This is a genomic window from Selenomonas ruminantium subsp. ruminantium ATCC 12561, assembly GCF_000424065.1.
GTDB classification, from domain to species: domain Bacteria; phylum Bacillota; class Negativicutes; order Selenomonadales; family Selenomonadaceae; genus Selenomonas_A; species Selenomonas_A ruminantium.
Map to the genome: position 1 here is coordinate 14637 of NZ_KE384126.1, position 57671 is coordinate 72307.

58 protein-coding genes (1 of these 58 only partly in view) are annotated in these 57671 nt (G+C 48.0%); 55 read left to right on the forward strand and 3 right to left on the reverse strand.

Going from position 1 to position 57671, the window contains the following annotated elements; all coding sequences use genetic code 11:
* The coding region (locus G598_RS20140; protein ID WP_211221600.1) for a hypothetical protein at nt 1–231 on the forward strand (231 nt) is incomplete at its 5' end.
* Nucleotides 232–295: 64 nt separating this feature from the next.
* Nucleotides 296–646 (forward strand): hypothetical protein, encoded by a 351-nt coding sequence (locus tag G598_RS0115045; protein ID WP_026767608.1) that lies wholly within the window; start codon nt 296–298, stop codon nt 644–646.
* A 34-nt stretch (nt 647–680) separates the two neighbouring features.
* Here G598_RS0115045 and G598_RS0115050 read toward each other — a convergent pair whose 3' ends face one another.
* On the reverse strand, nt 681–2528 hold the full coding sequence (locus tag G598_RS0115050; RefSeq protein WP_026767609.1) for a phosphoethanolamine transferase: 1848 nt from the start codon (nt 2526–2528) through the stop codon (nt 681–683).
* A 218-nt stretch (nt 2529–2746) separates the two neighbouring features.
* On the opposite strand from G598_RS0115050, the gene G598_RS0115055 reads away from it, so the two are divergent.
* The 44 genes from G598_RS0115055 to G598_RS0115270 all read left to right on the forward strand — a co-directional run bounded on the left by G598_RS0115055 (nt 2747) and on the right by G598_RS0115270 (nt 47303).
* The gene (locus tag G598_RS0115055) at nt 2747–3211 is read left to right on the forward strand and encodes a MarR family winged helix-turn-helix transcriptional regulator (protein ID WP_026767610.1); all 465 of its coding nucleotides are present in this window, start codon (nt 2747–2749) and stop codon (nt 3209–3211) included.
* A gap of 187 nt (nt 3212–3398) precedes the next feature.
* Nucleotides 3399–5660 carry an anaerobic ribonucleoside triphosphate reductase gene (locus G598_RS0115060; protein ID WP_026767611.1) on the forward strand — a complete coding sequence of 754 codons (2262 nt, stop codon included), beginning with the start codon at nt 3399–3401 and terminating at the stop codon, nt 5658–5660.
* Between the two features lie 949 nt (nt 5661–6609).
* Nucleotides 6610–7716, forward strand: a complete 1107-nt coding sequence (gene dprA / locus G598_RS0115065; RefSeq protein ID WP_026767612.1) for a DNA-processing protein DprA — start codon at nt 6610–6612, stop codon at nt 7714–7716.
* Nucleotides 7688–9979 carry a type I DNA topoisomerase gene (gene topA / locus G598_RS0115070; protein ID WP_037364714.1) on the forward strand — a complete coding sequence of 764 codons (2292 nt, stop codon included), beginning with the start codon at nt 7688–7690 and terminating at the stop codon, nt 9977–9979. The genes dprA and topA overlap by 29 nt, the downstream gene beginning before the upstream one ends.
* The gene (gene trmFO, locus G598_RS0115075) at nt 9979–11313 is read left to right on the forward strand and encodes a methylenetetrahydrofolate--tRNA-(uracil(54)-C(5))-methyltransferase (FADH(2)-oxidizing) TrmFO (protein ID WP_026767614.1); all 1335 of its coding nucleotides are present in this window, start codon (nt 9979–9981) and stop codon (nt 11311–11313) included. The genes topA and trmFO overlap by 1 nt, the downstream gene beginning before the upstream one ends.
* A gap of 5 nt (nt 11314–11318) precedes the next feature.
* Nucleotides 11319–11861, forward strand: coding sequence for an ATP-dependent protease subunit HslV (hslV, locus tag G598_RS0115080; protein ID WP_026767615.1), 543 nt, complete (start codon nt 11319–11321; stop codon nt 11859–11861).
* The gene (gene hslU / locus G598_RS0115085; RefSeq protein ID WP_026767616.1) at nt 11861–13261 is read left to right on the forward strand and encodes an ATP-dependent protease ATPase subunit HslU; all 1401 of its coding nucleotides are present in this window, start codon (nt 11861–11863) and stop codon (nt 13259–13261) included. The genes hslV and hslU overlap by 1 nt, the downstream gene beginning before the upstream one ends.
* Nucleotides 13262–13410: 149 nt before the next feature.
* Nucleotides 13411–14187 carry a GTP-sensing pleiotropic transcriptional regulator CodY gene (gene codY, locus G598_RS0115090; RefSeq protein WP_026767617.1) on the forward strand — a complete coding sequence of 259 codons (777 nt, stop codon included), beginning with the start codon at nt 13411–13413 and terminating at the stop codon, nt 14185–14187.
* Nucleotides 14188–14483: 296 nt separating this feature from the next.
* Nucleotides 14484–14906 (forward strand): flagellar basal body rod protein FlgB, encoded by a 423-nt coding sequence (gene flgB, locus G598_RS0115095; RefSeq protein ID WP_026767618.1) that lies wholly within the window; start codon nt 14484–14486, stop codon nt 14904–14906.
* 37 nt (nt 14907–14943) lie between these two features.
* Nucleotides 14944–15393: a flagellar basal body rod protein FlgC gene (flgC, locus tag G598_RS0115100; protein WP_026767619.1), complete on the forward strand. Its 450-nt coding sequence runs from the start codon at nt 14944–14946 to the stop codon at nt 15391–15393.
* A 35-nt stretch (nt 15394–15428) separates the two neighbouring features.
* Nucleotides 15429–15731 (forward strand): flagellar hook-basal body complex protein FliE, encoded by a 303-nt coding sequence (fliE, locus tag G598_RS0115105; protein ID WP_026767620.1) that lies wholly within the window; start codon nt 15429–15431, stop codon nt 15729–15731.
* A 39-nt stretch (nt 15732–15770) separates the two neighbouring features.
* Nucleotides 15771–17360, forward strand: coding sequence for a flagellar basal-body MS-ring/collar protein FliF (gene fliF, locus G598_RS0115110; RefSeq protein WP_026767621.1), 1590 nt, complete (start codon nt 15771–15773; stop codon nt 17358–17360).
* 3 nt (nt 17361–17363) lie between these two features.
* Nucleotides 17364–18395, forward strand: a complete 1032-nt coding sequence (gene fliG, locus G598_RS0115115) for a flagellar motor switch protein FliG (protein WP_102012110.1) — start codon at nt 17364–17366, stop codon at nt 18393–18395.
* Nucleotides 18388–19179: a FliH/SctL family protein gene (locus tag G598_RS0115120; RefSeq protein ID WP_026767623.1), complete on the forward strand. Its 792-nt coding sequence runs from the start codon at nt 18388–18390 to the stop codon at nt 19177–19179. Before fliG ends, G598_RS0115120 begins: the two co-directional genes overlap by 8 nt.
* Nucleotides 19180–19203: 24 nt before the next feature.
* Entirely contained in the window at nt 19204–20544 is a 1341-nt protein-coding gene (gene fliI, locus G598_RS0115125; RefSeq protein WP_026767624.1) for a flagellar protein export ATPase FliI, read from the forward strand.
* 6 nt (nt 20545–20550) lie between these two features.
* Nucleotides 20551–21015, forward strand: a complete 465-nt coding sequence (gene fliJ, locus G598_RS0115130) for a flagellar export protein FliJ (protein WP_026767625.1) — start codon at nt 20551–20553, stop codon at nt 21013–21015.
* The gene (locus tag G598_RS0115135) at nt 21015–21635 is read left to right on the forward strand and encodes a lytic transglycosylase domain-containing protein (RefSeq protein WP_026767626.1); all 621 of its coding nucleotides are present in this window, start codon (nt 21015–21017) and stop codon (nt 21633–21635) included. Before fliJ ends, G598_RS0115135 begins: the two co-directional genes overlap by 1 nt.
* A gap of 26 nt (nt 21636–21661) precedes the next feature.
* The gene (locus tag G598_RS0115140) at nt 21662–22309 is read left to right on the forward strand and encodes a MotE family protein (RefSeq protein ID WP_026767627.1); all 648 of its coding nucleotides are present in this window, start codon (nt 21662–21664) and stop codon (nt 22307–22309) included.
* A gap of 94 nt (nt 22310–22403) precedes the next feature.
* Nucleotides 22404–25274, forward strand: a complete 2871-nt coding sequence (locus G598_RS20295) for a flagellar hook-length control protein FliK (protein ID WP_051180402.1) — start codon at nt 22404–22406, stop codon at nt 25272–25274.
* Between the two features lie 19 nt (nt 25275–25293).
* Complete coding sequence (locus G598_RS0115150) at nt 25294–25812, forward strand: flagellar hook capping FlgD N-terminal domain-containing protein (RefSeq protein ID WP_026767628.1); 519 nt, start codon at nt 25294–25296, stop codon at nt 25810–25812.
* Nucleotides 25813–26008: 196 nt separating this feature from the next.
* A complete protein-coding gene (locus tag G598_RS0115155) occupies nt 26009–26206 on the forward strand; it encodes a flagellar FlbD family protein (RefSeq protein ID WP_026767629.1) in 198 nt (65 codons plus the stop codon).
* Nucleotides 26207–26277: 71 nt separating this feature from the next.
* Nucleotides 26278–26787, forward strand: coding sequence for a flagellar basal body-associated FliL family protein (locus G598_RS0115160; protein ID WP_026767630.1), 510 nt, complete (start codon nt 26278–26280; stop codon nt 26785–26787).
* Nucleotides 26788–26823: 36 nt separating this feature from the next.
* Nucleotides 26824–27828: a flagellar motor switch protein FliM gene (gene fliM / locus G598_RS0115165; protein WP_026767631.1), complete on the forward strand. Its 1005-nt coding sequence runs from the start codon at nt 26824–26826 to the stop codon at nt 27826–27828.
* The gene (gene fliY, locus G598_RS0115170; protein ID WP_026767632.1) at nt 27821–29077 is read left to right on the forward strand and encodes a flagellar motor switch phosphatase FliY; all 1257 of its coding nucleotides are present in this window, start codon (nt 27821–27823) and stop codon (nt 29075–29077) included. Before fliM ends, fliY begins: the two co-directional genes overlap by 8 nt.
* A 103-nt stretch (nt 29078–29180) precedes the next feature.
* Nucleotides 29181–29543 (forward strand): response regulator, encoded by a 363-nt coding sequence (locus tag G598_RS0115175; RefSeq protein WP_014423701.1) that lies wholly within the window; start codon nt 29181–29183, stop codon nt 29541–29543.
* On the forward strand, nt 29543–30067 hold the full coding sequence (gene fliO / locus G598_RS0115180; RefSeq protein WP_026767633.1) for a flagellar biosynthetic protein FliO: 525 nt from the start codon (nt 29543–29545) through the stop codon (nt 30065–30067). The genes G598_RS0115175 and fliO overlap by 1 nt, the downstream gene beginning before the upstream one ends.
* A 62-nt stretch (nt 30068–30129) precedes the next feature.
* Nucleotides 30130–30864 (forward strand): flagellar type III secretion system pore protein FliP, encoded by a 735-nt coding sequence (gene fliP, locus G598_RS0115185; protein ID WP_037364752.1) that lies wholly within the window; start codon nt 30130–30132, stop codon nt 30862–30864.
* Nucleotides 30865–30901: 37 nt separating this feature from the next.
* Nucleotides 30902–31171 (forward strand): flagellar biosynthesis protein FliQ, encoded by a 270-nt coding sequence (fliQ, locus tag G598_RS0115190; RefSeq protein WP_014423704.1) that lies wholly within the window; start codon nt 30902–30904, stop codon nt 31169–31171.
* 11 nt (nt 31172–31182) lie between these two features.
* Complete coding sequence (fliR, locus tag G598_RS0115195) at nt 31183–31965, forward strand: flagellar biosynthetic protein FliR (protein WP_026767635.1); 783 nt, start codon at nt 31183–31185, stop codon at nt 31963–31965.
* Nucleotides 31928–33052, forward strand: coding sequence for a flagellar biosynthesis protein FlhB (gene flhB / locus G598_RS0115200; RefSeq protein ID WP_026767636.1), 1125 nt, complete (start codon nt 31928–31930; stop codon nt 33050–33052). Before fliR ends, flhB begins: the two co-directional genes overlap by 38 nt.
* A 22-nt stretch (nt 33053–33074) precedes the next feature.
* Entirely contained in the window at nt 33075–35162 is a 2088-nt protein-coding gene (gene flhA, locus G598_RS0115205) for a flagellar biosynthesis protein FlhA (RefSeq protein ID WP_026767637.1), read from the forward strand.
* Between the two features lies 1 nt (nt 35163).
* Complete coding sequence (gene flhF / locus G598_RS0115210; RefSeq protein WP_026767638.1) at nt 35164–36555, forward strand: flagellar biosynthesis GTPase FlhF; 1392 nt, start codon at nt 35164–35166, stop codon at nt 36553–36555.
* 1 nt (nt 36556) lies between these two features.
* The gene (locus tag G598_RS0115215; protein ID WP_026767639.1) at nt 36557–37456 is read left to right on the forward strand and encodes a MinD/ParA family protein; all 900 of its coding nucleotides are present in this window, start codon (nt 36557–36559) and stop codon (nt 37454–37456) included.
* An 18-nt stretch (nt 37457–37474) separates the two neighbouring features.
* Complete coding sequence (locus G598_RS0115220; protein ID WP_026767640.1) at nt 37475–38155, forward strand: flagellar brake protein; 681 nt, start codon at nt 37475–37477, stop codon at nt 38153–38155.
* A 58-nt stretch (nt 38156–38213) separates the two neighbouring features.
* Nucleotides 38214–39449, forward strand: coding sequence for a protein-glutamate methylesterase/protein-glutamine glutaminase (locus G598_RS0115225; RefSeq protein WP_026767641.1), 1236 nt, complete (start codon nt 38214–38216; stop codon nt 39447–39449).
* A gap of 21 nt (nt 39450–39470) precedes the next feature.
* Nucleotides 39471–41564: a chemotaxis protein CheA gene (locus G598_RS0115230; protein WP_026767642.1), complete on the forward strand. Its 2094-nt coding sequence runs from the start codon at nt 39471–39473 to the stop codon at nt 41562–41564.
* Between the two features lie 13 nt (nt 41565–41577).
* A complete protein-coding gene (locus G598_RS0115235; protein WP_014423713.1) occupies nt 41578–42039 on the forward strand; it encodes a chemotaxis protein CheW in 462 nt (153 codons plus the stop codon).
* Nucleotides 42040–42059: 20 nt separating this feature from the next.
* Nucleotides 42060–42674: a chemotaxis protein CheC gene (locus G598_RS0115240; protein ID WP_026767643.1), complete on the forward strand. Its 615-nt coding sequence runs from the start codon at nt 42060–42062 to the stop codon at nt 42672–42674.
* A gap of 1 nt (nt 42675) precedes the next feature.
* Nucleotides 42676–43161: a chemotaxis protein CheD gene (locus tag G598_RS0115245; protein ID WP_026767644.1), complete on the forward strand. Its 486-nt coding sequence runs from the start codon at nt 42676–42678 to the stop codon at nt 43159–43161.
* Between the two features lie 31 nt (nt 43162–43192).
* Nucleotides 43193–43573 carry a hypothetical protein gene (locus G598_RS18240; RefSeq protein ID WP_037364721.1) on the forward strand — a complete coding sequence of 127 codons (381 nt, stop codon included), beginning with the start codon at nt 43193–43195 and terminating at the stop codon, nt 43571–43573.
* A 36-nt stretch (nt 43574–43609) separates the two neighbouring features.
* Nucleotides 43610–44377, forward strand: coding sequence for a FliA/WhiG family RNA polymerase sigma factor (locus tag G598_RS0115255; protein ID WP_080657060.1), 768 nt, complete (start codon nt 43610–43612; stop codon nt 44375–44377).
* A gap of 22 nt (nt 44378–44399) precedes the next feature.
* Entirely contained in the window at nt 44400–46085 is a 1686-nt protein-coding gene (locus G598_RS0115260) for a DUF342 domain-containing protein (protein WP_026767646.1), read from the forward strand.
* Between the two features lie 96 nt (nt 46086–46181).
* Complete coding sequence (locus G598_RS0115265; protein WP_245582833.1) at nt 46182–46499, forward strand: hypothetical protein; 318 nt, start codon at nt 46182–46184, stop codon at nt 46497–46499.
* Between the two features lie 57 nt (nt 46500–46556).
* Complete coding sequence (locus G598_RS0115270) at nt 46557–47303, forward strand: hypothetical protein (RefSeq protein ID WP_026767648.1); 747 nt, start codon at nt 46557–46559, stop codon at nt 47301–47303.
* Nucleotides 47304–47355: 52 nt separating this feature from the next.
* Here the strand turns inward: G598_RS0115270 and G598_RS0115275 are convergent, their stop codons facing one another.
* Nucleotides 47356–48108, reverse strand: coding sequence for a DeoR/GlpR family DNA-binding transcription regulator (locus G598_RS0115275; protein WP_026767649.1), 753 nt, complete (start codon nt 48106–48108; stop codon nt 47356–47358).
* A 283-nt stretch (nt 48109–48391) separates the two neighbouring features.
* Between G598_RS0115275 and G598_RS0115280 the strand changes: the two genes are divergently transcribed.
* Nucleotides 48392–49363 carry a YihY/virulence factor BrkB family protein gene (locus G598_RS0115280; RefSeq protein ID WP_026767650.1) on the forward strand — a complete coding sequence of 324 codons (972 nt, stop codon included), beginning with the start codon at nt 48392–48394 and terminating at the stop codon, nt 49361–49363.
* A 20-nt stretch (nt 49364–49383) separates the two neighbouring features.
* Nucleotides 49384–50316, forward strand: a complete 933-nt coding sequence (locus G598_RS0115285; protein WP_245582836.1) for a YihY/virulence factor BrkB family protein — start codon at nt 49384–49386, stop codon at nt 50314–50316.
* Nucleotides 50317–50576: 260 nt separating this feature from the next.
* On the opposite strand, the gene rpsT is transcribed toward G598_RS0115285, so the two are convergent.
* Nucleotides 50577–50843: a 30S ribosomal protein S20 gene (rpsT, locus tag G598_RS0115295; protein ID WP_026761325.1), complete on the reverse strand. Its 267-nt coding sequence runs from the start codon at nt 50841–50843 to the stop codon at nt 50577–50579.
* Between the two features lie 151 nt (nt 50844–50994).
* On the opposite strand from rpsT, the gene lepA reads away from it, so the two are divergent.
* From lepA to mtaB, 7 genes are all read left to right on the forward strand, one after another.
* Nucleotides 50995–52791, forward strand: a complete 1797-nt coding sequence (gene lepA, locus G598_RS0115300; protein ID WP_026767653.1) for a translation elongation factor 4 — start codon at nt 50995–50997, stop codon at nt 52789–52791.
* Between the two features lie 11 nt (nt 52792–52802).
* Nucleotides 52803–53942, forward strand: a complete 1140-nt coding sequence (hemW, locus tag G598_RS0115305; RefSeq protein ID WP_026767654.1) for a radical SAM family heme chaperone HemW — start codon at nt 52803–52805, stop codon at nt 53940–53942.
* A gap of 66 nt (nt 53943–54008) precedes the next feature.
* The gene (locus G598_RS0115310) at nt 54009–54908 is read left to right on the forward strand and encodes a polysaccharide deacetylase family protein (protein WP_026767655.1); all 900 of its coding nucleotides are present in this window, start codon (nt 54009–54011) and stop codon (nt 54906–54908) included.
* Nucleotides 54909–55032: 124 nt separating this feature from the next.
* Nucleotides 55033–55899 (forward strand): serine hydrolase, encoded by an 867-nt coding sequence (locus G598_RS18245; RefSeq protein ID WP_157833375.1) that lies wholly within the window; start codon nt 55033–55035, stop codon nt 55897–55899.
* Nucleotides 55900–55932: 33 nt separating this feature from the next.
* Nucleotides 55933–56883, forward strand: coding sequence for a 50S ribosomal protein L11 methyltransferase (prmA, locus tag G598_RS0115320; RefSeq protein ID WP_026767656.1), 951 nt, complete (start codon nt 55933–55935; stop codon nt 56881–56883).
* Nucleotides 56880–57617, forward strand: coding sequence for a 16S rRNA (uracil(1498)-N(3))-methyltransferase (locus G598_RS0115325; RefSeq protein ID WP_026767657.1), 738 nt, complete (start codon nt 56880–56882; stop codon nt 57615–57617). Before prmA ends, G598_RS0115325 begins: the two co-directional genes overlap by 4 nt.
* A gap of 16 nt (nt 57618–57633) precedes the next feature.
* Nucleotides 57634–57671, forward strand: the 5' end (the start) of a protein-coding gene (mtaB, locus tag G598_RS0115330; RefSeq protein ID WP_026767658.1) for a tRNA (N(6)-L-threonylcarbamoyladenosine(37)-C(2))-methylthiotransferase MtaB. 1261 nt of this gene lie beyond the right edge of the window; 38 of the gene's 1299 nt are visible here — the first part of the coding sequence; its start codon is at nt 57634–57636; its stop codon lies beyond the right edge, outside the window.

Consider the following 57671-nt stretch of genomic DNA (forward strand, 5'->3'; position numbering starts at 1 on the left):
AATATTTTCCTTCGCCATAGACAGGCTTGTCAAAAGCTGCGGAAAACATCACCAGCCCCGCCGGGCTTATTGCGTGCATTACATAGCGGTGATGAAACTAAGGAGGGAAGGGGAGGCAATGGCTTTCGGCAGCGTTTGACAAGCTTGTCTAAGCAGACGAAAGTTATTGACTCCCCGTCCCTCCGCCTTGTGGCTAGAACTGCTGGTGAAAATTTGACAAAAATTGCTTAAGAGCGTAAAGTATTGTCTAGATATTCTTAGAGAAAGATTAAATTTTACGAGAGGGAGATGGACGGTGAGTCAACAGGGACGCCTGGAAAAAGGGATAGTGACATTATGCATTGCGGCTGTGCTGTTGTTGACACTGACCTGTTTGGCAGGGCTTTTTGTAGAGGATACAGTGGGGGAGAAAAATCCGGTTGTATCGATGGTTACGGCAGCAGGGGTTAAGGAACAGCCACAGATTGTCGGTGGTTATGTACCGGAACATCATCAAGGGCCGCCACCGCCCAGGCAGGAGTCTATCTTCCTTAGTTGGGATTTTATCAACGGATTGTTTGCGATAATCCTGGTGGTGGAATTTGTTGTTTTTCCCTTCTTGTTCTGGTTGTGGTTTGGTAAGGACAAACGTACAGAAAGCAAATAGAGCATTGCCTCGTGAGTGAAGCAATGCTCTATTTTTATTCGGATATATTTTCTTCCGGAGCGCCGTCGGGGTCTTCGGTGAGTTTGTGCTGCCCAAGCATCGTGGTCAGGGTTTCGCGGTTAAAGCTATAGGTGAAGCTGGCGAAATCCTGTTCCGGATTGTAGCGGCTGGAGGGGGCGTTTAGGAGCCCGCAGATGGTATCGTAGAGCATGTCGTTGGTAAAGTAACGGTGCTGATGCTCATAGAGCGCCGCCGTATGGCGGGGCATGGTTTCCTGATACTGCGGGGAAATGTAGACCCAGAAGGGAATCCGCACCATGTCGAAGCTGAATACATCGGGATTATGGGAGATTTCCAAATTTTCGCCGTGGTCGGAGAAGTAGACCATAGCCTGCAGATTGAGGTGCTTTTGCGCATAGTCGTAAACCTGGCTCACCACATAATCGGTGTAGAGAATGCTGTTGGCATAAGAGGGCGTCGAGGTAGCCCGGGAATCCTCCTCCAATGTCTGGAACTTGTCAAAGGAAGCGGGGTAGCGGTTGTTGTAATAGATATGGCTGCCCATGATATGCAGGACGATGAAATTATTTTTTGACGGGTCAAGCTGCTGAAGATAGGGCAGCAGGGATTCATCGTATTTATCGGTGAACGTGTAAGAATCGTCTGTCCAGGTGGCATGGTCAGCGGTTTTTGCCACCAGAGTGATGGCACTGTCATACTGGCCGTAGCGGCCCTGATTGCTGAACCACCAGGTTTCATAGCCGGCCTTTTTGGCCACATCGAGGATAGAGGCGGATTCAAAGAATTCCTTGCCATTGTACTGGCTTTGTTCTGTAAGCGCCCGCTGCAGTACGGGGACGGTCTGGGACCAGGAGGCATAAGCATTGGAGTAGCTGATAAAGCCAGGGGCATTGCTGCTCAGTTTTTCACTGAGCCAGGGGGTATCCTCAAAGGGAAATTGTGGCGTATAGGCTTTCATATAGTTGCGGGAAGCCGATTCGCCGATGATGAGGATAACGGTACCGGGAGCCTTGGCCGCCAGCGTATTTTCCGCATCGATAATCAGGCTGTTGAACCGTTCGTCATGTCCTGTGCTATACTCCTGGGTCTGAGTTACGTAAGTGGTTACATCATTCCACAGTTCAGCAAAAGAGGTCAGAGGAAGGTAGAAACTATGTGCCCAAAGGGAGAGAAAGGTCAGCACGCCCAGCGTAGAAAGGCGCAGAGCGCTGGCTTCATAGTCCTCCGTGAGCCGGGCAAAATGCAGATGCGCCCGGTAAGCGAGATAGATAAAGAGAGAAAAGCCGGCGATAATGAGAAGCGTGGGGAAAAGCCCCAGATTGGACTGGATAAAGTCGATGCTCTCATTGTAGTTGGTCAGGTACAGGGCCATAAGTGAGGCCGGCGTCAGACAGTGCCAGAACAGGCAGTAGTAGACCCACTGGATAAAGGGAATGGCAAGGCCGGCAAAGTTCAAGAGTGCCATAAATAAGGAACTTATCTTTACGTGGCCCAGCCGGGAAAGTACGCTTTCAATGCTCATCATGAGCACAAAAGCAGCGGTTCCCACAACGAAGTCGAAACAGATTTTTGACGGATACCAGCCGGTGTTATAGGTCCAGGCATAGAGGAGTGGGAACGTCATGCTCCAACCCAAACTGGTCAACAGGTTGGGCAGAGCTGCCCGGCTGAAGATGGATACCCGCGTAGCGTACTGAGTAAGTATCAGAGCGGCGATAACCGGTATGAGAATGGGCATAAAGTACTTTGCCCCCATATCCTGTCCGATATCGATGTAAAAAGCGATAAGACAGCAGAAGTAGCTGGCCGCTGCCGCAAGACGGCGGATAAAGGCATCTTGCTGATTGCTGGTTATAGTCATAAACATTCTTCCTTTATATATAATGAAAATCCACCGACAATTTTACACGAATTTAGCGGCATAGTCAATTTATAGAAAAAGGACATGTGTCCGAAAAAAGTATGATTTTCAGAAAAAAATCATTAAATTTCTGTATTGCGAAATAGTTTTATACTTGACTTTTTGACAAATATGTACTAATATTATAGTTGTAAAAATTTAGAAATGAGGGAGTTCTTATGGACAAAAAAGATTCATTGCGTTTGGAGAATCAGCTTTGTTTCCCCTTGTATGCCTGCGCCCGGGAAGTCGTTAAGGCATACCGTCCCCATCTCGATGGGTTAGGTCTTACCTACACCCAGTACATTACCATGATGGTCCTTTGGGAAGAGGGCAAGGTCAGTGTACGGGATTTGGGCAGGAAACTTCATTTGGATTCAGGGACGCTCACGCCGCTTTTGAAAAAGCTGGAAAGCAAGGGATATTTGAAGCGGGAACGTTCTACGGTAGATGAGCGTGTGGTTATTGCCTGTATTACGGAGGAAGGCCGTAAACTGAAGAGGGCAGCTGCCAAGATTCCACAGGCCATGTCCCAGGAAATCACCGATTTCCCGATGGAAGATGCGCAGGAACTCTACCGGTTGCTGTATAAGTTGATTGGACTTTTAGAAGTCTGCAACAGCCAGCAGGACACAAAAAGTTAAAATGCCTGTATGACGGCAGAATCAGCGGATTCTGCCGTTTTTTTATGCGGGAAAAGCTTTGCCTGTTGATTTTTATCGTTGCGTAAAGGTACGTTATTTGCTACAATATATACCGTTACGACATTAAATAACCACAAGATGTAGAGGGGGCGTGAGGGATTACCGCAAGATAGCGGTATCCATAGATATGAACTTAAAAACAGTGACGAAGCGTTCTGGCCATACGGTGCCTTATAATCGGGAAAAAATCTACAATGCGATTTTAGGTGCGAATAAAGACGCTGGCAAAAAGATGACGGAAAAAGACGTGGACGAAGTAACCAGTCAGGTTGAATGGGATATTCAGGACCGGGAAAACGTCAGCGTTGAGGAAATTCAGGATATCGTAGAACAGGAACTCATGAAGTATGATTTCTACGATATTGCCAAGAAGTATATCACCTATCGCCAGAAGCATGCGGAACGCCGTATTGCGCAGAAACATCTCATGTCTTCCTATAAGGATATTTTCTTTGCTGATGCCGTAGATGTGGATTCCAAGCGCGATAATGCCAATATCAATACAGATGCTTCCATGGGCATTATGTTGAAGCTGGGCGCTGAAGGAGCCAAGCACTTCGTGGATAATTATGTGCTCACCGATGAGTTCCGGGAAGCGGATAAGGAGAACTGGATTCATATTCACGACAAGGATTTCTCCCTGATTACGTTTAACTGCTGTCAGATTGACCTCTTAAAGCTTTTTAAGGGTGGTTTTTCCACGGGACATGGTTTCCTGCGTGAGCCGAATTCCATTCGTTCTTATGCCTCTTTGGCAGCGATTGCCATTCAGTCCAATCAGAACGATATGTTCGGCGGCCAGGCCATCAACGCCTTTGACTATGCGATGGCCGATGGTGTGCGCAAGTCTTTCCGCAAGGCCGTTATCAGCGAAGCCCATAAGGCGCTGATGTACCAGTTTGATGAGCAGGATTTCGGTACGGAAAAAGAATTTAAGGCTGTGTTCAAGCCGGCTATGGATTTCAGCGCCTGCAGCTATACTGAAAAGAAGGAAGACCCACGGGCAGCTGAATCTGTACAGGCCATTAAGCAGGCACTGGAATGTGTGATGACTGACCATTATCATCTGCCTGTGGACGAATCTGCTCGTCTGGCACGCAATGTTTATCGTCTGGCCTGCGCTGATGTGGTGGAAGAAACCCATCAGGCCATGGAGGCGATGATTCATAACTTCAACACCCTGCACAGCCGTGCAGGTGCGCAGGTGCCGTTCAGCTCGCTGAACTACGGCATGGATATAAGTCCCGAGGGCCGTTTGGCTACCCGCGAGGTCTTGAATGCCATTTGGTCGGGGCTGGGCAACGGAGAAACGCCGATTTTCCCGATTTCAGTATTCCAGTTAAAGGCCGGGGTCAACTATAATCCCGAAGACCCCAATTACGATTTGTTCCAACAGGCCTGCAAGGTCAGTGCCAAACGTCTGTTCCCGAACTTCGTGAACATCGATGCGCCTTACAATCTGCAATACTATAAGCCGGGGGATTACAATTCCACGGTGGCTACAATGGGCTGCCGCACCCGTGTCATGAGCAATGTAAACGGCCCGGAAGAATCTGGCAGCCGTGGCAATTTTGCCTTTACGACCATCAACCTGCCTAAGCTGGCATTGGAAGCCAAGGGCGATATGGACAAATTCTGGCAGCTTTACGATAAATATATCGAAATCAGCCATGATTATATCCAGGCCCGTCTGGCGGTGATTGCAGAAAAGCATGTCTACAACTACCCGTTCCTCATGGGGCAGGGCGTTTGGATGGACAGCGAAAAACTGCGTCCGGATGACAGCATCAAGGATGTGCTGAAACATGCTTCCTATTCGGTAGGCTTCTGTGGTCTGGCTGAGTGTCTCAAGGCGCTTATCGGCAAGCACCATGGTGAAAGTGCTGAGGCGCAGGAATTGGGCCTCAAGATTGTCGGTCATCTGCGTGAGCGCATGGATAAATATACGGAAGAAGAGCATATGAACTGGTCCTGCTTTGCTACGCCGGCAGAATCCACGGCTGGCCAGTTCCAGCGTTCTAACCGCAAGGTTTACGGCGTGATTGAGGGCGTTACGGACAGGGATTACATGACCAACAGTTCTCATGTGCCGGTATATTATCCGATTAAGGCCATCGACAAGATTCGCATTGAGGCGCCTTATCATGCACTGGAAAATGCGGGTCATATTGCTTACATTGAAATGGATGGCGACCCGACGAAGAATGTGAAGGCCTTTGAACGTCTGGTGCGGGCTATGCATGATGCGGATATGGGGTATTTTTCCATCAACCATCCGGTGGACCGTGACCCAGTGTGCGGGTATACGGGGCTTATCGAAAATGAGTGTCCGCATTGTCATCGCAAAGAAGTGGAGACGGGGCGGTTCACGATTAAACGCATGAAGTAAGGCTCGGTTTACATCGATATACTAAGACGCCCGGCGGCTGATAATACTTTTCCTTCGCCATAGACAGGCTTGTCAAAAGCTGCGGAAAGCATTATCAGCCGCCGGGCTTAATTTGTACATTACAGCGATGTGCTAAGTGCTAAGGCGCCCGGTGGGGCTGGCAATATTTTCCTTCGCCATAGACAGGCTTGTCAAAAGCTGCGGAAAGCATTATCAGCCGCCGGGCTTAATTTGTACATTACAGCGATGTGCTAAGTGCTAAGGCGCCCGGTGGGGCTGGCAATATTTTCCTTCGCCATAGACAGGCTTGTCAAAAGCTGCGGAAAACATCACCAGCCCCACCGGGCTTTAGGTTGTACATTACCTGGAGATTACATCGTTGTGCTGAGACGCCGCTGGGGCAGATAATATTTTCCCTTTGCTTAGGCAGGCTTGCCAAACGCGACGGGAAAACATCATCTGCCCCAGCGGCTTATTGCGTGCATTACATCGATATGTTAAGGCGCGCGGTTGCTGATGATATTTTTCCTTCGCCATAGACAGGCTTGTCAAAAGCTGCGGAAAAACATCATCAGCACCCGCGCTTAGTACACAGCTTAAAATGAGAGGGAGCATTGTTTAGGCAGGGGACAAATGTGGTGAAAAATATTGCTATCTTCTGCATTTAGGCCAACAAGTATGGTTGCTTTTTCACATTGCAGCATTATAGATAAAACGTGAGGAGGGGAGGGGCGGCAGTGGCTTTCGGGAGCGTTTGGCAAGCTTGTCTAAGCGTACGAAAGTTACTGCCGCCCCTCCCCTCCGTCTTGTAGGCGCGAATTTTTCTGTTAGAAATAGAAGGAAATTGTAATTAATGGTGGAAAATATTTATGAATAAAAGCTGTAAAGTGTTGCATAATTTCTAAATTTTTGTTATGGTTGTATAACGTATAGACTAGGTGGCGATAATATGGCTGAAAGTCGGGAAGAAAATTTTTATCTGGCGGCGATGCTGCGGTGTCCGGGGATTGGTTGTCGTTATTTGCGGCAGTTGTTGGAAGTTCTGGGAAGTGCTGAGGCTGTCTGGCGGGCGGATAGGGATGTTTTGACAGCGACAAGGATTTTATCGCTGCGACTCTCTGAGCGGTTGGCAAATTTTTGTCGGCAGCATGAGGCTGTGCCCGAGGAGATAAAGAAGGTCTGTGAAAAGAAGGTCATTTCTACCGTATCTATAATGGAAGAAAACTACCCGGAAGTGCTGCGGGAAATCTATGCGGCACCTGTGATTCTTTACTATACGGGAATACTAGAGCCAGATGCCCGGCGGGTGGCTATGGTAGGAGCGCGGAAGTCCTCCGGCTATGGGCAGGCGACGGCGTTGGATTTTGGCGAAAAACTGGCCGCAGCGGGGCTGACGGTGGTCAGTGGTGCGGCCAGGGGGATTGATACCTTTTCCCATCAAGGGGCGCTCAAAACGGGGCGCACGGTTGCGGTTTTAGGCTGTGGTGTGGATATCGCCTATCCGTCTGAGAATCGGAAGCTGCTTTACGATATTGCCGATTCTGGTGGTGCGGTCGTTTCAGAATATGAGCCGGGAACTCGGCCTTTGCCGGCGTATTTTCCAGCCCGCAACCGCATCATCAGCGGTCTTGCGGAAGGGACGCTGGTGGTGGAGGCTGCTGCCCGCTCGGGGTCACTGATTACCGCCGAGATGGCGCTGTCTGCCGGGCGTGATGTCTATGCCGTTCCGGGCAGTATTTATGCACCGGGATGTGCGGGGTGCAACCACCTCATTCAGCAGGGGGCAAAACTGGTCGCCAAAGCGGAAGATGTTTTGGAGGAATTTCAGCTTTCCCTGCCCAAAACCTCCGCTAAGCCAGCTATAAAGCTTACGGCGGAGGAACAGGAGATTTATCAGGTATTGTCCTTTGATCAGGCATTGAGCATGGATGAAATCATGAACAATCTGCCTGATGGTGAAATAGCAAATTTATCCTATCTGCTTCTGCAAATGGAGCTAAAGGGGATTGTGATAGAAAACGAGCTGCATGCCTTTAGGCGTGCCGAGAGGGAGTGAAAGTTTGGCTGCAGAAAAAGCAAAAGCCAAGGCGAAACCTCGCGCCAAAGCGAGCAAGGTAAAAAAGACCTTGGTTATTGTGGAGTCGCCGGCAAAAGCGAAGACCATTGAAAAATATTTGGGGAAAAAATATATGGTGCGGGCCTCGATGGGGCATTTGCGCGACCTGCCCAAAAGCCAGTTCGGCATTGATGTGGAAAACGATTTTGCACCCAAGTATATCAATATCCGGGGAAAAGGGGACTTAATCAAGGCACTGAAAAAAGATGCTAAAAATGCCGATAAAGTTTATCTGGCAAGCGACCCTGACCGTGAAGGTGAGGCTATTGCCTGGCATCTGTCCTTCATACTGGGCTTAAATCCGGAAGAGGACTGCCGCATTGTCTTCAATGAAATCACGAAACCGGCTATTCAGGATGCAGTAAAGCATCCGCGCAGCATCAATATTGACCAGGTGGATGCCCAGCAGGCCCGTCGTATGCTTGACCGCATTGTGGGCTATAAGCTGTCGCCGCTGCTTTGGCGTAAGGTGCGCAAGGGCCTTTCGGCAGGCCGTGTGCAGTCTGTAACGGTCAAGCTTATCTGCGACAGGGAAAAGGAAATTCAGGCCTTTGAGTCCGTGGAATACTGGACGGTGGGCATGAAGCTGCGGAAGGACAAGTCCGCGATGTTCGAGGCCGAGCTTACGCATGTGGATGGGGAAAAACTTGACCTGCACGATGAGAAGGCAGCCGAAGCGTTGGTGGCTGATTTCCAGCAGCAGAGACTTCTGGTGGACAAGGTGAAAAAGAGCGAGCGCAAACGTAAACCCGCAGCACCCTTTACCACGAGCTCACTGCAGCAGGATGCGGCCCGCAAACTGGGCTTTACCTCCCGCAAGACCATGATGCTCGCACAGCAGCTCTATGAAGGTATTGAATTGGGCCGTCATGGTGCTACAGGTCTGATTACCTATATGCGAACCGACTCCACGCGCTTGTCGGATGTGGCCCTTAACGATGCCCGCGCCTTTATCGGCGAGCAGTTCGGTGAAGACTATCTGCCGCCCAAGGCCAATGTCTATGTGACGGGGAAAAAGGCTCAGGATGCCCATGAAGCTATCCGCCCGACGGATGTGAACCTGACGCCGGAAAGTGTCGAGAAGCACTTAAATAAAGACCAGTTCAAGCTATATAATCTCATTTGGCAGCGCTTTACGGCAAGCCAGATGGTACCGGCTGTCTATGACACGCTGAGCATTCAGATTAAGGCGGGCGAGCGCTATACGGCCAAGGCCGCAGGCTCCAAGCTCAAGTTCCCCGGATTTACGGCCGTATATGCCGGTGCGGAAAGCAGCAAGAAGGAAAAAGATGTACTGCTGCCGGATTTAGCCGAAGGCGATGAACTGAATATCGCCAAGATGCTGCCGCAGCAGCATTTTACAGAACCGCCTCCACGCTACAACGATGCTTCGCTGGTTAAGACGCTGGAGGAAAAGGAAATCGGCCGTCCGAGTACCTATGCGCCGATTATCGAAACCATTCAGGCCCGTGGCTATGTCCAGCGCATTGACAAGCATTTCCAGCCTACGGAATTAGGCTTTGTCGTGGTGGATATGCTGGAAGAGTACTTCAAGGATATCGTTGATGTGAAGTTTACGGCAGATCTCGAAAATGAGCTGGATGAAATCGCCGAAGGCAAGGTGGAGAAGAATCATCTGCTTAAGGAATTTTATGACCCCTTTGCCGTTACGCTGGAAAAGGCCGATGAAGCCATCGGTCATGTGGAACTGCCGGAGGAAGAAACCGATATTCCCTGTGACAAATGCGGCCGCATGATGGTCGTAAAGCAAGGGCGTTTCGGCAAGTTCCTGGCCTGCCCCGGCTTCCCGGACTGCCGCAACACCAAGCCGCTGCTCGTGGATACCGGCGTGCAGTGCCCCAAATGCGGCGGGGCGATTGTCGAGCGCAAGTCGCATAGGGGCAGAAAGTTCTACGGCTGCAAGAATTACCCGGAATGTGATTACACGACCTGGGACCAGCCGCTGCAGGAAAAATGCCCGAAATGCGGTGCATTTATGCTCAAGCATCATTATAAGAATGGCCGCGGCCTGACCTATTGCAGCAATGAGTCCTGTGAGACGCGTATCGATCACCCCATCAACAAGGAACTCGAGAAGATGCGTCAGCGGGCGGAAGCCAAGAAGGCCAAGGAAGCGGAAGCAGCTGCACAGGCTGAGGCGGCAGAACAAGAAAGCAAGACGAAAAAAGGGAAAAAGAAATAATGAAAGATATCATCATCATTGGGGCGGGGCTTTCCGGTGCAGAAGCTGCCTGGCAGGCAGCCAACATGGGCGCAAACGTAACCCTTTACGAAATGCGTCCGGTCAAATCCACGCCTGCCCATAAGACGGCAGAATTTGCCGAGCTGGTCTGCAGCAACTCCCTGAGGGGAGCCGGTATGGAAAATGCCGTGGGGGTGCTCAAAGAGGAAATGCGCCGCCTGGGTTCCATTATCATGGAAGCTGCCGATGCGACGCAAGTACCGGCAGGCGGGGCACTGGCTGTAGACCGTCATGGGTTCAGCCAGTATATTACCGACAAGGTGAGCAGTCACCCCAATATCACCGTTATTCACGAGGAAATCGAAACCATCCCCTTGCGGGATGATGCGATTACCATTGTGGCCAGCGGCCCGCTGACGGAAGGCAAGCTGGCTGAGGAAATCGCCAAATTAACGGGCAATGATTCCCTCTATTTCTACGATGCAGCGGCTCCGATTGTGAGCCTGGAATCCGTGGATATGACCAAGGCCTACCGCGCTTCCCGTTATGGCAAGGGCGAGGCGGCTTATATCAACTGTCCGATGACCAAGGAAGAATATCAGGCGTTTTGGACGGAATTGGTCAATGCTGAAAAAGCACCGACCAAGGATTTTGAAAAAGAAAAATTCTTTGAAGGCTGTATGCCAGTGGAAGTGATGGCCAGCCGTGGGGAAGATACCCTGCTGTTTGGCCCGTTAAAGCCGGTGGGGCTCGAGCATCCGGAAACCGGTGTGCGTCCCTATGCGGTGGTACAGCTGCGGCAGGATAATGCCTCGGCAACCCTATATAACATTGTCGGTTTCCAGACCCATCTCAAATGGCCGGAACAGCGCCGTGTCTTTGGCATGATTCCAGGGCTGGAGAGCGCCGAATTCCTGCGCTATGGCGTTATGCACCGCAATACGTTCCTGAATTCGCCGACGCATATGCGTCCAACCTTCCAGTTCAAGGGCATTGATAATTTGTTCTTTGCCGGACAGATGACGGGGGTGGAAGGTTATGTAGAATCGGCGGCTTCGGGGCTGGTAGCAGGTGTCAATGCCGCGCGTATGGCCATGGGCAAGGAACCGTTGGTCTTCCCGGAAGAAACCTGTCATGGGGCGCTGGCTCACTACATTACCACCAGTGAAGCCAAGCATTTCCAGCCCATGAATGTGAACTTTGGCATTTTGCCCACCATTGTTATGCGCAATGAAAACGGCAAAATCATCAAGGATAAAAAAGCAAAGAAAATGAAACTAGCTGAGCGGGCGTTAAAGGCTATTGAGGACTTTAAGCCGGCTATTGGAGGCTGATGAACATGGAAACGCAATTTCATGCAACGACAATCTGCGCTGTGCGCAAAAATGGCAAGACGGCTATCGCGGGGGATGGCCAGGTAACTTTTGGTGAACATACCATCATGAAAGCCAATGCCCGTAAGGTACGCCGTTTGTATCATAATCAGGTATTGGCAGGCTTTGCCGGTTCAGTGGCAGATGCTTTTACGTTATTTGAAAAGTTTGAGGCCAAGCTGGAGGCGTATAATGGCAATCTTCAGCGGGCGGCGGTAGAGCTGGCTAAAGAATGGCGTACGGACAAAATCCTGCGCAAGCTGGAAGCCCTGCTTTTGGTAGCCGACAAGGATACCATGCTGATGCTCTCCGGCAATGGTGAGGTCATTGAGCCGGACGGAGATGTAGCCGCGATTGGTTCTGGCGGATTCTATGCACTGTCTGCAGGCCGGGCTATGGCCAAGCATACGGAAATGACGGCGGGGGAAATTGCTAAAGAAGCCCTGTCCATCGCAGCGGATATCTGCGTATTTACCAATCATAATATCAAAGTGGAGGAACTGGACTAATGGAAGAACTTTTTGGCACAAACGAACAGACTCCGCGTCAGATTGTGGAGGAATTAAACAAATATATTGTAGGTCAGGACGAGGCGAAAAAGTCTGTGGCCATTGCTCTGCGCAATCGCTGGCGCAGCCGCAAGCTGCCTTCCGATATGCAGGAAGATGTAGTACCCAAGAACATTCTGATGATAGGTTCCACCGGTGTAGGTAAGACCGAAATTGCTCGCCGTCTGGCCAAACTGGTCAAGGCGCCCTTTATTAAAGTAGAGGCGACTAAGTTTACGGAAGTTGGCTATGTGGGCCGTGATGTGGAATCCATCATTCGTGACCTGGCAGAAACTTCTGTACGCATGGTGCGTCAGCAGCGGATTGAATCCGTACAGGATAAGGCCAAGGAAATGGCCGAAGAACGCATTTTGGACGTATTCGTTCCTGAGCCGAAGAAGAATACCAATCCTTTGGGCAGACTCTTTGGCGGCAGTGATGATGACAGCGAAGAAAAAGAACAGCCGGCAGAACCCAAATATCAGGCTGGCCGTGAATGGGTGCGTAAACGTTTGCAGAAAGGCGAACTCGAACAGGAAACCATCGAGATTGATGTAGAAGATTCCGGCAAGCCTATGGTGGGCATGTTTGCTGGTTCCAGCCTGGAGAGCATGGGCGACAACATTCAGGACATGATTGGCAACCTCATGCCCAAGCGTCATCGCAAGCGCAAGGTTACGGTGGAACAGGCCCGCAAGATTTTCACGCAGGAAGAAGCAGACAAGCTCATTGATATGGAAGCTGTGGCCGATGAAGCCGTGAAGGTGGCTGAATACAGCGGTATTGTGTTCCTGGATGAAATTGACAAGGTGGCCGTAAAGGGCAACAGCTCTGGTGCCGATGTGAGCCGTGAAGGCGTGCAGCGCGATATCCTGCCCATCGTGGAAGGTTCTACGGTTATGACGAAATATGGTCCCTTAAAGACAGACCATGTGCTCTTTATTGCTGCTGGTGCTTTCCATATGGCTAAGCCTTCGGATCTGATTCCGGAACTGCAGGGCCGCTTCCCCATCCGTGTGGAACTCAAATCCCTGCGCAAGGAAGATTTCCAGAAAATCCTCACGGAGCCGCAGAATGCACTGATCAAGCAGTATCAGGCTATGCTGGCAACAGAAGATGTGGAACTGGAATTCAAGGACGATGCCATTGCCCGTTTGGCGCAGCTGGCCTGTGATGTAAATGAACAGGCTGAGGATATCGGTGCCCGCCGTCTGCATACGCTGCTGGAAAAATTGTTGGAAGAAGTAAGCTTTACCGCTCCAGAACTTACAGAGAAAAAAGTTGTCATTGATGCTGCCTATGTGGATAAGCAGCTGGCTGATATTGTAGTGAACCGCGATTTGTCGCAGTTTATTCTCTAAGAAAAAATAATATGAAAATTTAATTAAAAATATTATTCTGCATCTATGATTATTTTGAAAAATGTGATAAAATATCTATAGATGTGTATGAGCAGTCCTGTTCATGAGTGAACAGGACTGTCAAAATATTTTGTAAAGGAGAAAGCTACATGGCATCATTATTAGAAAAAACCAGAAAAATCAATCGTCTCCTGCAGCGTTCAGAGAATGTGGAATACGATGGAATATCCCGGGTGCTCAGCAACGTTCTTAATGCGAATGTCTATATCACCAACAAGAAGGGCAAAATCTTTGGTTATGCCTTTGTGGATGATTTTGAATGCGATCTGATGGTGGATAAGGTAATCAATCAAGGCGAATTCCCCAAGACTTACGTAAGCTGGCTTATGCGCATGGACGAAACCAATGCTAACCTGCATTCCAAGACAGGCATGTGCGCTTATGAGGAGAATACGAAATGTCTCTTCAACGGCAAGAACACCACGATTGTTCCAATCTATGGTGTAGGTGAGCGCATTGGTACATTGGTTGTAGCTAAGTACGATGAAGAATTCAGTGATGAAGATTTGTTGCTCTGTGAATATGGTGCTACGGTAGTAGGCATGGAAATGCTCCGCGACCATGCAGAAAAAATCGAAATCGAAGCCCGCAAGAAAGCTACGGTACAGATTGCGCTCAATACGTTGTCCTTCTCGGAAAGCCGGGCAGCCAAGGCTATTTTGGAAGCCTTGCCGGATACGGAAGGTCTGCTGGTTGCCTCTAAAATCGCTGACAAGGTGAAAATTACCCGTTCGGTTATCGTCAATGCACTGCGCAAGTTCGAATCTGCTGGCGTGATTTCCTCCAAGTCTCTGGGCATGAAAGGAACGTACATCAAGGTACTCAATGAATACCTGTTGGAAGAAGTGCAGAAATTAAAGATTTGACATGGCTTACAAGGCCTGTTTTGTGGGACTGTTGCGGAAAAGCAGCAGTCCTGTATTTTTTTTTGCCATATTGCCTATTGTTTAATAACGAAAAAAATGATAAAGTGGGAAGGAGTTAGAGGGCTTATGTAGAAAATAAATAAAAGGCAACTATGACGAGACAGGCAAATGACCCGCCTTGTTGAAACGCCAAGAGGAAGTTTTGTCTGCGGCAAAGCTGGAACAACGGCGTTATAAGGATAAGCGAACAAATAACCATTGTGTGGAATGGCGGATTGAAGGGATGTGATTAAGGCATGTTGGAACAGATTATGAATTCGTCTAATTTTGATTACCTTTCCCGTGGGCTGGAGGCTGCCAATTTACGTCACGAAGTAATCAGCAACAATATCGCCAATGTGAATACCCCACATTTTAAGCGTAGTGCGGTGAATTTTGAGGATTTGCTGGCCAAAGAAATGCATTTGGATGATGATGGCAATCGTATGGCTGTTGTTCGAACCCATGACCGGCATTTGCCCATTCCTCTGCGGGGGAAGGCAGGTGCTGTCATCGAAGAGGATGAATCTACGACTATGCGTGTAGATGACAATAATGTGGATATTGATATGGAAATGGCAGGATTGTCGAAAAATCAGTTGTACTACAATGCCTTGACTACCCAGCTGGGTGGATTTATGACTAGAATGAAAAATGTTATCACCAGCGGCCAGAGCTAAATTTTAGCTGGCGATAGAAAGTGTAAAGGAAATTGCTATGAGCATGTTTTTGGGGATTGATGCAGCTGCTTCAGGGCTTACGGCAGAGCGGCTGCGCATGGATGTTATATCCAATAATATTGCCAACGCCAATACGACCAGAACGCAAGAGAGGGGGGCCTATCATCGACGCTATGTGGTCTTTGAGCCACGTGTTAAGAATAATGGTCCGTTTCAAAGTTTTTTGAAAAAAGCGGCAAATAAGCTGGAGGCCGGAGATGGTGTAAGAGCTACCCGTATCGAGAGTGATGATATGCAGGGGCCGCTGGTTTATGATCCGGGACATCCCGATGCTAATGCAGATGGTTACGTGGAAAGACCTAACGTCAACGTGGTAGCGGAAATGGTGGACATGATTACGGCCTCCCGTGCCTATGAAGCCAATACCACTACGATTAATGCGGCTAAATCCATGGTGACTAAGGCTTTGGATATGGGAGCTAAGTAACGTTTACGATATTGGTGATTCGAGAGGATAGAGATATGGAAATTGCACCACTCGCGATGACACCTGTGTCCATGCGCGCTACAAGTCATTTGGGTGAGACACAGGAAACGCAGGAAGTCAAGAACTTTGGTCAGTATTTGACAGATGCTTTGAAAAAAACGAATGCTTTGCAGTTGGAATCAGACAGGCAGAATGCTTTACTGGCTGCCGGGCGCATAGAAGATGTTTCTCAGGTGGTTATTGCATCCCAAAAGGCCGACATTGCCATGCAGCTGACCCTTCAGATGAGAAATCGGGCAATGTCAGCTTATCAGGAAATTATGCGCATGCAGGTATAATTTGAATACAGTGTGATTCTACGTGAAGGGATTGAGATCATGGGAGATTGGAAAGAGCGGTATAAGGAGCTGCTGGAGAGATTCAGTAAGCGCCAGCGATATATTATGCTGGGCTCCGCTTTGGCTATTCTCATTGCCATAATTGGTGTAAGTGCGTGGTATGGCAATAAGCCGGATATGGTTCCCTTGTTTACCAACATGGAAACCAAGGATGCCGGTGAAGTAGCTGCAAAATTGAAAGAGGCGAAAATCGAATACGAGGTGCAGGAAACGCGGCAAGGCACTACCATCATGGTTCCGTCACGGGATGTACACAATGCCCGGCTGGATTTGTCAACTCAGGGGCTCCCTCGGGGAAACAAAGGCTTTGAGATTTTTGATGACAGCAAGCTGGGTGTTACGGAATTCCAGAACCGGGTAAACTATCTGCAGGCTTTGCAGGGAGAACTTACGCGTACGATTGAGCAGATTGCTGCTGTAGAAAAAGCGCGGGTGCATATCGTTCTGCCAGAGGACAGTTTGTACAAAAAGAACGAGAAACCTGCTACGGCTTCCATCATGCTGCATCTGCGTCCAAATATGGAATTGTCCAAGAAGGAAATCAAGGGTATCGTCAATTTGACGGCCAATAGCGTTCAAGGCTTGAAACCGGAAAATATCACGATTGTGAATGATACCGGTAAGATTTTGAATGACCCGGATGAAAATGAGGAACAGTCAGTCGGCATCAAGACCATGACCCAGCTGGATATGACCAAGAAAGTTCAGGATAATATCCAGAAGAATATCCAGTCCATGCTGGATGATTCTATGGGGGAAGGCAAGGCCTTTGCCCGGGTCAGTGTTGAACTGGACTTTGATGACCGGACTACGGATAAGCAGACCTTTACGCCGGTGGTGGATGACTCTGGTATTATTCGCAGTCAGCAGGATTTGAGTGAATCCTATAACGGCACTTCGAATCAGCCTGGCGGTGCAGCAGGGGTACAGTCCAATGTGCCTGGTTATGTCGCGCAGAATGGCAATGCTAACGCTGAGTACGAGAAAAAAGAGTCCACGAAAAATTACGAAATAAATGAAGAGAAGTCCAAGACAGTAGCAGCTCCCGGCTCCATCCGCCGTCTGAATGTGGCTGTGCTGGTCGATGATACCGTAACACCGCAGCAGCAGGACAGCATTATGCGGACGGTGAGCAGTGCAGCGGGAATCAATACCAATCGTGGTGATACGGTTTCCGTTGAACCGCTGCCCTTCAGCACAGAGCTTCGTGATAGACGGGCTGCAGAAGAACAGGCTGCCAAAGATAGAGAAGATATGATTTTCTACGGCACCATCGGTGCTATTCTGCTGGTTTTAGCTTCCATTGCAGGGTATCTTTTCTACCGTCGCAAGAAGAAACTGGATGCTATTGCGGCAGAACAGGAGCGGATTCGTCAGGAGGAGGAAGCAAGGAGAAAATTGGAAGAACAAGAGCGTGCTGCGCTTTTGGCTGCTGGTGCCTTGGATACTGAGGAACTTACGGAAGAAGAACAGCAGCATCTTACTGAAAAACAGACTCTGCAGCAGCTTATTGATCAGCGGCCGGCAGAGGTGGCTATGCTTGTTAAAACTTGGCTTGCGGAGGAATGACCTATGGCACTTGAAGATATGTATGGCGATAGTGAGGAAGAACTCTCTAACACAGAAAAAGCGGCCGTTTTGTTCATTGCTCTTGGCCCGGAGTATTCAGCTAAACTATTTCAGCATCTGGACGATGATGAAATTGAGCGCATAACCTTGGAAATCGCTAACCATAAAAAGGTCAGTGCTGAGAACAAAGCAAAGGTAGTCAGTGAATTTTATCAGATGGCCATGGCTAGTGACTATATTTCCACAGGTGGTCTGGAATATGCGCAGAATGTATTGGAAAAGGCGCTGGGGTCGGAAAAGGCGATGGAAATTCTCAATCGCCTCACCACCAGTCTGCAGGTTCGTCCTTTCGATTTCCTGAGAAAGACAGATCCGTCGCAGTTGATGACGTTTATCAACAACGAGCATCCGCAGACGATTGCCCTTATTACAGCATATTTGGATCCGGATCAGGCAGCTACAATCATTGGCTCGCTGCCGCCGGAATCGCAGGCTGATGTTGCCAGGCGCATAGCGCAAATGGACAGGACATCACCGGATTTGGTAAGAGAAGTGGAACGGGTGCTCGAGAGGAAACTTTCCTCCATGGTTACGCAGGATTTCACTGCGGCAGGTGGCGTCAAGGCCATCGTGGATGTACTCGGCCGAGTGGATCGTACCACCGAAAAATCCATTATTGAAACGTTGGAAGTGGACAATCCGGAACTGGCAGAGGAAATCAAACGGCTCATGTTTGTATTCGAAGATATTGTTCAGCTGGACGACCGCTCTATGCAGATGGTTTTGCGTGATGTGGATACCAAAGATTTGTCTCTGGCGCTCAAGGCTACTCCGGCAGAGGTTTCGGACAAGGTGTTCCGAAATATGTCGAAGCGTGCGGCAGATATGCTCCGAGAGGAAATCGAATTTATGGGGCCGGTTAAGATTCGCGATGTAGAAGAAGCACAGCAGAAAGTCGTTAATGTTATTCGTGCCCTGGAAGAAAAGGGCGATATTGTAATATCACGTGGACAGGGAGACGAGATGATTGTCTAGAGTTATCAAAGCCGCGATATGGGAGGAAAATCCTCATCTTATACAAACCCCCGAGCCGCCTAAGCCCGAGGCCGATGCGGCGAAGGATAATGGATTGGATGAAGAAACCCGTACCCGTATGCTGGCAGAAATTGCTGCCAAGGAGCAGCGTGCAATTCAACTGCTGAAAGATGCCAAGGTAGATGCGGAAATACTCAAACAGGAGGCGATGGCCGAATGTGAGCGTATGAAAGCTGAGGCACAGGAAGAGATTAAAAATCTAAAAGAAGAAGCAATTGAGGCTGGTCATCAGGAGGGCTATGAAGCTGGCTACAAGGATGGAGAGGATAAAGTCCGCGAGGAAATGGAAGCGGCAATCATAGAGGGAAGTGCCAAAGCGGAAAAAACCCTGCAGGATGCAAAAGAAGCTACACGTGACTATATTCAGCAGGCTGAACAGGATGTGGTGAAATTGGTAATGGCCGTGGTGGAAAAGATTCTGCCACAGCACTTTATCGATGCCCCCCAGGTGGTGTTGCCCATAGTAAGGGACGCTATCCTTAAAGTGAAAGATCAAAAGGAATTGAAAATCCATGTGGCGCCGCAGGATTATGATATGGTACTGTTGGCACGCAATGAATTACGAGGAATTTTGACCTATGGTGATGCCAGCATTGATTTGTTATCTGACCAAAGTATGCGCCCCGGAGACTGTTTGATTGAAACACCAAATGGTACGGTAGATGCCCGTTTGGCTACACAGATCGAACTGATACGGCAGGCGGTAAAAAATGTTATGCTTTAAGAAATTTCCTTGAGGTAATGCCCTATGGATGAGTTGCAGGTAAAAAAACCATTCAAACTGAATATCGACAAATTTACCGATGCGATTCATGAGTGTTCCAGTGTTAAGCTCACGGGCAAGGTAACGCAGGTCATAGGGCTGGTCATTCAATCACAGGGGCCTACGGTAAGTGTGGGGGAGCTTTGTTATATAAGTTCCCATAATCCTGATGTACCGCCTATTCCTGCTGAAGTCGTGGGGTTCCGCGAAGGTTATGTCATGCTGATGCCTGTTGGTGAAATGCAGGGGATAGGACCGGGCTGCGAAGTGACGGCAGCGCAGAAGATGCTGAATGTCAAAGTAGGAGATGAACTTTTAGGCCGTGTTTTGGACGGTTTGGGCAATCCTATTGATGGAAAAGGTCCGTTGCTTTCGAAAAAGGAATACCCTTTGCAAGCTGATCCGCCACACCCGCTGTCAAGGCCGCGTATTCATGAGAGTCTTTATGTAGGTGTGCGGGCGATTGATGGTCTGATTACCATGGGCGAAGGTCAGCGTATCGGCATTATGGCTGGTTCCGGGGTAGGAAAATCTACGCTGCTTTCCATGATTGCCCGCAACACGGAAGCCGATATCAGTGTTATTGCCCTAGTGGGAGAACGTGGCCGTGAGGTGCGGGATTTTATCGAACGCGACTTGGGTGAAGAGGGAATGAAGCGTTCTGTGGTTGTCGTGGCAACCTCGGATCAGCCGGCGCTGGTGCGTATAAAAGGGGCCATGACGGCCACTGCTATTGCAGAATACTTCCGTGATCAGGGGCGCAAGGTCATTTTGATGATGGATTCCGTTACCCGTTTTGCTATGGCACAGCGTGAGGTGGGGCTGACCATTGGTGAGCCGCCGGCTACCCGTGGGTACACGCCTTCCGTATTTGCTATGCTTCCCAGACTGCTGGAACGGGCCGGGACCAGTGCTACAGGATCGATTACCGGTATTTATACGGTACTGGTAGATGGTGATGACATGAATGAACCGATCGCTGATGCGGTGCGTTCCATTTTAGATGGTCATATTGTACTATCCCGCAGCATTGCAGCCCAGAATCATTTCCCGGCGATAGATATTATGCCCAGCGTCAGTCGTGTCATGAATGAAGTGGTATCGCCGGAACATTTAAAGGCAGCCCAGCAGATGCGGCAGCTTATGGCAGTTTACCGGGACGCTGAGGATTTGATCCATATCGGTGCTTATGTAAAAGGGTCAAGTGCCAAGATAGATGAATCCATACAGAAAATAGATGCCATCAACGGTTTCCTCTGTCAGGGAATTTTTGAAGTGGATTCTTATGATGAAACGGAAAAGAAATTGATGCGGATTTCCGGGTGATAGGGCATGAAAAAGTTCAAGTTTCAGTTGGAAACCCTGCTCAAGGTTACCCGGCGGAAAAAAGATGATGCAGAACGGGAATTTGCAGAAGCCTCCCGCCGTTTGGAAGAAGCGCGGGAAGGCTTGAGTACCCTGCTGGATGAAATGCAAAAAGGCCAGCGGGATTATGATGCGCTTTCCCAGGAAGGTGTTCGTGTTACCGTGGGCAGACTTATGACGTTTAACAGTTTTTTTGCCTGGAAGCGGGAACAGATTGAAATGCAGCAAGGAATTGTGCTGCAGATGAAGAGTGAAAAACAAAAAAAACTCAAAGCGTTGATGGAAGTTATGAGTTATCTGAAAAGCATAGAGCAGCTAAAGGAGCGCCGCTATCAGGAGTATCAGGCAGAAGCCTTGCAAGAAGAACAGAAAATGCTCGATGAAATTGGCTTGCAGCTTACGATGCGGCGCAGAAGGGAAGGAATGAGCTGATGATGGATTTAACCGGTGTGCGCCAGGTACAGGCAAGGATTGCTCAATTGCAGGAGCAGTTTGGTATGCCGGGAAATATTCCCGGCAGAGGTTTTTCACAAAAGTTGGAAAAGGAAATGCAAAAATCCATGGAGGGAACGGCTGCGGATAAGACGTCTGCGACAGCTGCTTTGGATAAAAGCCAGCCGTTGCCTGCAGCACATAAGGCGGATAAGACGCAAAAAGTGTTGGCAGATATGCCCCTGGCAGACCAGAATCTCAGCACATTGATTGAAGCTGCAGCCCGGAAGTATAAAGTTGATCCCAAGCTGGTAGCAGCTGTGGCAGAAGTAGAGTCTAATGGCAATCAGGAGGCGGTTTCTTCTGCGGGTGCCATTGGCGTTATGCAGCTGATGCCGGATACAGCAGCGTCTTTAGGCGTTGACCCATACAATAAACAGCAGAATATTGAGGGCGGGGCTAAATATCTCCGCCAGATGCTGGATACCTTTGGGGGAGATACGAAAAAGGCAGTGGCGGCGTATAATGCCGGACCAGGGGCCGTGAAGGATTATGGCGGGGTACCACCGTACAAGGAAACCCAGAATTATGTGAGCAAAGTATTGGATATTTATCGGTAACTTAGAAATAGAAGGCGGGTTGGACAATGGCAGCGAAGAAGAAAAAGAAAAAAGGCAGTAAAATAGTGAAAGTGCTATTAATGCTCTTCCTGCTATTGGTGCTTATTGCAGGCGGTTTTGCTTTGGGTGTTTATCTGCAGCTCATTGATACCCAGGAGGCAAATGAGAAATTAAAGCTTTATGACCTGCCTGTTATTGGTGAATACTTCGTGCGTCCAGCACCAAGTGAAGAGGATATGGACAAAATGCCGGTGGAAGATGCCAAGCCGGACAAGGATAAAGATGTAAAAAAAGATGAAAAAGATAAGCAGGAGTCCAAGAAGATTGTCATAACCAAAGAAGAAATTGAAAAGCAGATGAAGCAGCGTGAAGCTGAGGAAAAGAAACGGGTGTCCAAGCTGGCTCGTCTGTATAATCAGATGAAACCTAAAGATGCGGCCAAAGCCATGGATGAATTAGATGATGATATGTGTATCGCCATTTTGCAGCGTATGGATGAAGCCGTTGTGGCTAAGATTATGACGGAATTTGACGAAGGGAAAACTGCCAGGATTACGCGGATTATGTATGCAGGTACCAAGAAAGAGGTAAATACAGAAGAAGATATTCGTCGGATGCTGGAAGAAAAAGCCAAGAGTGACGGACAGACAGAGCAGGAAAATTCAGCACAGTAAGAAATAATTTCCCCACATTATCTAAAAGTGGGGAATTTTTATTTAAGTAAAATACGATTTTCATCGATAAATACCATGAGAAGGAGGTGATTTGGTGAACGCAGCAAATGTAATGGCTATTTCTCCTAAGGCAGGTGCCGTAAATAAGGTGCAGCTCACAAGGACGGTGGGAAAACTTGGCAAAGCATCTGCAAATATGACCAGTGACTCATTTGATGAGGCAATGGGAAAAGCAGGAGAAGAAGTATCAGGAAAAATGGCAAAATCGCCGGTAGAGGCTCAGGGAAGTATACAAGGGAAGGTTAACGCTAAGGAAGCTGATATAAAGGACGATATGCCAGAAGGAACGGAAGCTGCTTTTTTACAGAAGCAGCAGGGCAGGAAGCCACAAATGACTAAGGAAGGCAAAACGAACACGCAGGAAGCGAAGGTCAACGAGGAAGAACCTGGGGAGCCAGGAGAACAGGATGCAGGTACGGCAACTGCCTCAGCAGCTGTACTGAATTTTACCACGGAGGGAAAGGCATCACTGGTCATGGACGACACAACGGAGCAGACAGAATCGGTAGAACCGGCAGCTGGAGTGAACCTGCAACGTTTATTGCCACAGTCAGGTGACGATGTTCAGAAAAATAAAAATTTCCTGGCGATGCTTTCAGGGCAGCAAATAAAGCCGCTTCAGGCACAGGGGGCAACTCCAAATCAGCAGACAAATTCGGGGCAGGAGATTTTGCAACGGATAAAACCGGCAACGATGTTGGAAGCACAGCTGAATAATCACCAGTTAGCGAATCAAACAATTCAGCCAGATTTAGGTCTTGGCAAGTCTATGGGGAGCAATCTGACGCAGCAATCCAATCTATTGAGGCCGCAATTGGGTGATATGCAGCAAAACAAGCAGGCAGAAGGCTTAACGCAGGTGAATAGGCCAGCGGGAGTGCAGGAGGCCGTTTCCGCAGAAGCGGTATTAAACAAACCACAGCCAATGGCAGCGTTTTTCACACAGAATCTGCGTGCAGACCAATCCAATCAGACACAGCAGTCAAATCAGCCAGGAATACAATTCAATCTGCCACAGCAGTCAAATCAGCTGCGAACGCAATCCAATCTACTGAGGCCGCAATTGGGCGATATGCAGCAAGACAAGCAGGCAGAAAGCTTAATGCAGGTGAATAGGCCAGCGGGAGTGCAGGAGGCCGTTTCCGCAGAAGCGGTATTAAACACACCACAGCCAATGGCAACGTCTTTCACACAGAATCTGCGTGCAGACCAATCCAATCAGACACAGCAGTCAAATCAGCCAGGAACACAATCCAATCTGCCACAGCAATCAAATCAGCTGCGAACGCAATCTAATCTGACGCAGCAATCAAATCTACTGAGGCCGCAATTGGGCGATATGCAGCAAAACAAGCAGGCAGAAGGCTTAACGCAGGTGAATAGGCCAGCGGGAGTGCAGGAGGCCGTTTCCGCAGAAGCGGTATTAAACACACCACAGCCAATGGCAACGTCTTTCACACAGAATCTGCGTGCAGACCAATCCAATCAGACACAGCAGTCAAATCAGCTGCGAACGCAATCTGATCTGATGCAGCAATCCAATCTATTGAGGCCGCAATTGGGCGATATGCAGCAAGACAAGCAGGCAGAAGGCTTAACGCAGGTGGGAGTACAGGCAACGGTTTCTTCAGACGAGGTATTAAACGCACCGCAGCCACTGGAACCGGCCTTCACCCAGAATCTGCGTGCAGACCAATCCAATCTGACGCAACAGACAAATCAACTGCGAACGCAATTCAATCTGACGCAACAAGTGGGCGATATGCAGCAAAATAAGCAAGCAGAAGGCTTGACGCAACAATCAAATCAGTCAACCCCATTAGAAGCACAGTTGAGCAGCATTCAGCAAAATAAACAAGCAGCTGATTCGATGCTGGCGGGAAATTGGGCAGAGAGAGGGCTGTCAGCTCAGGACCGTATTATCAATCCGCAAGCGGCGGCGCTGGATAATGGCAAGGAAAGACACGATGCCAAGGGAGTGGCACTCTTTGGGCAGAGCGAGGAGACGATGCCGTCCATGTCTGCCGGGAGGGTGAATGATTCAGTAACGCTGCAGGAAACTGGACGTGTGATCGTTCCTGAAGGAAATACACAAGCACAGCCCCGTAAGGAAAATGATGCTCGTCTGGTGAATAATCCTCTGATGGGAGCTGGCAGAGTGGTGGAAGATGATGGGCAAATGGTAAATCCGTTCATGAATATGCAGGATAATTCCCGTCAGGATTTATTCCGGCAAAATCAGCCGCCTGTACCGCCAACCATTGAGATAGTTACAAATGAAGATGGTGAAGAGGTCAGCCAGCTTGCAGAAGAAGCTGTGGGGGATAAGGCGCCGCAGACGGACTCAGCCCGAGCAGCCAATGAACCGCTGAGCATGTTCCAGCAGAGTCTCAATGAGAACCTGACGGGAATAAAGCGGGCGGAGGCGGCGAACCAACCGCAGAATCTGCAGAATGACTTTGATGTTCCACGGCAGATTGTGGAGCAGGCAAGGCTTTTGCGCAGAGGAGAAGATACCCAGATGGTCATAAAACTCCACCCTGACCATTTAGGTGAGCTGACTTTGAAGGTTTCGGTCAGTGCTAATGGTGCCGTTAATGCATCTTTCCATAGCGATAATGCTCAGGTAAGAGCTATTATCGAAAATACGCTGGTACAGCTGAAACAGGAATTGAATAATCAGGGCTTGAAAGTAGATAATGTCGATGTCTATGCCGGACTCACGGACGGACAGCTGCCTCAGGGAGAGGGTCAGCAGGCATGGCAGCAGAATCAGGGACATAATAGCAATAGCAGTGTTCGGAATTTAGGGAATATGGAAGATTATGGAGAAGAGACCGAAAATATAGCTGTTAGCAGCCCAAGCAATACAGATGCCTCTGATGGAGTGGATTACCGAGTCTAATGCATAGAAGGTGAAAAAAGTGGCAAATTCATTAAATACGATTACCGTTGATGGGGTAACCCAGACAATGGAAAGTTATCAGGCAAGTCAGACGCAGGCCAATAAGGATAATAGTACCTTAGGCAAGGATGCCTTCTTGCAGCTGCTGGTCACGCAGATGAAATATCAGGATCCATTAGATCCACAGGATAATGGTGAATATCTGGCCCAGTTGGCCCAGTTCTCTGCTTTGGAGCAGATGACCAATGTGGCTGAAGGGCTTGGGGATGTATCGAAATTAGTCAGCAATATTGATACATCGGTATTGGTAGGACAGCTTAGCAATATGATTGGCAAAGATGTACAATGGAATGTAGAAAGCACGAGTACGGATGCTGATGGCAAAGCAACAACTACCACCACTAAGCTGGAAGGAACGGTTACTGGTGTAAGTATTTCTGATGGCTCGCCAACGATTATTGCCAGCTCTGGCGGCAAAACTTATCAGGTATCTATTGGTGATATCAGTCGTATCGGCGAAGGTACACAGGGGAATTGATACTTATAGCAGGCAGGAGAAGTTGGCTGCTTGAGGATATAAAGGTCGGTGTAGCTGCACCGGCCTTTACTGTTTAACAGTATTTTTTTTTGGATTTTACGAAGAAAGTTTTCACGTGAAAAAGGGAAAAAGGGCATTCGTGACGAAATTTAAGAGAATAGGAAGCATGGTAAAGATGTAAGGGGGAGGAGCAGCCATGATTAAGCTGACAAAGTTTAATTCTCAGACAAATAAAAAAGGAGAATTCGTGCTTAATGCCGAAATAATAGAAACAATAGAAGAAACTCCGGATACAGTGGTAACCTTGACAAATGGCAAGAAGTTCATTGTGGAGGAGCCTATGGAGGAAATTGTTCGTCGTGTGATGAAGTATCGTCGGGCACTTCATCAGTAATTTAAATATGGACAAGTCCTCATTAACTGGTATAATATTTTAAAGAAAACAATGTACGGAGGGATAGACCTATGGCTGACGAAGAAAAAGACACAGATGAAGTGGAAGAAGAACCGAAGAAGAAATCTCCGATAATTCTAGTGGTCATCTTGGTTTTGGTAGGCCTGGTGCTCGCCGGTGGCATATCATTTTTTATCACGACCAAAATGATGGCCGATACTGCTACAGAACAGGTCAATGAACATCATGACCCTGGTAAATTTATCAAGTTAGGTGATGCCAAAGATGGCATTATGGTAAATGTTGGCGGGCAAAAAGCCGGTAAATTCCTGAAAGCCGGCATCGTCTTAGAGATGAATCCTGGAAAAAAGAGCAATCTTACTGAGGAAGGTGCACTGCTTCCAGAAGCCGAAACCAAAATTCTCGATACGACCATGCAGATTCTCCGCAGTGCTAAGCTGGACGAATTCGATGCGACGCGTCAGGATGATTTGAAAAAAAAGATTAAGGATGAGCTAAACACCAAGCTGGGGCCTGGTTCTGTGTATGATGTGTATATAACGAGCTTCCTGCTTCAGTAAAAGTGTTCATATTCCAGCAGGGAGGAGGGCGTAAGATTGGCAGATGAAGTACTATCTCAGTCTGAGATAGATAAACTGCTTTCCGCGCTGTCAGACGGAACCGTATCGGCAGAAGAAGTAAAAGCAGATGAAGAACAAAAGAAAGTAAAGACCTACGATTTCAAACGGCCGGACAAGTTTTCCAAGGACCAGATACGAACGCTCTTTATGCTTCATGAGAGTTTTTCCAGACTCTTAAATACGTATTTGTCCGCACACTTGCGTACGTTGGTAAATGTGGAGGTGGCCTCGGTTGAGCAGCTGACTTATCAGGAATTCATCCAGTCTTTGGCCAATCCTTCGGTTATCAGTATCGTGGCTGTACCACCCTTAAAAGGCAATATTGTCATGGAAATAAACACAGAGATTGCTTTTGCATTCATTGATCGTGTGTTTGGCGGTGAAGGCCGGGTAGGTATAAAAACTCGTGTCCTCACCGAAATTGAGGATGTGGTAATGCGCCGTTTCATTGAAACTGCGCTGGGTCATTTGAAGGAAGCTTGGATGAATGTAGTGGAATTTTTCCCTGCATTGGAAACTACGGAATCAAATCCTCAATTTACGCAGATTGTACCGCCAAGTGATATGGTGGTTATTGTCACCATTCAAGTGAGGGTGGGCGAAGTTGAGGGGATGATGAATATATGTATCCCCTATTTGGTGCTTGAACCAGTTATGTCAAAACTCACGACTACATTTTGGGTGGCATCATCAGTATCAAGGGATAATAATCCTGAACAGGTTAAACTCCTGCAAAAGAAGATTGAGCGTACCAAAGTACCTTTTGTGGTGCAGTTAGGACAACTCCATCTGACCATTAATGAGTTCCTGACTTTGGGATTTGGGGATGTCCTGCAAATGGACACCCGAGTGGATGATAATTTATTGTGCTTGGTAGGTAAGCGGCCTAAGTTTTACAGCCGTCCGGGTAAGTCGGGCAAAAAAATGGCGGTCCAGATTACCAAAATTATAAGTGAAGGAGATGAAAGTGCTGATGAGTGACGATATGATCTCGCAAGAGGAGATTGACGCCCTGCTTAATGGCGGAGGAATACCCGCGGCAGACGACAGTCCGGCACCGGCGGGAGAGTCCGAAGCCCCGGCTGATCCATCAGCTGGCTCCGACAGTAGTTCATCTCAGTTTGATGATATACTCACGGATGTAGAAAAGGATGCTCTGGGGGAAATCGGTAATATCTCCATGGGCAGTGCGGCAACAACCCTTTCGGTGTTGCTCGGACATAAGGTGAACATTACCACGCCTTCGGTTTCTGTTTCATCGATGAGCATGATTCAGGAAAAATACCCCATGCCCTATCTGATTGTTGAAGTAGGGTATACCATTGGTATAGACGGTAATAATGTCTTGGCCATTCAGGCACAGGATGCAGCGATTATCGCCGATCTGATGATGGGGGGCGATGGTACCAACCCGGATACGGAAATCAATGAAATCGCCATGAGCGCGGTGGGCGAGTCCATGAATCAGATGATGGGCACTGTGGCAACGTCACTGTCCACCATGTTCAACAAGAAGATTGATATCTCGCCGCCCAAGGTAAATCTCATTGATTTTGGCAGTGAGGATAAGATTTCTGAAGTTTTAGGGCAGACAGAACCTATCGTTTGTACATCTTTCCGGATGGAAGTTGATGGCCTTATCGATAGCGAAATCATGCAGATTTTGCCTGTGGAAGTGGCTAAGGAAATGGTTGAGGCTTTGACAAATGGCTCCGTTGAGGAACCAGAGCCGGAGCCGGCACCAGCACCTGCGCCTCCTCCACCACCGGCGCCAGCGCCAGCACCTGCACCAGCAGCTGCGCCGCCGCCAACGGCACCCCCTGCACAACAAATGGCGCCTCCGGTTATGGCAGCGCCGCCAGCAGGAGGTTATGGTGCTTATGGTATGCCTATGCAGGGAATGGCGGCAAACGTACCGGTGCAGCCTGCACAATTTATTCCGTTGAACACGCAGCCCGTGCAGGTAAATGATGCAAATATTGGTTTGATTCTCGATGTTCCGCTGTCGGTGACTGTGGAACTCGGCAGAACCAATAAATCCATTAAGGATATATTGGAACTTACCAATGGTTCGATTGTCGAACTGGATAGACTGGCCGGTGAGCCGGTGGATATCAATGTTAATGGTAAGTTCCTGGCCAAGGGTGAAGTTGTAGTTATCGATGAGAATTTCGGTGTACGTATCACGGAAATTGCCAGCCCGGCTGAAAGGGCTGCAAAACTGCAATGAACATAAGGTCGTAGAGAAGTTCTTGTCTAAAACAAGACTTTCTTATATAATAGAGGCAATGCTAACCAAGTCGGATGTTTTTTAAGATGAGGAGAGATGGAACATGGCAGTAAGAGTATTGGTCGTTGACGATGCGGCATTCATGAGAATGATGGTTAAAGACATCCTGTCCAAGAATGGCTATGAAGTCGTGGGCGAGGCTGAAAACGGTATGAAGGCACTGGAAAAATATCAGGAACTTAAGCCGGATCTTGTAACCATGGATATTACGATGCCGGAAATGGATGGTATCAGTGCCGTTAAGGAAATCAAAAAAGTTGATCCCAACGCCAAGATTGTTATGTGCAGTGCAATGGGCCAGCAGGCAATGGTTATTGAAGCAATTCAGGCTGGTGCTCGTGACTTTATTGTTAAACCCTTCCAGGCAGATCGCGTATTGGAGGCTGTCCGTAAAGCAGTGGGCTGATGGAAAGAAAACATGTGTTTTTGGCGTGTTTCGTGGGTGTGCTCATATTATTACTGATTGCAGATCCTGCCTTGGCAGCCGATGAGGCTGCCAAGGGCGGGTATCTGGCTGGTTATGAGAATACTGACCCGCGGCCGGCGCCGATTTCCTGGTGGTCAACAATTGCTTATTTGGTCAGCCTCTTTGCTATTTTTGTCTTTGTAGTAGGGCTGGCTTATTTTGCTGCCCGCTTTATTGGCGGCAAATTTGCACAGCAGAAGCTGGGCTATGGTGGCAGGATCCTGTCGCATTTGCCCCTGGGGCCTAACCGTTCGGTATGTGTGATTGAAATGAGTGGCCGCGTGTTTATGCTGGGCGTTACAGAGCATTCCATTACACTTCTGACGGAAATTACCGATGCGGATGAAATTGACCGTTTGCATCGGGAGGACTTAGCTTTCAGCAAAATGCCGGATATGTTCTCACAGCAGTTTGGGACATTGGCAGGGTTGGTACAGAAAGTACCGCCGCTGTTTCGTAAGTGATTGACTACCAAAATGGTTAAAAAAGGAGTTGTGGGCAGTTGAACCGCCGTAAGGTCTTTTTCATGCTGGGAGGAATAGCCTTCCTGCTGTTTATGGCACAGAACGCTGCTTTGGCTGCACCGCTTATCCCTTCGGTAAATGTTGATGTAGGTTCGTCGAACAAGCCTCAGGATGTAGCGGTGACGCTGCAGGTAATGGCGTTTTTGACCGTTCTGTCATTAGCACCGGGCATTTTGATCATGACCACGTCTTTTGTGCGAATTGTGGTGGTTATTGGTTTTTTGCGCAATGCTTTATCTACGCAAAATGCACCACCAAATCAGGTGGTTATTGCGCTATCCCTGTTTTTGACCTTTTATGTCATGTCTCCTTATTGGAGTCAGGCTAATGAAAATGGCATTCAGCCATATATGGCGGGACAGATAACACAAGAGCAGGCACTTACTAATGTGGTAGCACCGATTCGTGAGTTTATGTTTAAGCAGACCCGTGAATCGGATTTGGCATTGTTTGTGAATCTGGCTGATGATGAACGCCCGGAAACGCAGGAAGATGTATCGACCTTTACCCTTATTCCGGCATTTATTATCAGTGAATTAAAGACAGCCTTTCAGATAGGCTTTATGATTTATGTGCCTTTTATCGTCATAGATATGATTGTGGCCAGTACACTGATGTCTATGGGTATGATGATGCTGCCGCCAGTAATGATATCCCTGCCGTTTAAGATATTACTCTTTGTTATGGTTGATGGTTGGCATTTGTTGATTAAGTCGTTGATTATCAGCTTCAAATAGTAAAGCTAAGAACTAAAGGGATAGAGGAGCGGGGCATATGTCTGGGGATTTGGTTGTACAGCTGGGACAGGAAGCGCTGTTTATCGTTATGATTGTGGCGGCTCCCATGCTGGGATTGGGACTTATTGTCGGTTTGATGGTCAGTGTTTTTCAGGCGACGACTTCTATTCAGGAGCAGACTTTGGCATTTATTCCCAAGATTATAGCGGTGTTTGTAGCAATTTTGATTTTTGGCCCATGGATGTTGAGAATAATGACGGAATACCTGACGAATATTTTGGTTAATTTGCCCGGCTATATCGGCTGAAGGAGCAGGTTATGGATTTTTTTGAACTTCTGCAAGGTCATGCGGCGGTTTTTCTGCTTCTGCTAACCCGGGTGAGTGGCATATTCATTATTTCTCCATTTTTTGGCAGCATGAATATTCCCGTATATTTTCGTGCAGCAGCTTCGCTGGCTTTTGCTTTGGTGCTTTTCCCTGTGGTGGATAATCTTCAGGGCGTAACGGCGCCGGCTGCGATTTTAGGTTATGCAGGCGCAGTGCTGGCAGAACTTTTTGTAGGCTGGCTTATCGGGTTTGTGGCCTATATTGCTTTTGCCGCCATTACCATGGCCGGCAAGGTTATGGATATGCAGGTAGGTTATGCCATAGTAAACGTAATGGATCCGACTTCCGGTCAGCAGATGCCGCTTATCGGAAGTTTTCTTTATAACTTGGCGATTATTGTCTTTGTGGTGACCAATGGACATCACATGATTATATCGGCGCTGGTGGAAAGTTTTAAGCTGGTACCTATCTTAGGTGTTAGTCCGGATTTGTCTTTGCCTATGATTATTGCGCGTTTTACAACAGGAATATTTTTTACTGGTATGAAAATTGCTATGCCAGTAACCTTTGCTATTTTGCTGGTTAATGTTGGTATGGGGATACTAGCGCGTACAATGCCCCAAATGAATATTTTCGTAGTGGGGATTCCGATGCATCTCATGATAGGTACGTTGATTCTTATCATGGTATTGCCATTTTATGTTTTATTTCTGGATGTGTTGTTCAATGAAATGTATGGAAATATCACCATTGCGTTGGAAGCCCTGCAATAGAAGCAGCTTTGTCTTTGACCTGCAGCTTTTTGCCAGTGATGACAAGACTGAAGAGCCGACAGCAAAAAAACGTGCTGATGCCAGGAAAAAAGGACAGGTAGGCCGCAGTACGGATATGAGTGCTGCTTTTGTCCTGCTCATGGGCTTTTTCATTCTGAAAATGCTGTGGGAATCTATTTATCATAAGATAGCAGATTATACAGCCTATGTGTTTTCCCATCTCAATCAAACGGTGGACACAGAAAGCGTGGTGCGCATCTTTATTGGTATTATTGAATTGCTGGCACAGACAGCCTTGCCAATCATGCTGGCTATTATGATGATGGGGCTGGCTGTTAATTTCTATCAGGTGGGGCTTAATTTTAATACGGAAGCGATTGGCTTTAAGCCGGACAAACTTAATCCAATCAACGGTTTTGGACGTATTTTTTCCAAGAGATCGTTGATGGAGCTGGCAAAGTCATTAATGAAAATAGCAATTATTGGTTTTTTCTTATATGATTTTATTTCTGACCATTTAATGGATTTGCCGCAGTTTATCTATTTCGATTTAACAACCAGTCTTGCGCAGATTTCGGATATCATCTTTAAGATGGCCTTTGAGGTTATCGGCGTTATTATGATTGTTGGTTTTATTGATTATGCTTATCAGAAATGGCAGACTACGCAGGATCTGAAAATGTCCAAGCAGGAAGTCAAGGACGAAATGAAGCAATCCGAAGGTGACCCGCAGATTAAAGGCAAGATCAAACAGAAACAGCGGCAGATGGCCATGTCCCGCATGATGCAGGAAGTGCCCAAAGCCGATGTGATTGTCACCAACCCGACCCATTTTGCTGTAGCCTTGAAATATGATAAAGGCATGGTGGCTCCGCAGATTGTGGCTAAAGGGCAGGATCTGCTGGCGCAGCGCATAAAGGAAATTGCCCGGGAGAATAAGGTGCCTATTGTAGAGAACAAGCCACTGGCTCGTGCGCTTTATGCAACTGTGGAAGTCGGGGATATCGTTCCGGCAGAACTCTATCAGGCGGTGGCAGAGGTCCTGGCTTATGTATACCGTTTGAAAAATAATCGCCGTCGGGCGTAAGTAAGTTAAAAGGAGAAGCACTATGGCTGCACAACAGGCAGCTGCCCCAAATGCTGTTTTTGGCAAGGGCAGTTTCGTTCAAAAATACAGCGATGTTATGATAGCGGTAGCTATCGTGACTATCGTTGTCATGATGATTATTCCGCTGCCGACATTGCTGCTGGATATGCTGATCTGCTTGAATATCACCATCGCATTATTGCTGGTTATGTCGGTAATCTATAACAAAGAAGCTTTGGACTTATCGATTTTTCCGTCGTTGCTGCTCATTACTACTTTGTTCCGGCTGGCACTGAATATATCGTCTACGCGTCTTATTCTGCTGGATGGTTATGCCGGAGAAGTAATCACGGCATTTGGTAATTTCGTTGTCGGTGGTAATCCGGTAGTCGGCTTTATCATGTTCGTCATTCTGGTTGCCATTAACTTTATTGTTATCACGAAAGGTTCGGAACGTGTGGCTGAAGTATCGGCACGTTTCACCTTGGACGCAATGCCCGGTAAGCAGATGTCTATTGATGCTGACCTCAACCAGGGGGCTATCACCGATGCAGAAGCGAAGATTCGCCGTGAGAAAATCCAGCATGAAGCGGATTTCTTCGGTGCCATGGACGGTGCTTCCAAGTTCGTAAAGGGCGATGCGATTGCCGCAATCATCATTATGTTGATCAATATTGCCGGCGGTTTTGTCATCGGCATGATGCAGCGCAATATGGAAGCGGTGCAGGCCTTGCAGACCTATACTTTGCTCACCGTAGGTGAAGGTCTGGTCAGCCAGATTCCAGCCCTGCTCATCTCGACGGCTACAGGTCTTATCGTTACCCGCGCAGGGGCTGAAGGGAACTTGGGCAGCGACATTGTAGCCCAGCTTTTCCATAATGACCGCATATTCTTTATTCTGGGTGGTGTCTTGGTATTCTTCTCAGTAGTACCAGGCCTTCCGGGGATTCCGTTCTTTGCACTGGCCTTGTTCTGTTTCCTGATTGGCCGTCTGCTGAAACAGCAGACCGAGGTCAAGACGGAAGTTCAGCAGGAAGAAAAGAAAGTTCAGGAAAAGAAGAAGGCGACCACACCGGAAAATATTGTTTCCCTGCTGCAGGTTGACCCCATGGAACTGGAAATCGGCTATTCTTTGATTCCTTTAGTGGATACCGGTCAGGGCGGCGATTTGCTTGACCGTATCGTTATGATTCGCCGCCAGTGTGCTTTGGAATTGGGCTTGGTGGTGCCGACCATTCGCATTCGCGATAACATTCAGATAAAGCCCAATGCCTATATCATCAAGCTGAAGGGGATAGAGGTTGCCAAGGGCGAATTGATGCTGGACCATTATCTGGCCATGAATTCCGGAACGGTTTTTGAGGAAGTTCCAGGGATTGAAACAACAGAGCCGGCCTTTGGCCTGCCCGCTTTATGGATTCCGGAGAGTGAACGTGAACAGGCAGAATTGAATGGTTATACGGTAGTAGATGCGGTGTCTGTATTGGCCACGCATCTTACTGAAGTCATCAAGCAGCATGCCGATGAAATTTTGGGCCGTCAGGAAACGCAAAATCTCATCGAAAATCTCAAAAAATCCAATCAGGCATTGGTGGACGAAGTCGTTCCAGACCTGTTGAATGTAGGCGAAATCCAAAAAGTGCTGTCCAACCTTTTGCGGGAGCGCATTTCCATTCGCGATATGAGTACCATCTTGGAAGTTTTGGCAGACTATGGCCGTGCAACCAAGGACACGGAAATACTCACGGAGTATGTCCGGCATGCTATGGCACGTCATATCACTCAGCAGAACGTGCAAAATGGGACACTTCCCTGCATCACCTTGGACCCGGCTTTGGAAAACCGTATTGCCGGTGGCGTACAGCGTACCGAACATGGTTCCTATGTAAGCATCGATCCGGATTCCATGCAAAAGCTGATTACGGCACTCAATACGGAACTGCCGAAGCTTACCAATATGGGCTATCAGCCAATTGTGCTGACCAGTCCGGCCGTGCGTTTATATTTCCGCAAGCTGGTGGAGCGGTCCGTTCCCGGACTTATCGTCTTGTCTCATGCGGAGATTGATCAGAGCGTTGAGATTCAAATTCTTGGGGTGGTGAAGATTTAAGTTGCAGATAAAAGTAGTGAAAGCACCCTCCATGAAGGAAGCCATGGAGCAGGTCAAAGAGGAACTGGGCCGAGATGCGGTCATATTGCATACCAAAAAATACCGTGAAGGCGGCTTCATGGGATATAAAGGTAAAGAGGTAGTGGAGGTAACTGCTGCGATTGAAGAAAACGCTCAGGATAATCAGTTGAAGAGCCGTGCCAAAAGGAGTATTTCTACTGAGCCTGAACGTCAGACGGGCAATCGATTGGATATTGTGTCTAAAGCAGCACCGATGCCCAATACGATATTATCTCAATATAAGACAAATGGGACAGAAGCAGGAGTACATATGGCAGAAGCACCCATTACAGCACCGGTTTTTAAACCATTGACTCCTGAGAATGCAGGGGAAAATCTACAAGCATCAGGTATGATGACCTCAGACACAGTTGAAGAAGTAAATGTAGCAACAAAGGAAGATGGACAAGTGACTCCCGTAAATGATATGCAGTCTGTGGTACAGCCTGTGATGATTGCTTCCAATCCGGAAGATGCTGAAAAAATTCAAAGACTCGAAGCGGAATTAGCGCAAATGAAGACGCTTTTGACGCAGGTGATGAGCAAGGATCAACCGCAGGATGAAGTATCCCTGCAAGAGGCTTTGCGTCGTCAGGAAGTTGATGAAGACATATTAAAAGACATGGCGGCTAAGACTGCTGCCGGAGATATGTTGATGGATTCCCTGGATAAGCGGGCTCCTGAAGTGGTAGCAGGTTATCTGGAGGGCAAGATGAATTTTGCCGAGGGAATTACACTCAATAAACATGGCGTGCGGATTGTGGCCTTGATTGGTGCTACAGGTGTAGGGAAAACCACGACACTTGCCAAGATTGCGGCCAGATTTGTGTTGGAAAGGAATATACGGGCAGCGCTGATAACGGCTGATACGTATCGCATTTCCGCTGTTGAGCAGTTGAAAACCTATTCGGATATCATCGGCTTGCCATTGGAGATTGTTTATTCTCCAGATGAATTGAAGGTGGCTATCCATAAGCATCGGGATAAAGATTTGATTCTCATTGATACTGCAGGTCGCAGCCAGCATAATGATTATCAAATGCGGGAACTGCAGGATTTCCTGGCTGTAGATTCCCGCATTGAAAAACATTTGGTCATGAGTGCCACGACCAAAAACCGTGATGTGGCAGAAATCTTACAGAAATTTTCCGTTTGCGAACCGGGCAGGGTTATCTTTACCAAAACAGATGAAACCAGTACTTTGGGGATGATTGTGAATCTTTTGGCCGACAAGGACATTTCTTTATCTTTTATGACCAACGGGCAGAGTGTACCCGATGATATTATACCGGCTTCTGCTGATAAATTAGCTGCATTACTGTTGAGGGAATAATATGGGAGATCAGGCAGCAAGACTGCGTCAATTAGTCGACAAAAGTGAATATGAAGCTCAAGCGCCTGAAGTGTCTGATTCTCCGACGCTTTCATCTCTTGGCCCAAGGGTAATTGCTGTAACCAGTGGCAAAGGCGGCGTAGGGAAAACGAATATCACGGTGAATCTTGCCATAGCTTTAAAACAGGCAGGACAGCGGGTGCTGGTTATTGATGCTGACCTGGGGATGGCCAACGTGGATGTTGTGTTGGGCAGCATGTCCAAAAAGCATTTGCTGAATCTCCTGGAAAAAGATACGGCCTTAAAAGATGTTTTGATTGATGGTCCCTATGGAGTGCGCTACATATCTGGCGGCTCAGGTATTGAAAAAGCCGCTGATTTTACCTATGAAGAACGTCAGCGGCTTATGCAGAAGCTGACAGCTTGTGGGCAGATGGCGGATATTATTTTGATCGATACGGGAGCTGGCTTGGGAAAAAATGTCATGGATTTTATCCTGGCAGCCGATGAAGTGCTGTTGGTGACGACACCTGAGCCAACCGCACTGACTGATGCGTATGCAGTGCTCAAGGCGTATAGTATGTATGCTTCGCAAAAGAATATCAAGTTATTAGTGAATCGTGTATATGATGAGGCTGAAAGCCGTGAGGTTGTGGCAAAACTGCAGCAGACGTCTACTCGTTTTTTAAATATGCCTATCGATTGTGTAGGCTATATTTTTGAAGATAGTGCTGTGATGAAATCGGTGCGTCAACAGCAGCCGTTTTTGGCTGCACAGCCAGATACTGTGGCATCCAGATGTATTAAAGGTTTAGTCAACAGTATCTTGTATGGCAGTAAAATGACGGTTAAACGTGGATGGAAGGGATTTTTACGGCAAATTTTTAATTTTGCACGTTAAACATGGAGGAACTTGATTATGACAGGCGAATTAGTAAAAGCAAAGAAAATATTAAAAATTGGCCAGCGGGTCGAGTTCTATGTAGAAGGTGACGATAACCGCTATGCAAGCCGTATTGAGGACATTACTGAAGATACTTTAGAAGTGGCTATGCCGATGAGCAGGGCTGGGGTACCCATTATCCCTCGGGAGAATGAGAAAATTTATGGCGTGGCTGTTGGTGACCAATGCCGTTATCGTTTCTTTACGATGTTTAAGGGGAAGGGGCGCAAGGATGAGCGTATTCCAATATGGTACATCACATTTCCAGAGACTTTGGAACGTTTCCAAAACCGCGAGTTTGTACGGGTTAAAGTTAATCTGAAAGCGAATGTAAGTATAGTGGATGATGATGGAACTATTCATGATAGTGAATTGGTACCTGTAGTAGATTTAAGTGGCGGGGGCATTTGTCTGGCCTTCAACCATGAAGTGGCTGAAAAAACAAAGGTCGGGCTGGAGCTTACTGGAATTCCGGGAGCCAGTACAATTGATGTCATGTGTCGTGTTGTACGCTGTTCGCCAGTAGAACGCTCTGATGGATTGGTGATTTATCATGTAGGGGCGGCTTTCCAGCATTTACCTCGGGCCACATCAAATAAGATTGTTCGTTACTTATTTGCTGTACAGCGGGCTAATATTGCAAAGGGAATTAAATAATCGTTAGCATGATAATGATGTAAGGAAAATTTTTGCCGGATAAAAAGAGGTGAGCGGGATGATTCGAGTCTTGATCGCGGACGACTCTGCCTTTATGCGCAGAGTATTGTCGGATTTTTTTACCAAACAGCCGGACTTTGAAGTGGCAGGTACGGCGATAAATGGCAAGGAAGCCATAAACAAAGTGAAAGAGCTTAGTCCGGATTTGGTGACTATGGATGTGAATATGCCGATTATGGACGGGCTGAACGCTTTGGCCGTTATTATGGAGGAAAAACCTACCCCTGTATTGATGCTCAGCAGTCTGACCCAACAGGGGACGGAAGCCACAATACGGGCATTGAGCCTTGGGGCAGTTGACTTTATCAGTAAGGCAGGCGGCAGCATTTCCAAACTGGATTCCATAGAAGATGAGTTATTGGAGAAGTGTCGTAATGCAGCCAGAGCCAAGGTGCATAAAATACCGTATGTTCCCCAAAAAAGACTGGCAGATGCCAATCCCGTAAAAAACAATCCCGCACCGCCCGTAATGAAGCGCGTGGAACTGCCTGTAAGGCAGGGCTTGAAGCTCAGAAGCACAGAACTGCCAACCACGTCACAAAATTCAGGCAATGCTGTTTTTGGCAGTAAACGGCCTAATCTTATCTTGCAGGCCAGAGGAAAGCCTCAGCCTGCAGCAGCGAACAAGGTGACTCCGGTGGTCATGACCAGTATGGGGAGCGGCTCCAAAAAGCTGGTAGCAATTGGCACATCAACGGGAGGGCCACAGGCTTTGCAGCAGGTGATAACCCGCTTACCGGAAAATCTGCCCTGTGGCGTAGTGGTTGTCCAGCATATGCCAGCAGGCTTTACCAAGGCCTTGGCTGACAGGCTCAATACCATTTCACAGGTATCGGTAAAGGAAGCGGAAGACGGTGATGTGATTGAGCCAGGTCATGTATATATAGCTCCCGGCAGTCATCATTTGCGCGTCAGGGAAGAAGGCAGCACGCGCAGGATTGTATTAGGGCAGGATCCTCCAGTAGGGAATCATCGGCCGGCCGTAAATGTCATGTATGATTCGGTAGCCTCGATTGGCAAGAATCTGGTGGCAGTTATCATGACAGGCATGGGATGCGATGGCTGTGAAGGCATGAAAAAAATCAAAGCCGCAGGCGGTTATAGTATCGCTCAGGACGAGCCTACCTGCGTGGTTTACGGGATGCCTAAAGCTGTGGTGGATGCAGGATTAGCCGATGAAATTAAGCCCGTACAAAACATAGCTCAGGCCATCGTCGAGGCTGTAAAGAGATAAAAGGATATAGGGGGAATACAAATGGATACCAATCAGTATATGGACATGTTTTTGGATGAATCTCATGAGCATTTACAGTCCTTGAACGAAGGCCTTTTAAGCTTGGAAGAAAATTCCGAAGACGTTTCAGTGGTAAACGATATTTTCCGTAATGCACATACCCTAAAAGGCATGTCGGCAACCATGGGATATAATAAGATTGCTGAGCTGACACATGAAATGGAAGATGTGTTGGACCTTATCCGTAAGGAGCAGCTGAAACTTGACGAAGATATTATCGATACCTTATTCAAATGTCTGGACTCATTGGAACAGATGATTGACAGTGTAGCAAATGGTGAATCCGAAGACGTAGTCGATGTAAGTGATTTGGTAGCCAAGTTAAGCTCCATTTCTAAGGGCGAACCGGCACCTGCTGCCGCACCTGCTGCACCCGCAGCGTCTGCAGCCGCACCTGCAGAAACGGCTGCTGCTCCGGCAATCCCCGGTATGGACCTTACCGATACGGATAAGGATATGCTCCGTCAGGCTAAAGAAGGCGGCATGATTGGTGTTCATATTCAGGTGACCCTGTCGGAAACCTGTTTGCTTAAATCCGCACGTTCTTACATGGTTATGAATGCTTTGGATGAACTAGGGGATGTAATTAAATCTGTGCCTCCTGCAGAAGATTTGGAACAGGAGAAATTTGAACACAGCTTTGACATCCTGATGGTTACGGGCTCGGATAAAAAAGCTGTGGAAGACGCTTTGGGGACAATTTCGGAAATCGACAAATTGGTCGTGGAGATTGTCGACCCGGATAAGCCCGCAGCAGCACCGGCTCCAGCAGCGCCTGCAGCACCAGCACCAGCTCCGGCACCTGCAGCAGCACCTCCAGCAGCTCCAGCACCGAAACCTGCAGCACCGAAGCCTGCAGCCAAACCGGCGGCTAAACCTGCGGCTGCTGCCGCCAAGAAGGGGCATCAGAGCCAGTCCGTGCGTGTAGATATCGACAAACTGGATACGCTGATGAACCTTATGGGTGAATTGGTTATCAACAAAGTTCGTCTGGAGCAGATTGGTCAGGCACACCGTTTGGGTGAGCTCACCGAAACTTTGGAGCAGATGGACAGAGTTACCACCGACCTTCAGAACATTGTCATGAAAGTCCGCATGGTGCCGGTAAGCGCAGTATTCAACCGTTTCCCGCGCATGGTGCGTGACGTATCCAAAGAACTGAATAAGGAGATTAACCTGACCATTGAAGGTGAGGAAACAGAACTTGACCGTACTGTAATTGATGAAATCGGCGATCCGATTATGCATCTTTTGCGTAACTCCCTTGACCATGGTGTTGAGCACCCGGATGAGCGTGAAACAAAAGGTAAGCCCCGTACTGGTGAAGTAGGACTTATCGCCCGTCATGAAGGCAATAACGTGGTTATCATGGTTACTGATGATGGTAAAGGTATCGATGCCAGCAAGATTCGCAAAAAGGCTGTCGAAAAGGGCATGATTTCGCAGGAAGATGCAGACAAACTCGATGATGCAGATGCAGTTCGCCTGATTTTCCTTCCGGGCTTCTCCACTGCCGAGCAGATTACGGATATTTCCGGCCGCGGCGTAGGTATGGACGTTGTGCGCAGCAAGATTGAATCTCTGTCCGGTCATGTAGATGTAGAAACCAAGATTGACGAAGGTTCCGTATTCAAGATCAAGCTGCCGCTGACGCTGGCTATTATTCAGGCCATGCTGGTTAAGGTGCAGGAAGAAATCTATGCAATTCCTTTGGGTTCCATCGACAGCACGATCAACATTCAGCCCACAGATATTAAGACGGTACGTAATCGGGAAGTTATTGTCCTGCGCGGTGAAATCATTCCGATTATCCGCATGGAAGAAACCCTGCAGATACCGCATGTGAAGGATTCGGATGAGATTTTCGTTGTAGTTGTACATGCCGGCGAAGCCAAAGCTGGTATCGTAGTAGACAATCTGATTGGCCAGCAGGAAATCGTTATCAAGACCCTGGGCAACCTCTTTACGGGGCTCAAGATGTTCTCTGGTGCAACGGTTCTCGGCGATGGCCGTGTAGCCCTGATTCTCGATGTGGCTACGATGATGCAGCAGTAAGGAGGCAGTAACCATGGCAAATGAAGAAAACAAACAGAATGATGAAGTGCAGGTCGTGGCGTTCAAGCTGCGTGATGAAGAATACGGTGTCAGCATCCTGAATGTGCAGGAAATCCGCAATATGACGGATATTACCCGTGTCCCCTTTGCCGCTGACTTCATCAAGGGCGTTATCAACCTGCGTGGCTCGGTGCTTCCTGTTATCGACTTGAAGAAACGTTTGGGGCTGGCAGAAACTCCTTATACAGAAAATACCCGCATCGTTACGGTGACCATTGATGAACTCCATGTGGGCATGCTGGTGGATGCGGTTACAGAAGTTTTGACCATTGGCAGCAAGACCGTAGATACCAAGAAGGCCACTAATGACCGCAGCGGCTCCCGTTTCCTCAATGGCATAGGCAATGTAGATGGCAGACTTATCATTATGTTGAACCTTGAAGAAATCATTGGCGCAACTGGCGATGGGAAGTAAATAAAAATGAGGTGTCTGATATGACCGATGAATTAAATCTTTCCGCCAATCAGCTGGATGCTTTGCGTGAGATTGGTAATGTTGGTGCTGGGAATTCGGCGACAGCCCTTTCCCAGGTCATCAACCGGAGAATTGACATGAATGTGCCAAAAGTGGCACTGGTACCGTTGGAAGTGGTTCCGGATTTGGTCGGTGGCCCCGATGCTGTAGTAGTAGGTATTTTCCTGCGTGTTTACGGCAAAGCGCCCAGTAATATCCTGTTCCTGCTTCCGCAGAAATCCGCCTTTTATTTGGTGGATACCCTGATGGGTAAACCCCATGGAGAAACCAATAGTTTGGACTTCATGGATGAATCTGCCCTGATGGAAATCGGCAATATTTTGTCTGGTGCATACTTAAATGCATTTTTTACCTTTACGAAAATTACTATGCTGCCCTCTATTCCGGCATTGGCTATGGATATGGCAGGTGCTCTGCTGAATGTCGTATTGGCACAGCTGGGGCAGATGGGGGATCAGGCATTGGTTATTGAAACCGAATTCCTGTCGGAAGATGATGGAATCAATGGCCAGTTCTTCCTGGTACCTGATCCGGGTTCGTTGGAGACGATTATAAAAGCTGTAGGAGTTGAGTAATATGGCAGATCTTATCCGAGTCGGTATGGCCGACTATAAAGTTGGTTCTGCTCCGTCAACCATCATCAGCTATGGTCTTGGATCCTGTATCGGGATTTCTCTGTATGACCCGCAGACGAAAGTTGGCGGGCTACTGCATATCATGCTTCCCGACAGCACGCAGGCTCGTCCCACGGACAATCCAGCCAAATTTGCGGATACAGGATTACCGCTGATGCTTAGAGATGTATTGGCACAGGGGGCGGTAAAAACGCGCCTTGTAGCTAAAATCGCTGGTGGAGCACAAATGTTTGCATTCCAGAATGCTACCGATATTATGCGTGTCGGCAGCCGTAATGCAGAGGCAGCCAAGAAGGTTTTGAGGGAACTGGGCATAAAATTGATTGCCGAAGATACTGGTGGCACCTATGGCCGTACGGTATCCATTGACCTCAATGACGGTGTATATAAAGTTAAGACGATCGATAAAGGCGAGAAAACGATTTAACTTTCAGATTAAATGTGCAGGTGAAAATATTTTGGCTAAATTATATGCAGCACTGGTTTTTGCTTTTGTTGCCGCCACGGTGATCGTGATTACAGGAATATCCAGCGAGGCGCGGGGGATTACCGTTTTTTTCCGCGGAATAGTCGGCTTTATTAGTGCAGGACTTTTGGTCTATATTCTGCTGAGAATCCTCGCAGCCAAGGATATTATGGATTTTGATGCCTTCATAGAGGCCAAGGATGAAAAAGCCATGGCAATGGTTGAAGGCGAACCATCTTCGGCGGTAGATGAAGAAATCATCGAAGAGGAACAGACGGAGACAGGAGAAGCGGAACCAGCAAATACAGGCGGACAGGCACAATTTGAACCATTAAGCACTGGTGACCTGACGCGTATGAAAATGCCAGAGTAAAAATTTGTTTTCGAGTTAGTGGGAGGAGGGCGTTCGGTGGATTCTTTTGAAATAACAAATGATGCGCCGGCTATTGATGTCGCTTCTCTGTGGCAAGACTATCTGAAAAGTAAAAGTGTAGAGCTGCGCAACCAGCTGGCGGAATATTATTTGCCGCTTATCAAGCTGGTTGCGGGACGGCTCGCAATAAGTCTCCCTGCTCATGTGGACCGTGATGATTTGCTGTCCAGTGGTTTTTTCGGCCTGCTGGATGCCATTGACCGTTATGATATTGAGCGCAAGAATAAATTTGAAACTTACGCTGGTATTCGTATTCGCGGTGCTATGCTGGACTATCTGCGGGCTAAGGATTGGCTCCCTGTGACAATACGGCAAAGAATCCGCCGTTATGAACAGGCAGTTTTTGAGTTGGAAAATCGCTTGGGCAGAGCTGCAACGGATGAGGAATTGGCAGCGGAACTGGAAATATCCGTTAAAGATTTGCAGGCCTTAGAAGGGCAAATCAGTGTGGCCACGGTTATTCCGTTGGATGATTATCTACGAGCGGATTCTCCGTTGACTGGCGAGCCCGGCCCTTCAGAACGGATGGAGAAGGAAGAACTCAGGACAACTTTGACAGCAGCTATCGAGCGTTTACCGGAAAAAGAGAAAAAAGTAGTAGCCCTGTATTACTATGAAGAACTGACTTTGAAAGAAATCAGCTTAATCCTTAATTTATCGGAAGCTAGAATTTCCCAGCTGCATACCAAGGCAATATTCCGCATGCGGGGGTATCTGGCCAGGATGAAGGCGAGCTTAGTATAAATTAGCCTAAGGGGGACGCAACATGGATGACCAGGTATTACGCCCGGCAGTGGGCGGAACGGACGCAGGTTATCTGCTCGAATTCCTTCAAGATGGGATTTTTGTAACGATATATCCTAGCGATGGCGCAGAGATGCTCTTTGAGCTTTCTGATGTGCGGCAGAGCCTGCATGATAACGGTGTAAATGACTATGACATCATCGAGCTTTCCAAGATTATCCGTGAGGCAGCAGGTGAGCGCCGTAAGATTGCTGATGCAGATAAGCTGGATATAGAGGAAGAAAATAGCGGCAGTCAGGAGTCTGAGGAAGCAGCAGAAGAAGATGATGATGAGCGTGATAAAGCAGCGGAAGAACCCGTGGGCATTATCATTGATATCAGCCGTGACCAGATGATTGCTACCGTGCGTTATGATACAACCAAAGGGACGAAGTGCCCGCAGGTTAATGATATCAAGAATGCATTGGCTGAAAAAGGCGTGGTTTTCGGTATTAAAGAAGATGCTATCCAAAAAGGTGTGCATAGTTTTACGCCATTTGTGGTGGCTGAAGGCAAACAGGTACAACATGGAGAAAATGCCCGTATTGAGCGCAAATTTGACTTGTCACAAAAAGGCAGGCCGAAGATAGACGAATATAACAGAGCGGATTACAAGGATATGAGTCTCTTTGTGCTGGTGAAAAAGGGCGATCTTTTAGCTGTGCGTATTCCGCAAACCGATGGTATACCAGGAAAAAATATATTTGGCATGGATGTGATGGCTCGTCCGGGACGTCCAATTCCTGTACCACAGGGGAAAAATACGGAAGTCCGCAATGATAATGAACTGTATGCAACCATTGATGGGCAGATTGTAGATACTACGCGCAAAATAGATGTTGATCCCCATTTGAATATTACTTCCAGTGTGGGAGCGGCTACTGGCAATATTGATTTTGTAGGTGGTGTGTCTATAAGAGGCAATGTGGAAGCTGGCTTTGTGGTTAAAGCTACCGGCGATGTAGAAATTGGCGGTATGGTTAATGGTGCCGTGGTAGAAGGCCGTAATATCATCATAAAAGGTGGCATTAATGGTCAAAATAAGGGATATGTCAAAGCTGAGGAAAATGTGCAGGCCTTGTTTGCTGAAAACGCTATAGTAGAAGCTGGCTGGGATATCACGATTATAGATACAATCCTGCATTCTCAGGTAAGAGCTGCAAATATGGTTTTTGTTGAAGAGAAACGCGGGATTATAACTGGCGGCAGCATTGCTGCAGGTGAAGAAATCCGTTGTAAAATGGCAGGTAATCCAGCAGCAGTAGTAACCAAGATGTCTGTAGGTGTTGACCCTACTATACAGAAACGTTATTTGGAAGTATGCAAGGAATGTAAGGAGGATAGAACCCGCCTTAAGCAGATAACGCAGATGCTCAATACTTTGGGGAAGATTGATGTAAGCCGTCTGCCTCAGCAGCGCATTGATCAAATCAATGCCTTGACACGTTCACAATTTCCACTGGCAGGAAAAATCAAGCGTGCTGAAAAAGAAATACAAGAGTTGGAAGAAGCTATGGGACGTATGAAAGAGGGAAAAATTCGTGTTTCCGATACGATTTATCCGGGAGTGCGTATAACCATTAATTCTGTGATTATGAATGTACAGAGCAGCATTCCCCATTGCCTGTTGTCTGTAAAGGATGAACGCATTCATATCGGACCTTATTGAATTCGTTTAGGTGAGGGCATCGCGTGAGAGATGCCCTCAGTTTGTATCGTCCATACAGGAAAGAAGGGAGATCGGATGGATGTCAGTCCAATGAGTATGCAAATGATTGTACCTCGTGCTCCGGATGCAGGGCAAGTGCAGCACAATCTCAATCAGGCCAATGCATTGCAGTCTGATTATCAAGCTTTAATGCAAAAAAATGAGGATAAGCTGAAACAAAAGCAGGTACGGGGAAAGGAAAATCCCGAAGATGGCCGTATAAAGGATGAACCTGAGCGGCAGAAAAATCGCGGCGGCAGCAAGCAGGGCAAGCGTCGGACGATCGAGGAACCCGCCGTCAATATTCCTGAGCAGCCAGCAGCAAGTATGGCTCCTGATCCTTCGAAGGGACGATTATTAGACATTAGCCTGTAAATAGCGTATAATCTATAAGGATTGTGCTATATTTTGAGAAGGAGTTTTGGTAAGTCTATGTTTCCAGAAATATTTGGATTTCTTATTATAGCTGGTGCTTTGCTGGTTGTGTTCGTGCGATTGATTTCCAGGCGTCAGAAAGGCGTGAATACGGAGGAACTGCGAACATCAACGGAACAGCTGAAGGCGGAATTGACACGCTCCGCCGATGCGGTTATTAGTCGTATGGGCAATCATATTCAGCATTTGGAAAATCTACTCAGGCAGGCAGATGAACGCAACGTGCGGCTCGAAGCCGGAATAAATGAATACAAGCGTTTGGCTGGAGAAATGGAAGACCGCTCCGCAGCGCTGAACCGGGAACTTAACGAAGCACGAAAAATGATAGCCGAATTGGCGGCCTATCAGTCCGTGCCCATGATGCCCAAGCCGCCAGTGATGCCGATGCCGAACTTGAGCAGTCAACAAATGCCGTCATCATCTGCACAAATGCAGCGGGTAGATGCGCAGGACTTTGCTGAGGTATTGCAAAATTCCATCAATCGGGGGGAAGTTGCTGGCGAAGTGGCGAATAATACCTTGCAACCGGAGTCTGTTCAAGAAAATACAAATCCCCCGATTGAGAAGCCTGTAGAGGAACAAACGGTTCCCAAAAGAGTACCGGAAAAACCAATTTCTCCTAATGCTGCTAAGGCAAAAGCCTTGCTCAGAAGTGGTTATTCAATAGAAGATACTGCCCGGGAAACGGGAATGGGGCGTGGAGCGATTGAGCTGCTAAATGAAATGAACAAACACGACTTGTAAAAAATAAGGCATGAAAGTAACGAAAGTATCTTTCATGCCTTATTTTTCATTATTAATTATGATTTACCGGGTAGACGTGTATGCCTTGTTCATGAAGTTTGGTTAAGGTATCGCTGGCGGCTAAATCATCGGTATACAGGGCGCTGACCTGATTATAGGATAAGAGCTTGACCGTGCCATGTAGATTGAATTTAGCCGATTCGGTCAGCACAATGGTCTGTTCAGCCCGCTCCGCCATGCAGCGGGCTGCTTCAGCACGCATGAGGTCATTGGACATAAAACCAAGTTCATTTAGTCCATCTGTGCCAACAAAGAATTTGCTTACGTAAAAATCCTGGACGCAGCTGCGAATCATGGGGCCAATCATAACCTGAGATTCTTTTTGGTATTCGCCGCCCAAAAGTATCACCCGGACATGAGGGTACTTGCGAATGTAATCCGCAATGAAAGCAGAGTTGGTGATTATGGTTACATCCCGGCGGTTGGCAGCGACTTCTTCTGCCAGCAGGGCACAGCAGCTGCCGGATTCAATCATAATGGTTTCCCCGTTGTGTACACTCTCTGCTGCCCGGCGGGCGATACGCAGTTTGGCATCGTAATTGAAGGAAAGATGATTGCCCACATCATCGCTCGTGGTCAGGCGGGCAAAACCATGCTCACGGCGTAAAAGACCTTTTTTCGCAAGGATATTCAAATCCTTGCGGATGGTAACCTCCGAAACATCCAAAGCTTTGGCCAGGTCAGCTACAGCAATACGGTTATGCTGATTGACAAGGCTTAACAGCTTGCTATGACGAATATGCATAAAATCATCCCCTAAAAATATGTATAGGATAATTATAGCAAAAAAAGCAAAAGAATACATTACAAAAGTAGAAAATATTACGAATGAAATTTCCTTGCGAAGAAATAAGTCGTGGCGTTATAATAGATAAAAAGCTGACGGAATCGAGGTGGACGTTATGCCAATAAACCAGCCATTGTCGTGGAGCTGAAATGTCAGAATAGTGCAGGAAAATTCTGGGGTAAGTAGAACTATGTACGTATAAGGGATATATCCACAGCAGATGGTGTTCAAGGTGGTGTGTATGCGGACGTTTCTCATCAATTGGTCTACTTATATAGGAGATATGCTGTATCTTTGGCTTAACGAAACACATAACCAGTTGGCAAGCGATGATGTAAAGGGAATAGCTCCGGGGATAGCGTTTTATTTTATCGTTGGATTTATTCCCTTTTTGATATTTTTGGTCAATGTTATTTTATTTTGCACTATGACGCGGTTGGATATTGTGCTCAATATGCTTTATGCGTATCTGCCGGGAAAAGCGGCCGTGACATTGGCAGCAGATATTCAGCGGATAGTGGCTCAACGCAGTGATTTATGGATGTGGATGGGGCTTTTGGTTTCATTGGCGAGTTTTCAAAAAGGTCTGGCGGTGCTGGTGCGGGCTACGGACGGGGAGCATTATGAAAGTGCGGATTATGAAAAAGCAAGGAAACTTGCTTTTTGGGTGCATGGTAAGGCATTGATTTTCGCTGTAGGCTTGATGGCAGCGATAATTTTATCCCTGGGCGTGTCGGTATTTGGCGAGGCTGTAGTCCAGTTTTTATGTCAGATATTTCCGTTGCCGGATTTCTTTTTGCGGATGTGGGACTGGGGGAAATATGTTCTGCCTTTTGGGGCGTTGATTGTTTATTTGACGGTGTTTTATGTTTTGGCACCATGTGAGAATCGCCCTGAGGTGCTGCCAGCCATGATTGTTTCGCTTATTGTCACCACAGCATGGATGGCTGCAACGGGGCTATATAGCTGGTATATGCTGGCCCATCCGGGTGTAAAGGAATATTATGGTTTATTGATTGGGCTGTTTATTTTATTTGGCTGGTTTGGGTGGATTACCTATATAATCATCATTGGCAATTGTCTTTTGAAGGTTTGGCAGGAAAGGACGGTTTTGTGGGAAAAATATAAAGAAAATGGAATTAAAGTAAAAATTCTGCTGGTAAAGAAAAATATACGAAAATGGCATCAATATTGGCGCAAAAATGAGAGATAAAATAATGGATATTGGTTAAGGTGTTGCATATGCTGGAGCGTTTTATCAATTGGTGTGCTTATATAGGCGATAATCTGTTTCTGTTGACGAATGAAACCCGCAAGCGGTTGGAGGCGGATGATGTAAAGGGCATATCTCCGGGGATTGCGTTTTATTTTATCGTAGGATTTATTCCCTTTTTGATTTTTTTGGTCAATGTTATTTTATTCTTCACTGTAGCGCGGTTGGATATTGTGGTCAATATGCTCTATGCGTATCTGCCGGTGAAAGTGGCTGTGACATTGGAAATGGATATTCAGCGGGTGGTGGCGCAGCGCAGTGACTTATGGATGTGGATGGGCCTGTTGTTTTCGCTGGTAAGTTTTCAAGAAGGTCTGGCGGTGATGGTGCGGGCTACGGACAGAGAGCATTACGAAATCGCAGATAGAAATGCGGATAGTTTGCTGAAGGTAATGAAATTTTCCTTTTGGGTGCATGGCAAGGCCGTGATTTTCTCTGTAGGTTTGATTGTGGCGATTATTTTATCCCTGGGGCTGCTGGTATTTGGCGATGCTGTAGTACAGCTTTTATATCAGGCATTTCCTCTGCCGGAATTCTTTTTGCGGACATGGGACTGGGTGAAATATGTTTTGCCTTTTGGCGCGCTGATTGTTTATCTGACGATATTTTACGTTTTTGCGCCGTATGAGAATCACCCGGCGGTATTGCCATCAATGGTTGTTTCGGTGATTGTCACCGCAGCCTGGATGGCCGCAACGGGAATATACAGCTGGTTTATGCTGGTTATTCCCAGCATAGGAGAAGCTTATGGCCCACTGATGGGGTTGTTTGTACTGTTTCTTTGGTTCCGTTGGATTACCTATATTATCATCATGGGCAATTGTCTCTTGCGGGTATGGCAGGAAAGAGATGCTTTGTGGGAGAAATATAAGGAAAAAGGCATTGTAACGTAGAACGATAACAGGAGCGTAATTATGGGGCGACTGGTAAGACCGCATAAAAAGCATAGAACTTCCTCGGATAGTCTTGTACGAAAAGTTGTCCGAATGGGAAAAGGACTCTTGCGTAGTGTTAAACAGGGGGATTCTAAGGGAAATGGTCAATTTTCCGGAAAGCAGGTTGATAAGATTTTGGACGATATGATTAAGTATGAAAAATAGACACAAAAAAACCTGCCCTTTCGAGCAGGTTTTTTTCTATCTCATTCTGAGAATTACTTAGCGAGTGCGTTCACTTTGCGAGCCAGACGGGACTTTTTGCGAGCTGCGCAGTTCTTGTGGAACACGTGGTTAGCAGCAGCCATGTCAATGGTCTTGCAAGCAGCTGTGAGGAGGGATTTCGCTTCATCAACGTTTCCAGCCTCAACAGCGTCGAGAACACGACGGGAAGCAGTGCGTACACGGGACTTCTCAGCAGCGTTCTTCGCACGGCGCTTAGCGTCAGATTTTACACTAAGAATAGATGCTTTAATATTCGGCAAGTAGTTCACCCCCCTCAAATGATTCGTTACCTTGCTATTTTAGCATGACATTTTCCAAAAAGCAATAGGTTTTATTTTTTTTCTATGGCAAAATCTGCATAACTACGTTATAATAACCATTATATGGATAGAAAGTGAAAGGAAAATGACAATGCAGAACAAGCATATTCGCAATTTCTCGATTATCGCGCATATCGACCATGGTAAATCGACCATTGCGGACCGGTTGATTGAATATACGGGAACGCTGACGCAGCGGGAGATGGAAGCGCAGGTCCTCGACAGCATGGACTTGGAGCGTGAGCGCGGCATTACAATCAAGGCGCAGACGGTGCGCCTTGACTACAAGGGTAAAGATGGGGAGATGTACCAGTTAAACCTCATCGACACCCCGGGGCATGTGGACTTTACCTATGAGGTTTCCCGCAGCCTGGCCGCTTGTGAAGGGGCGCTGCTCGTGGTAGACGCCGCGCAGGGTGTTGAAGCGCAGACGCTCGCGAACGTCTATATGGCACTTGAAAATGATTTGGAAATCGTGCCGGTCATCAATAAGATTGACCTGCCCAGTGCTGACCCTGACCGGGTAAAGGAAGAAATCGAAAATACCATTGGTCTTGATGCCACGGATGCGGTGCTGGCTTCGGCGAAAACCGGCATTGGCATTGAGGAAATCCTCGATGCTATCGTCGAGCGTATTCCGGCCCCGGAGGGAGACGAAGATGCACCCCTGCAGGCCCTTATCTTTGACTCCTTCTTCGATTCCTACAAGGGCGTTATTGCCCATGTGCGCGTGAAGCAGGGCAAAATCAAGAAGGGCATGCGCCTCAAGATGATGGCTACGGGCAAGACCTTTGAAGTTACCGATGTGGGCTGCTTTAAGCCGCAGCCGGTGGATGTCGGCGAGCTCAATATGGGCGAAGTTGGCTTTGTGGCCGGTTCCTTAAAGGACGTCCGTGATGTGCGGGTCGGCGATACCATTACCTTTGCGGACCGGCCGGCGGCAGAACCGCTGCCGGGCTACCGCGGCGTAACGCCGATGGTCTATTGTGGCCTGTATCCGGTGGAAAGCGCCGATTACGACAATTTAAAGGACGCCCTGGAAAAGATGCAGATCAATGATGCGGCCTTGGTCTTTGAGCCGGAAACTTCGGTGGCTTTGGGCTTTGGTTTCCGCTGCGGTTTCTTGGGCCTCTTGCATATGGACGTTATTCAGGAGCGTTTGGAAAGAGAGTACCATCTGAAACTTATCACCACGGCACCTTCGGTTATTTACCATGTATTCAAGACCGATGGTACGGTCTTAAATGTCAGCAATCCGGCAGAGCTGCCGCCGCAGACGGAGATTGAGCATATCGAGGAACCGTTCGTTAAGGCGACGGTGATTGTGCCCAATGATTTTGTCGGTGCAGTCATGGAGATTTCGCAGGACAAGCGGGGCGTGTTCAAGAATATGGACTACCTCGATACCAACCGTGTGATGATTACCTACCATATCCCGCTCAATGAAATCATCTTTGACTACTTCGACCGCCTGAAGTCGGCGACCAAGGGCTATGCTTCGTTGGACTATGAACTGGCGGATTATCAGGAGTCGAAGCTCGTGAAGGTGGATATCCTCTTGAACGGCGACCCGGTGGATGCGCTGTCGACGATTGTGCATAAAGATAGAGCGCAGGGCCGTGGCCGTCAGCTGGCGGCCAAGCTTAAGGAAATCATTCCGCAGCAGATGTTTGAGATTCCTATTCAGGCGGCGATTGGTTCCAAGGTCATTGCGCGTGAAAACGTGCGGGCACGGCGCAAGGACGTTCTCGCTAAGTGCTATGGTGGCGATATTTCCCGTAAGCGCAAGCTATTGGAAAAGCAGAAGGAAGGCAAGAAGCGCATGAAGGCTGTCGGCTCGGTGGAAGTGCCGCAGGAAGCCTTTATGGCGATACTCAAGATAGATTAAAGGAAGATTTTATGCAATGGGGAGTTTATATCCATATTCCCTTTTGCCGGCAGAAGTGCTTTTATTGTGATTTTCCTTCCTATGCAGGGAAGGAAAAGCTCATGGAAGTCTATACCGAGGCCCTGTGTCAGCAGATTGAGATACAGGGTCTTTCTTTTCGGCAAAAATGGGGAAAGCCTGCCACTATTTATATGGGCGGCGGGACGCCTACGGCCTTGCCGCCGCAATACATGGCGCAGGTCTTGCAGGCCGTAAACGATTATATCGGGCAGGAGATTGCCGAATTTACGGTGGAGTGCAATCCCGGAACCGTAGATGCCGCATATTTACAGCTGCTTCGCGCAGAAGGTGTCAATCGGCTGAGTTTTGGCGTGCAGAGTTTTCAGGATGAACTTTTGCGCCGTATCGGCAGGATTCACTCTGGTGAGGAGGCCGTGCAGGCGGTGAAGATGGCCCGGCAGGCTGGTTTTTCAAATATCAGTGTGGATTTGATGTACGGTTTGCCGGGGCAGATCTTAGCGGATTTGCAGGCGAGTGTCCAGCAGGCAGAGGAATTATCGGTCGAGCATATTTCCATTTATGGCTTGCAGGTGGAAGAATGTACAGCTTTTGCCCGCATGGAAGAAATGGGCAAGTTAAATCTGCCGTCGGAGGAACAGGCGGAGGTTATGTACGATTATATGACCACGGCCCTGCCGGAGCTGGGCTATCGGCGCTATGAGGTGTCCAATTTTGCCAAGGAGGGCTTTGAGAGCCGCCATAACCGCAGCTATTGGCATGATGTGCCCTATCTCGGGCTGGGGGCGGCGGCGCATTCGTATTTGGCAGGAAAGCGCTATGCGGCAACGGCTGATATCGCAGAATATATCGCGGGGATAAAGGCTGGCCGGGATGTAAGAGCGCTCGAAGAAGAACCGACCCGTGAGCATGCCATGGAGGAATTTGCTTTTTTGGCTCTGCGGACGGCAGAGGGGCTTTCGCGGCAGGCGTTTGCGGATAAGTTCCATGTAGAGCTGGATAGTGTCTATGGTGAGGTTATGGCAAAACTTAGCGAGCAAGGGTTGCTTCTGGTGGACAAAGCGGGCTGTCGTTTGAGTAAGCAGGGCTTTAAATATGGGAATGTGGCTTTTGCAGAATTTATTTTGGACTAAGAGAACAGTTGTAGTATAATGTAAGATAATTGTTTTACATGTAAGAATGGTGGAGGCGCAGTTAAGGTGAAAAAGGTCGGTTTTCCCAAGGTTATCGGTGTCCTGATGGTTTTGCTGGTGTTAGGCAGTATAGTGGGTGCGGCCTGGTGGGCAAAGGTAAGGGCGACAGAGCAGGTGGAGCAGGAGCAGGAACCGGGCGTGGAATCCGCGGCTTACACATTGGCTAAAGGTGATTACAGTAATCTTACTTATGATAATATCAGCCTTGACCGGCCTGTTTATGACCGTTACACCTTGAAACAGCGGCTGGAAAAAGGTCTGCCCACAATGCTTCCTGCATTGCCGCATTATACGGCAGAGAAAGTGGCCTATCTGACGTTTGATGATGGCCCGGATAAAACCAATACGCCGGCGATTTTAGATGTGCTTAAAGCGAATGGTATTCATGCTACTTTTTATGTATTGGGCAGCATGGTGGAGAAGAACCCGGAGGTCCTGAAGCGGATCTTTGCCGAGGGGCACGCCATTGGCAATCACAGTTATGACCATGATTATGACCGGCTTTATGCCAGCAAGGAAAGCTTCGTGGAAGAATTGGAGCAGACCGATGAAGCCATCTTCAAGGTTATCGGCATGCGCCCGTTTATTATCCGCGCTCCCGGTGGGACAGTAGGAATGTTCACCGCAGATTTTTATGAACACCTGAACCTCTTAGGCTATGTGGAGCATGACTGGAATGTGCTTACAGAGGATGCTACGTCAAAAAGACCTTCAGCAGAGGCACAGATTGGCTATATAGACCGGCGGACGGCAGGCCATTTAAAGGATAATATGGCGCTTATCCTCATGCACTGCAATGGCGGCAAAGAGGAAACTGTACGGGCCTTGCCGGGGATTATCGCCAATCTTCGTGCCAAGGGGTATCGCTTTGGCGTGGTGACGCCCATCACACCGCAGCCATGGTAATTGACGTATTGGCTTTAGGTAACTTATGATGAGAAGGAAGGAAAGGCTTTCCGTGAAGGTTAAGCGGATTATTACATTTTTTTCTGTACTGGTCGTTTTAGAAGCCGGAGGCATGTTATCGGCAATGTTATGGCAACAGCATGGCAGTGGCGGAACGGCTGCTCAGGCTGCTGAAAATCTGGTGGCGAAAAGCATTCAGCATGCGCCCAAAGCGGTGGATGAAGAGGAACTTACCGCGCAGACAGTTCGAATTATCGGTGATACCAAGAATCAGATGGCCGTTTATTTCCTGCGTCCGGACAGAGAGATAGAACCTTTTGTTTATAATTCTCAGCAGATGGCGCCGGCCAGCATGATAAAACTATTTGTGATGGCTAAGACCATGCAGGATGTTCATGATGGGAAACTGTCTTTGGAGGAAAAGATTACCATAAAGAAAAGCGATGCGGTGGGTGGTGCCGGTGTTACTACCTGGTATGATGCCGGGGAACAGCGCACGATTCAGCAGCTTATGACGGTGATGATAACCGACAGCGATAATACCGCTACGAATATCCTCATAGACCGCTTGGGGATGCAGAATATCAATCAGTATTTGCAGCAACAGGGATTTAATGATACGGTGCTGGTGTATAAGATGATGATGGGACGGAAAGGCAAAAAAAAGAATCTGTCCTCAGCGCGTGATATTGGCAAGCTTCTGTCACGCCTTTACTATCATCAGCTGGTGGGCGAGCAGGAAGATGAACTTATGCGTGATATCCTTTGCCAGCAGCATGATAAAGAATGTTTCCCGGCGGCACTTCCCGATTATGAGATTGCCCATAAGACAGGTGAGGTTAACGATGTGTATGTTGATGGCGGCATATTTTTTGGGCAGAAGGAAGATTTTGTGCTGGTGGTGTTGAGCAATGGCAAAGCAGGTCGTGGCGATGCGATTGAAAGGATGCAGAATTTAGCGAAGTACTATGCCGGTACTTTGCAGGAATAATGTAAGGTTTTTTGATTAAAGGAGAGATGTATAGTGCAGTGGGCGGAAGTCAGCATTCAGACAACCCATGAGGCCACCGATGTAGTGGCAGAGATTTACCATGATTTAGGCGCATCCGGGGTGGTGATTGAAGACCCCGAAATGCTCAATAATTACATTGATGCCGGCCAGTGGGATTTTTCCGGCATTGAGCGGGCTGAAGATACCAGCGTGGTCACGGTCAAGGCCTATCTGCCGGTGGACGAGGATTTGGACGACAAACTGCGTGCTTTTGAACTGCGCATTCAGGAATTCAAGGCGCTTAAAGATGATGAAATCGAAAAAGGCCCTTGCACGATTTCCTGGAATACCGTTCGTGATGAGGATTGGGCGGATAATTGGAAAGCCTACTTCCATCCGGAAAAAGTGGGCGGCATGCTGGTCATTAAACCCACCTGGGAAGATTACGAAGCCAGCCCGGATGATATCGTGATTGAACTTGACCCGGGTTCTGCTTTTGGTACCGGCACGCATCCGACTACCGCGATGTGCCTGCGGGAGCTGGAAACGCTCGTTAAGGGCGGTATGCGGATTTTTGACGTGGGCACCGGGTCTGGTGTGCTGTCGATTGCAGCCGCAAAGCTCGGGGCTACGGACGTTACGGCTATGGACTACGACAAGGTAGCCGTAGAAGTGGCGGCAGAAAATATTCGTCAGAACGGCGTGGAAGATGTGGTCAAGACTGGTGTCAGCGATATTTTGAAATCCTTTGATGGCAAGGCGGACTTAATCGTGGCCAACATTATCGCCGATATCATCATCATGCTCTTTGATGAACTCGATGAGCATTTGGCCGAAGGCGGCCGTTTGCTGGCCTCGGGTATCATCTCCGAGCGTCTGGCTGATGTGACGGAAGCCTGTCTGGCCCATGGCTTTGTCGTGGACAAGGTGACGGAAGAAAAAGGCTGGGTGGCCATGACCATCAGCCGGGGAGACGATAAATGAGACGGCTGTTTTATAAAGGGATGCTTGCCGACACCATCGAAATCACCGGCAGTGATGCCCATCATCTCATGCATGTGATGCGGGCCAAAGCCGGGCAGGAAGTCACGGTGGTGGATGATGAAGGCAGTGTGGCTCGCATGGAAATGACCGCCTTTCGGGAAGATGCGGTGACGCTGGTTTTGAAAGAACGGCTCGCGGCTAATACCGAATCCCCGTTGGAATTGGTGCTCGCCCAGTGCCTCTTGAAAGCCGACAAGATGGATTATGTGGTGCAGAAGGCGGTAGAACTCGGCGTAACGGAAATTGTCCCCGTAAAGAGCCATAACTGCGTGGTGCGCTATGATGCGAAAAAGGCGGCGGCAAGACAGGCGCGCTGGCAGAAAATCGCCGAAGAAGCGGCTAAGCAGTGCGGGCGTACGGCATTGACAGAAGTGACGCCCATTACGGATTTGTCCATCCTGCTCAAGGAAAATAGTGGTACGGAAGATACGGAAATTGTCTTTTGTTACGAAAATGAGGACGAAACTACGGTAAAATCTTGTTTGCAGGCGGCGAAGGGCAAGCGGCTTATTCTGCTTATCGGCCCTGAAGGTGGCTTTACACTTGACGAGGCCGCGAAGGTGCAGGAAGCAGGCGGTAAGGCGGTAACGCTGGGGCCAAGAATCCTGCGGGCGGAAACTGCGGCAGTAGCGGCCGTGACGGTTGCCCAGTATGAAAATGGCGACTTAGGTTAAGAAAGGAAGAAGTATATTGCCAAAGGTGGCACTTACGACCTTGGGCTGCAAGGT

What these genes read in the sequence shown, in the direction of transcription:
- G598_RS0115050 (WP_026767609.1), bottom strand. Translation starts at nt 2,528, where the DNA reads ATGACTATAACCAGCAATCAGCAAGATGCCTTTATCCGCCGTCTTGCG.
- G598_RS0115055 (WP_026767610.1), top strand. Translation starts at nt 2,747, where the DNA reads ATGGACAAAAAAGATTCATTGCGTTTGGAGAATCAGCTTTGTTTCCCC.
- G598_RS0115060 (WP_026767611.1), top strand. Translation starts at nt 3,399, where the DNA reads ATGAACTTAAAAACAGTGACGAAGCGTTCTGGCCATACGGTGCCTTAT.
- dprA (WP_026767612.1), top strand. Translation starts at nt 6,610, where the DNA reads ATGGCTGAAAGTCGGGAAGAAAATTTTTATCTGGCGGCGATGCTGCGG.
- topA (WP_037364714.1), top strand. Translation starts at nt 7,688, where the DNA reads ATGCCTTTAGGCGTGCCGAGAGGGAGTGAAAGTTTGGCTGCAGAAAAA.
- trmFO (WP_026767614.1), top strand. Translation starts at nt 9,979, where the DNA reads ATGAAAGATATCATCATCATTGGGGCGGGGCTTTCCGGTGCAGAAGCT.
- hslV (WP_026767615.1), top strand. Translation starts at nt 11,319, where the DNA reads ATGGAAACGCAATTTCATGCAACGACAATCTGCGCTGTGCGCAAAAAT.
- hslU (WP_026767616.1), top strand. Translation starts at nt 11,861, where the DNA reads ATGGAAGAACTTTTTGGCACAAACGAACAGACTCCGCGTCAGATTGTG.
- codY (WP_026767617.1), top strand. Translation starts at nt 13,411, where the DNA reads ATGGCATCATTATTAGAAAAAACCAGAAAAATCAATCGTCTCCTGCAG.
- flgB (WP_026767618.1), top strand. Translation starts at nt 14,484, where the DNA reads ATGTTGGAACAGATTATGAATTCGTCTAATTTTGATTACCTTTCCCGT.
- flgC (WP_026767619.1), top strand. Translation starts at nt 14,944, where the DNA reads ATGAGCATGTTTTTGGGGATTGATGCAGCTGCTTCAGGGCTTACGGCA.
- fliE (WP_026767620.1), top strand. Translation starts at nt 15,429, where the DNA reads ATGGAAATTGCACCACTCGCGATGACACCTGTGTCCATGCGCGCTACA.
- fliF (WP_026767621.1), top strand. Translation starts at nt 15,771, where the DNA reads ATGGGAGATTGGAAAGAGCGGTATAAGGAGCTGCTGGAGAGATTCAGT.
- fliG (WP_102012110.1), top strand. Translation starts at nt 17,364, where the DNA reads ATGGCACTTGAAGATATGTATGGCGATAGTGAGGAAGAACTCTCTAAC.
- fliI (WP_026767624.1), top strand. Translation starts at nt 19,204, where the DNA reads ATGGATGAGTTGCAGGTAAAAAAACCATTCAAACTGAATATCGACAAA.
- fliJ (WP_026767625.1), top strand. Translation starts at nt 20,551, where the DNA reads ATGAAAAAGTTCAAGTTTCAGTTGGAAACCCTGCTCAAGGTTACCCGG.
- G598_RS0115135 (WP_026767626.1), top strand. Translation starts at nt 21,015, where the DNA reads ATGATGGATTTAACCGGTGTGCGCCAGGTACAGGCAAGGATTGCTCAA.
- G598_RS0115140 (WP_026767627.1), top strand. Translation starts at nt 21,662, where the DNA reads ATGGCAGCGAAGAAGAAAAAGAAAAAAGGCAGTAAAATAGTGAAAGTG.
- G598_RS0115155 (WP_026767629.1), top strand. Translation starts at nt 26,009, where the DNA reads ATGATTAAGCTGACAAAGTTTAATTCTCAGACAAATAAAAAAGGAGAA.
- G598_RS0115160 (WP_026767630.1), top strand. Translation starts at nt 26,278, where the DNA reads ATGGCTGACGAAGAAAAAGACACAGATGAAGTGGAAGAAGAACCGAAG.
- fliY (WP_026767632.1), top strand. Translation starts at nt 27,821, where the DNA reads ATGAGTGACGATATGATCTCGCAAGAGGAGATTGACGCCCTGCTTAAT.
- G598_RS0115175 (WP_014423701.1), top strand. Translation starts at nt 29,181, where the DNA reads ATGGCAGTAAGAGTATTGGTCGTTGACGATGCGGCATTCATGAGAATG.
- fliO (WP_026767633.1), top strand. Translation starts at nt 29,543, where the DNA reads ATGGAAAGAAAACATGTGTTTTTGGCGTGTTTCGTGGGTGTGCTCATA.
- fliP (WP_037364752.1), top strand. Translation starts at nt 30,130, where the DNA reads ATGCTGGGAGGAATAGCCTTCCTGCTGTTTATGGCACAGAACGCTGCT.
- fliQ (WP_014423704.1), top strand. Translation starts at nt 30,902, where the DNA reads ATGTCTGGGGATTTGGTTGTACAGCTGGGACAGGAAGCGCTGTTTATC.
- fliR (WP_026767635.1), top strand. Translation starts at nt 31,183, where the DNA reads ATGGATTTTTTTGAACTTCTGCAAGGTCATGCGGCGGTTTTTCTGCTT.
- flhB (WP_026767636.1), top strand. Translation starts at nt 31,928, where the DNA reads ATGGAAATATCACCATTGCGTTGGAAGCCCTGCAATAGAAGCAGCTTT.
- flhA (WP_026767637.1), top strand. Translation starts at nt 33,075, where the DNA reads ATGGCTGCACAACAGGCAGCTGCCCCAAATGCTGTTTTTGGCAAGGGC.
- G598_RS0115215 (WP_026767639.1), top strand. Translation starts at nt 36,557, where the DNA reads ATGGGAGATCAGGCAGCAAGACTGCGTCAATTAGTCGACAAAAGTGAA.
- G598_RS0115220 (WP_026767640.1), top strand. Translation starts at nt 37,475, where the DNA reads ATGACAGGCGAATTAGTAAAAGCAAAGAAAATATTAAAAATTGGCCAG.
- G598_RS0115225 (WP_026767641.1), top strand. Translation starts at nt 38,214, where the DNA reads ATGATTCGAGTCTTGATCGCGGACGACTCTGCCTTTATGCGCAGAGTA.
- G598_RS0115230 (WP_026767642.1), top strand. Translation starts at nt 39,471, where the DNA reads ATGGATACCAATCAGTATATGGACATGTTTTTGGATGAATCTCATGAG.
- G598_RS0115235 (WP_014423713.1), top strand. Translation starts at nt 41,578, where the DNA reads ATGGCAAATGAAGAAAACAAACAGAATGATGAAGTGCAGGTCGTGGCG.
- G598_RS0115240 (WP_026767643.1), top strand. Translation starts at nt 42,060, where the DNA reads ATGACCGATGAATTAAATCTTTCCGCCAATCAGCTGGATGCTTTGCGT.
- G598_RS0115245 (WP_026767644.1), top strand. Translation starts at nt 42,676, where the DNA reads ATGGCAGATCTTATCCGAGTCGGTATGGCCGACTATAAAGTTGGTTCT.
- G598_RS0115260 (WP_026767646.1), top strand. Translation starts at nt 44,400, where the DNA reads ATGGATGACCAGGTATTACGCCCGGCAGTGGGCGGAACGGACGCAGGT.
- G598_RS0115265 (WP_245582833.1), top strand. Translation starts at nt 46,182, where the DNA reads ATGCAAATGATTGTACCTCGTGCTCCGGATGCAGGGCAAGTGCAGCAC.
- G598_RS0115270 (WP_026767648.1), top strand. Translation starts at nt 46,557, where the DNA reads ATGTTTCCAGAAATATTTGGATTTCTTATTATAGCTGGTGCTTTGCTG.
- G598_RS0115275 (WP_026767649.1), bottom strand. Translation starts at nt 48,108, where the DNA reads ATGCATATTCGTCATAGCAAGCTGTTAAGCCTTGTCAATCAGCATAAC.
- G598_RS0115280 (WP_026767650.1), top strand. Translation starts at nt 48,392, where the DNA reads ATGCGGACGTTTCTCATCAATTGGTCTACTTATATAGGAGATATGCTG.
- lepA (WP_026767653.1), top strand. Translation starts at nt 50,995, where the DNA reads ATGCAGAACAAGCATATTCGCAATTTCTCGATTATCGCGCATATCGAC.
- hemW (WP_026767654.1), top strand. Translation starts at nt 52,803, where the DNA reads ATGCAATGGGGAGTTTATATCCATATTCCCTTTTGCCGGCAGAAGTGC.
- G598_RS18245 (WP_157833375.1), top strand. Translation starts at nt 55,033, where the DNA reads ATGTTATGGCAACAGCATGGCAGTGGCGGAACGGCTGCTCAGGCTGCT.
- G598_RS0115325 (WP_026767657.1), top strand. Translation starts at nt 56,880, where the DNA reads ATGAGACGGCTGTTTTATAAAGGGATGCTTGCCGACACCATCGAAATC.